Source organism: Nostoc sp. (genome assembly GCF_036916735.1).
Taxonomy (GTDB): domain Bacteria; phylum Cyanobacteriota; class Cyanobacteriia; order Cyanobacteriales; family Nostocaceae; genus Nostoc.
This window is the reverse complement of the sequence record NZ_JBALFV010000049.1, coordinates 1-57,671: the sequence shown is the minus strand read 5'-3', so window position 1 is coordinate 57,671 and position 57,671 is coordinate 1. Positions and strand designations below refer to the sequence as shown.

42 protein-coding genes and 1 pseudogene (1 of these 43 running past the window's edge) are annotated in these 57,671 nt (G+C 41.3%); 15 read left to right on the top strand and 28 right to left on the bottom strand.

The genetic code is table 11. The annotated features are described in order from the left end of the window. From V7L20_RS11855 to V7L20_RS11845, 3 genes are all read left to right on the top strand, one after another. On the top strand, window positions 1-326 hold the 3' portion of the coding sequence (locus V7L20_RS11855) for a Mo-dependent nitrogenase C-terminal domain-containing protein (protein WP_334744272.1). Its footprint begins 34 nt before the window's first position; only the last 326 of its 360 coding nucleotides appear in the window; its start codon lies beyond the left edge, outside the window; it ends in the stop codon at window positions 324-326. A 22-nt stretch (window positions 327-348) separates the two neighbouring features. After that, window positions 349-621 (top strand): cupin domain-containing protein, encoded by a 273-nt coding sequence (locus tag V7L20_RS11850; RefSeq protein WP_334744271.1) that lies wholly within the window; start codon window positions 349-351, stop codon window positions 619-621. Between the two features lie 431 nt (window positions 622-1,052). After that, window positions 1,053-1,799, top strand: coding sequence for a creatininase family protein (locus tag V7L20_RS11845; protein WP_334744270.1), 747 nt, complete (start codon window positions 1,053-1,055; stop codon window positions 1,797-1,799). 73 nt (window positions 1,800-1,872) lie between these two features. Here the strand turns inward: V7L20_RS11845 and V7L20_RS11840 are convergent, their stop codons facing one another. From V7L20_RS11840 to V7L20_RS11815, 6 genes are all read right to left on the bottom strand, one after another. Next, window positions 1,873-2,523, bottom strand: a complete 651-nt coding sequence (locus V7L20_RS11840; protein ID WP_334744269.1) for a Uma2 family endonuclease — start codon at window positions 2,521-2,523, stop codon at window positions 1,873-1,875. 561 nt (window positions 2,524-3,084) lie between these two features. Next, window positions 3,085-3,558 carry a hypothetical protein gene (locus tag V7L20_RS11835; RefSeq protein ID WP_334744268.1) on the bottom strand — a complete coding sequence of 158 codons (474 nt, stop codon included), beginning with the start codon at window positions 3,556-3,558 and terminating at the stop codon, window positions 3,085-3,087. A gap of 341 nt (window positions 3,559-3,899) precedes the next feature. Continuing rightward, window positions 3,900-5,291 carry a malic enzyme-like NAD(P)-binding protein gene (locus V7L20_RS11830; protein ID WP_334744267.1) on the bottom strand — a complete coding sequence of 464 codons (1,392 nt, stop codon included), beginning with the start codon at window positions 5,289-5,291 and terminating at the stop codon, window positions 3,900-3,902. A gap of 488 nt (window positions 5,292-5,779) precedes the next feature. After that, complete coding sequence (gene psbA / locus V7L20_RS11825) at window positions 5,780-6,862, bottom strand: photosystem II q(b) protein (protein WP_334744266.1); 1,083 nt, start codon at window positions 6,860-6,862, stop codon at window positions 5,780-5,782. A gap of 341 nt (window positions 6,863-7,203) precedes the next feature. Continuing rightward, the gene (locus V7L20_RS11820; protein ID WP_334744265.1) at window positions 7,204-8,703 is read right to left on the bottom strand and encodes an MBOAT family O-acyltransferase; all 1,500 of its coding nucleotides are present in this window, start codon (window positions 8,701-8,703) and stop codon (window positions 7,204-7,206) included. Between the two features lie 118 nt (window positions 8,704-8,821). Further along, window positions 8,822-11,836, bottom strand: a complete 3,015-nt coding sequence (locus V7L20_RS11815) for a DUF1574 domain-containing protein (protein WP_334744264.1) — start codon at window positions 11,834-11,836, stop codon at window positions 8,822-8,824. Between the two features lie 487 nt (window positions 11,837-12,323). Here V7L20_RS11815 and V7L20_RS11810 point away from each other — a divergent pair, with 487 nt between their 5' ends. The 4 genes from V7L20_RS11810 (at window position 12,324) to V7L20_RS11795 (ending at window position 16,629) form a co-directional block, all read left to right on the top strand. Further along, window positions 12,324-12,560, top strand: coding sequence for a hypothetical protein (locus tag V7L20_RS11810; RefSeq protein WP_334744263.1), 237 nt, complete (start codon window positions 12,324-12,326; stop codon window positions 12,558-12,560). A gap of 101 nt (window positions 12,561-12,661) precedes the next feature. Continuing rightward, window positions 12,662-15,751 carry a phosphoenolpyruvate carboxylase gene (locus V7L20_RS11805; RefSeq protein ID WP_334744262.1) on the top strand — a complete coding sequence of 1,030 codons (3,090 nt, stop codon included), beginning with the start codon at window positions 12,662-12,664 and terminating at the stop codon, window positions 15,749-15,751. Window positions 15,752-15,795: 44 nt separating this feature from the next. Continuing rightward, on the top strand, window positions 15,796-16,050 hold the full coding sequence (locus V7L20_RS11800) for a hypothetical protein (protein WP_334744261.1): 255 nt from the start codon (window positions 15,796-15,798) through the stop codon (window positions 16,048-16,050). A gap of 273 nt (window positions 16,051-16,323) precedes the next feature. Then, a complete protein-coding gene (locus V7L20_RS11795) occupies window positions 16,324-16,629 on the top strand; it encodes a small RNA NsiR4-regulated ssr1528 family protein (RefSeq protein WP_334744260.1) in 306 nt (101 codons plus the stop codon). Window positions 16,630-17,346: 717 nt separating this feature from the next. Here the strand turns inward: V7L20_RS11795 and V7L20_RS11790 are convergent. Further along, window positions 17,347-18,066 carry a response regulator transcription factor gene (locus V7L20_RS11790; RefSeq protein ID WP_334744259.1) on the bottom strand — a complete coding sequence of 240 codons (720 nt, stop codon included), beginning with the start codon at window positions 18,064-18,066 and terminating at the stop codon, window positions 17,347-17,349. 647 nt (window positions 18,067-18,713) lie between these two features. Between V7L20_RS11790 and V7L20_RS11785 the strand changes: the two genes are divergently transcribed. Then, the gene (locus V7L20_RS11785; protein ID WP_334744258.1) at window positions 18,714-19,340 is read left to right on the top strand and encodes a CPP1-like family protein; all 627 of its coding nucleotides are present in this window, start codon (window positions 18,714-18,716) and stop codon (window positions 19,338-19,340) included. Between the two features lie 134 nt (window positions 19,341-19,474). On the opposite strand, the gene V7L20_RS11780 is transcribed toward V7L20_RS11785, so the two are convergent. The 12 genes and pseudogenes from V7L20_RS11780 to V7L20_RS11725 form a co-directional block, all read right to left on the bottom strand. Then, window positions 19,475-20,167, bottom strand: a complete 693-nt coding sequence (locus V7L20_RS11780; RefSeq protein WP_334744257.1) for an HAD family hydrolase — start codon at window positions 20,165-20,167, stop codon at window positions 19,475-19,477. Window positions 20,168-20,233: 66 nt separating this feature from the next. Next, the gene (locus V7L20_RS11775) at window positions 20,234-20,674 is read right to left on the bottom strand and encodes a GNAT family N-acetyltransferase (RefSeq protein WP_334744256.1); all 441 of its coding nucleotides are present in this window, start codon (window positions 20,672-20,674) and stop codon (window positions 20,234-20,236) included. Then, window positions 20,671-21,726 (bottom strand): 4-hydroxyphenylpyruvate dioxygenase, encoded by a 1,056-nt coding sequence (gene hppD / locus V7L20_RS11770; RefSeq protein ID WP_334744255.1) that lies wholly within the window; start codon window positions 21,724-21,726, stop codon window positions 20,671-20,673. Before hppD ends, V7L20_RS11775 begins: the two co-directional genes overlap by 4 nt. A 106-nt stretch (window positions 21,727-21,832) precedes the next feature. Then, a pseudogene (locus V7L20_RS11765) lies at window positions 21,833-22,537 on the bottom strand (SDR family oxidoreductase). A 617-nt stretch (window positions 22,538-23,154) separates the two neighbouring features. Further along, window positions 23,155-23,304 (bottom strand): hypothetical protein, encoded by a 150-nt coding sequence (locus tag V7L20_RS11760; protein ID WP_334744254.1) that lies wholly within the window; start codon window positions 23,302-23,304, stop codon window positions 23,155-23,157. A 91-nt stretch (window positions 23,305-23,395) separates the two neighbouring features. Further along, window positions 23,396-24,175, bottom strand: coding sequence for a phosphate ABC transporter ATP-binding protein (locus V7L20_RS11755; RefSeq protein WP_334744253.1), 780 nt, complete (start codon window positions 24,173-24,175; stop codon window positions 23,396-23,398). Between the two features lie 534 nt (window positions 24,176-24,709). Beyond that, the gene (gene pstB, locus V7L20_RS11750; protein ID WP_334744252.1) at window positions 24,710-25,489 is read right to left on the bottom strand and encodes a phosphate ABC transporter ATP-binding protein PstB; all 780 of its coding nucleotides are present in this window, start codon (window positions 25,487-25,489) and stop codon (window positions 24,710-24,712) included. 127 nt (window positions 25,490-25,616) lie between these two features. Further along, window positions 25,617-26,498 (bottom strand): phosphate ABC transporter permease PstA, encoded by an 882-nt coding sequence (pstA, locus tag V7L20_RS11745; RefSeq protein WP_334744251.1) that lies wholly within the window; start codon window positions 26,496-26,498, stop codon window positions 25,617-25,619. Window positions 26,499-26,561: 63 nt separating this feature from the next. Beyond that, the gene (gene pstC / locus V7L20_RS11740) at window positions 26,562-27,563 is read right to left on the bottom strand and encodes a phosphate ABC transporter permease subunit PstC (RefSeq protein WP_334744250.1); all 1,002 of its coding nucleotides are present in this window, start codon (window positions 27,561-27,563) and stop codon (window positions 26,562-26,564) included. 269 nt (window positions 27,564-27,832) lie between these two features. Beyond that, window positions 27,833-28,876, bottom strand: a complete 1,044-nt coding sequence (gene pstS / locus V7L20_RS11735) for a phosphate ABC transporter substrate-binding protein PstS (protein WP_334744249.1) — start codon at window positions 28,874-28,876, stop codon at window positions 27,833-27,835. 330 nt (window positions 28,877-29,206) lie between these two features. Continuing rightward, window positions 29,207-29,401: a DUF6745 domain-containing protein gene (locus tag V7L20_RS11730; protein ID WP_334744248.1), complete on the bottom strand. Its 195-nt coding sequence runs from the start codon at window positions 29,399-29,401 to the stop codon at window positions 29,207-29,209. Window positions 29,402-29,570: 169 nt separating this feature from the next. Then, window positions 29,571-30,524: a stage II sporulation protein M gene (locus V7L20_RS11725; RefSeq protein ID WP_334744247.1), complete on the bottom strand. Its 954-nt coding sequence runs from the start codon at window positions 30,522-30,524 to the stop codon at window positions 29,571-29,573. An 80-nt stretch (window positions 30,525-30,604) separates the two neighbouring features. Between V7L20_RS11725 and V7L20_RS11720 the strand changes: the two genes are divergently transcribed. Next, window positions 30,605-31,453: a DUF975 domain-containing protein gene (locus V7L20_RS11720; RefSeq protein ID WP_334744246.1), complete on the top strand. Its 849-nt coding sequence runs from the start codon at window positions 30,605-30,607 to the stop codon at window positions 31,451-31,453. A 20-nt stretch (window positions 31,454-31,473) separates the two neighbouring features. Continuing rightward, the gene (locus V7L20_RS11715; RefSeq protein WP_334744245.1) at window positions 31,474-32,253 is read left to right on the top strand and encodes an RDD family protein; all 780 of its coding nucleotides are present in this window, start codon (window positions 31,474-31,476) and stop codon (window positions 32,251-32,253) included. A gap of 346 nt (window positions 32,254-32,599) precedes the next feature. Here V7L20_RS11715 and V7L20_RS11710 read toward each other — a convergent pair whose 3' ends face one another. After that, window positions 32,600-33,388, bottom strand: coding sequence for a DUF1868 domain-containing protein (locus V7L20_RS11710; RefSeq protein WP_334744244.1), 789 nt, complete (start codon window positions 33,386-33,388; stop codon window positions 32,600-32,602). Between the two features lie 211 nt (window positions 33,389-33,599). Here V7L20_RS11710 and holA point away from each other — a divergent pair, with 211 nt between their 5' ends. Then, window positions 33,600-34,589, top strand: a complete 990-nt coding sequence (gene holA, locus V7L20_RS11705) for a DNA polymerase III subunit delta (protein ID WP_334744243.1) — start codon at window positions 33,600-33,602, stop codon at window positions 34,587-34,589. Window positions 34,590-34,698: 109 nt separating this feature from the next. Further along, complete coding sequence (locus V7L20_RS11700) at window positions 34,699-35,181, top strand: DUF4168 domain-containing protein (RefSeq protein WP_334744242.1); 483 nt, start codon at window positions 34,699-34,701, stop codon at window positions 35,179-35,181. Window positions 35,182-35,266: 85 nt separating this feature from the next. Here the strand turns inward: V7L20_RS11700 and V7L20_RS11695 are convergent, their stop codons facing one another. Both V7L20_RS11695 and V7L20_RS11690 read right to left on the bottom strand, forming a co-directional pair. After that, window positions 35,267-39,661, bottom strand: coding sequence for a PAS domain S-box protein (locus V7L20_RS11695; protein WP_334744241.1), 4,395 nt, complete (start codon window positions 39,659-39,661; stop codon window positions 35,267-35,269). A 261-nt stretch (window positions 39,662-39,922) separates the two neighbouring features. Next, window positions 39,923-42,310 (bottom strand): glycoside hydrolase family 31 protein, encoded by a 2,388-nt coding sequence (locus tag V7L20_RS11690; RefSeq protein ID WP_334744240.1) that lies wholly within the window; start codon window positions 42,308-42,310, stop codon window positions 39,923-39,925. 286 nt (window positions 42,311-42,596) lie between these two features. Here V7L20_RS11690 and V7L20_RS11685 point away from each other — a divergent pair, with 286 nt between their 5' ends. Continuing rightward, complete coding sequence (locus V7L20_RS11685; protein ID WP_334744239.1) at window positions 42,597-43,613, top strand: Vgb family protein; 1,017 nt, start codon at window positions 42,597-42,599, stop codon at window positions 43,611-43,613. A gap of 135 nt (window positions 43,614-43,748) precedes the next feature. Here V7L20_RS11685 and V7L20_RS11680 read toward each other — a convergent pair whose 3' ends face one another. The 4 genes from V7L20_RS11680 to V7L20_RS11665 are packed head-to-tail and all read right to left on the bottom strand — an operon-like array spanning window position 43,749 to window position 46,109. After that, a complete protein-coding gene (locus V7L20_RS11680) occupies window positions 43,749-44,087 on the bottom strand; it encodes a hypothetical protein (RefSeq protein ID WP_334744238.1) in 339 nt (112 codons plus the stop codon). After that, window positions 44,087-44,446, bottom strand: coding sequence for a hypothetical protein (locus V7L20_RS11675; RefSeq protein WP_334744237.1), 360 nt, complete (start codon window positions 44,444-44,446; stop codon window positions 44,087-44,089). Before V7L20_RS11675 ends, V7L20_RS11680 begins: the two co-directional genes overlap by 1 nt. A 3-nt stretch (window positions 44,447-44,449) precedes the next feature. After that, window positions 44,450-45,664 carry an NRAMP family divalent metal transporter gene (locus tag V7L20_RS11670; RefSeq protein WP_334744236.1) on the bottom strand — a complete coding sequence of 405 codons (1,215 nt, stop codon included), beginning with the start codon at window positions 45,662-45,664 and terminating at the stop codon, window positions 44,450-44,452. Further along, the gene (locus V7L20_RS11665; RefSeq protein ID WP_334744235.1) at window positions 45,657-46,109 is read right to left on the bottom strand and encodes a hypothetical protein; all 453 of its coding nucleotides are present in this window, start codon (window positions 46,107-46,109) and stop codon (window positions 45,657-45,659) included. Before V7L20_RS11665 ends, V7L20_RS11670 begins: the two co-directional genes overlap by 8 nt. 504 nt (window positions 46,110-46,613) lie before the next feature. Between V7L20_RS11665 and V7L20_RS11660 the strand changes: the two genes are divergently transcribed. Continuing rightward, window positions 46,614-46,826, top strand: a complete 213-nt coding sequence (locus tag V7L20_RS11660; RefSeq protein ID WP_334744234.1) for an FAD-dependent oxidoreductase — start codon at window positions 46,614-46,616, stop codon at window positions 46,824-46,826. 449 nt (window positions 46,827-47,275) lie between these two features. Here V7L20_RS11660 and V7L20_RS11655 read toward each other — a convergent pair whose 3' ends face one another. Together V7L20_RS11655 and V7L20_RS11650 are read right to left on the bottom strand one after the other, a co-directional pair. Next, on the bottom strand, window positions 47,276-50,374 hold the full coding sequence (locus V7L20_RS11655; RefSeq protein WP_334744233.1) for an esterase-like activity of phytase family protein: 3,099 nt from the start codon (window positions 50,372-50,374) through the stop codon (window positions 47,276-47,278). An 876-nt stretch (window positions 50,375-51,250) separates the two neighbouring features. Further along, window positions 51,251-56,671 (bottom strand): phytase, encoded by a 5,421-nt coding sequence (locus tag V7L20_RS11650; protein WP_334744232.1) that lies wholly within the window; start codon window positions 56,669-56,671, stop codon window positions 51,251-51,253. A gap of 925 nt (window positions 56,672-57,596) precedes the next feature. Here V7L20_RS11650 and V7L20_RS32600 point away from each other — a divergent pair. Beyond that, the coding region (locus V7L20_RS32600) for a transposase-like zinc-binding domain-containing protein (RefSeq protein ID WP_442943530.1) at window positions 57,597-57,671 on the top strand (75 nt) is incomplete at its 3' end.

The following is a 57,671-nucleotide window of genomic DNA, read 5'->3' as shown; positions in this document are numbered from 1 at the left end:
CTGTTTTTGTTGGTCCCTTAGAAGAAAAGAATCAAATAGGTAGTAAAAAGCGATTTGCTAGACCTAAATTAGATTTACTACAACCATTACGTCAATGGCTGGACAAATTTGAGATTGAGAATCAGAAATTAGCCAAATTTATTGCTAAAATGATTCCTGCCCAGTGTCCATTCGAGCGCGATCTCATGCTTTTTGGTCGCAAAATAGGGCACATTCCGCCAATGTGCAAACTTAATCCGCTTTATAACGAACTTGTCTACTTGCGTTTTAGAGCTTTGTGTTATTTAGTAGATCAGTGTGGAGAGGATATTCAATCCTACTGCTGAACACAACTAGAGAAAACACAAGATGGAAATTAAAATTGAGCATCAACCCAGGCAAGAACGCCTCAATGAATTGGGTGTCTCTAAATGGGGAATTTGGAAAAAGGAAGTTTCCAAATTTCCTTGGACTTATGATTCTCAAGAAATTTGCTACTTTTTGGAAGGTGATGTTGTTGTTACTCCTGATGGTGGACAGCCAGTGCAAATGGGTAAAGGCGATTTGGTGACTTTTCCTGCTGGCATGTCCTGCACCTGGGAAATTACAAGGGATGTGAAAAAACATTATTTATTTGATTAATCTACAGAAAAGATTGATCCCCATTATTTAGTTGATGATCCTGAAGAAAACATCTCATAAGAAAATTTAGATTTGTATTATGCAGAGATTGACAGCGATTGTCGTAGGATAAAGTGGCAGAATCGGTAAATTGCTTATATCCATATCTGTCGAAACTCCTTGCTATTCCATCCCATAAACAATATTCATAGAAATAAATAGTTGCACTCTCTGCAAGTTTGCAAAAAATTATTACCAGATTGGTGGCTGATAACTGAAAATGTCAGAGCCATTGATCCCCGACTATTTTAATAAGTCGGGGATCTTCTTATTGAAATTTATCATGGCGATCGCCACCAGAGAAAATCCAGAGAGTTCATAATCATGTTAGTGGGAGTTTCACAGAAAAAGGTTTCGTCTCACCGCAATTTTATTGAGGAAATTCATTAAAAATGTTACTACATTTAAGTACTTGGCAAGAAGTCGAAGCTTATTTACAGCAGTCAAAGGGGATTATTTTCCCTATTGGTTCTACAGAACAACATGGGCCAACAGGGTTAATTGGTACTGATGCCATTTGTGCAGAAGCGATCGCAGCTGGTGTAGGTGATGCAACTGGCGCGATCATTGGCCCTACAATCAATGTGGGCATGGCACTGCACCATACTGCTTTTCCTGGCTCAATCAGTCTGCGTCCCAGCACTTTAATTCAAGTAGTGCGAGATTATGTAACTTGTTTAGCCAAAGCTGGTTTTAGCAAGTTCTACTTTATTAACGGACATGGCGGTAATATCGCCACCCTGAAAGCGGCTTTTTCCGAAACTTACGCGCATTTAGAAGATTTGCAGATTCCCAATGCTCAACATGTGCAATGTCAAGTAGCAAACTGGTTTATGTGCGGTTCTGTATATAAACTTGCTAAAGAACTATATGGGGATCAAGAAGGTTCTCATGCAACCCCAAGTGAAGTAGCCCTCACTCAGTACGTTTATCCAGAGGCGATTAAGCAAGCACCCCTTTCACCAGAAGTTGCAAGTGGACACAGGATTTATAGCGCAGCTGACTTTCGAGTGCGTTATCCAGATGGACGTATGGGATCAAATCCGGCTTTAGCAACGCCTGAACATGGTAAGCAATTTTATGACTTGGCGGTGAAAGAACTTAGCAATGGGTATTTGGAATTTGTGAACGCTGAGTAAAAGTCATGGAAAGAGATTGTAGAGATGCGAGTAAAATTGCGTCTCTGCACAAAATATCTTAAGAAGGTTATGCTTAATTCTCCTTTTGCTGAAACTGGCTCAATAACCAAGTTCCAACTTCAGATTGATTTATTTCACGGCTACGGCGTAAAGCTTCCTCTAAAGTAGACATCGCCAAACCAGGCAATACTTGTGATTCTTGAATACGTTTACTACCCTGATCTGCCATAGTATAGGCGATGATTTGGGCATTTTGCACATCTACTACCCAATATTCAGCAATACCCAATTCTTCATAGAGCGATCGCTTTGTACCCAAGTCATCCAGCAGCGATGTTTTCGCAATCTCAATCACCAAATCTGGTACAGGATAGCGATCAAGGTTGACAATTCCTGTACCTGCTGGGATAGTTTGGGCGCGTTCTCTGAGATAATACGCCACATCGGGCTGACAGTCCTGAACTCCAGTTTTACGAAAGGTGGTTGTGTTTAAACCTGTGGCTGGAATGCCTTTAAGTGCTGCAAATAGAGTCACTGCAAAAATAATTACAACATGGTCTTTACCATGATCAAAACTAACTGGTGCCATCTCCAGCCTCATGTGCCCCTTATAGTAGTAACTCTTTGCCTTCTCGTTGAGCAAGTTGGCGATCGCTTGCTCATACTCTTGCCAAGAAGCACAAATCCATGTATCTGTCGGTAAGTGGGTCTGAGTTTCACTCATTGCCTAACCCTTCTGCCAGTAATCTATATCTCTTGTAACTTAAATTCTAAACTTCTAGCTCGACTCTTTAACCTCTGAAGCCAAATGTTCGAGTTCTGAAGGGATGTTTGAGCTTCTGAACTGGGAAGTTTGACCTTTTTGCTCGAACGTTGAGCCTCTGAACTCGGAAGTTGCGCCTTTTTGCTCGAGCGTTGAGCCTCTGAACTCGGAAGTTGCACCTTTTTACTCGAACGTTGAGCCTCTGAACTCGGAAGTTGCACCTTTTTGCTGGAACGTTGAGCCTTTTAACTCGGAAGTTGCACCTTTTTGCTGGAACGTTGAGCCTTTTAACTCGGAAGTTGCACCTTTTTGCTGGAACGTTGAGCCTTTTAACTGGGAAGTTGCACCTTTTTACTCGAACGTTGAGCCTTTTAACTGGGAAGTTGCACCTTTTTGCTCGAACGTTGAGCTTTTAAACTAAAAAAATGAAGCTCAGAACTTGAAATGTCGTGCTTTTAACTCCAACATTCAAATTCTGAGCTTCAACGCTGCACCTTTTAAGTGCAAGTACTGAGCTATTTTTTACAACGCTACTTTTTGAGACTTGGATTTTCCAGGTTTACGAGCAAATCGTTGTCCCATTTCTACTACCACTGCATCTAAACCCGCGCCCTGTCCACTGGCTTTGGCATAGTTATACACCTGCAACGCAGCTGCGTAAGCTTCACTACCGACTGCAAGAAATGTATCATCTACCAACTCTTGTAACTGCGTCAACGACAACAACACCGGATACAACGCCTCAAATAATTGCACATCCTTCCGCATCTCTTCCAAGTCGAATGATCGCGGTAAAAATTCTGGATTCTGCGCCGCCACCTCTAATGCTTTGCTGACAAACGCCCGACTCTTATCGCCCATCTTGGGTAAAGTCTTGCGATCGTCGGAACTCAAATCAACCAAAAATGGTAGCTTTTCTTTAATGGTGGTAATGGCTTGCAACACAGCATCTCTGTCTGTTTGTGCGAATGTTGCACTAATTGGGGTCGTGGACATAGAAATCACTCTCCAGTAAGTTTCTTTAATCTAGAGTGCCCACATATACAACCAAAATCAATACGGTTGCAATTCGCTATAAGACTTGATCCTCCCTAACCCAAAGTAGCTGATGCTGAGTGTGGGAGAGGAGTTTGAGCATAATGCTTGTTGCATTTGCGGCTTTTAGTCAGCCAAAGTAAATTGTAGGTCGTATGCATAGATGCGACCTCCAGTTAGGCGCTGTCCAATTTTAGACCGAGCGGTGATGGCGACTACATGAAGATACTTACATTGATTGCAGGAAAAAAGTTCCGGGACGGGCGAGACACCCATCCCACAAGAGTCATTCTTTTAGTTAATTAATTCCGAGCGATACCTTCTTCACGCGCTGCTTGTTGTACAGCAGCAGCAACAGCAGTGGCGACGCGCTCATCAAAGACTGAAGGAATAATATGTTCCCGATCCAAGTCTAAAGGCTTGACTAAGGAGGCGATCGCACTTGCGGCTTCCAGATACATTGTGGTGGTAATTGCCTGGGCCCGACAATCTAAAGCACCACGGAATACCCCAGGAAAAGCTAAAACGTTATTGATTTGATTCGGGTAATCACTGCGACCAGTAGCGATCACAGCAACATCTTTACTGATTAATTCTGGCTGAATCTCTGGAATCGGATTTGCCATTGCAAACACAATTGGGTCTTTTGCCATCGAATGCACCATTTCTGGTGTCAAAACTCCCGGTGCGCTGACACCAATAAATACATCTGCCCCTTGCATTGCACCCGCTAATGTACCCTGAGCTTTCACGGCAAATTCGAGTTTTTCTTCTGTCAAATCGCTACGACTGGTAGAGATAATCCCTTTAGAGTCGCACATCCAGATTTTTTCTGCCCCAGCTTTACGGAGTAACCGAGCGATCGCCACTCCAGCCGCCCCAGCACCATTAATCACGATGCGGATTTGGGCTATTGATTTATGTACCAGTTTCAAAGAATTAAACAATGCTGCTAAGGTGACAATTGCTGTACCGTGCTGGTCGTCATGAAAAACGGGGATATCTAACTCTTGGCGCAATCTTTTTTCAATTTCAAAGCAGCGAGGTGCAGCGATATCCTCTAAATTCACACCCCCAAAAACTGGCGCAATATTCTTGACTGCTTGGATAATTTCTTCTGTATCTTGGGTGGCGAGACAAATGGGAAAAGCATCCAGCCCCGCAAATTCCTTAAATAGCATTGCTTTGCCTTCCATTACCGGTAAGGCGGCTGCTGGGCCAAGATTTCCCAATCCCAAAACGGCACTACCATCGGTAACAATGGCAACAGTATTTTGTTTGATGGTTAATTTGTAAACTTCCTCTGGATCTTGAGCGATCGCTGTACAGATCCGACCAACTCCAGGCGTGTAAGCCATTGCTAAATCAGACACACTTCTTAAGGGAATTCTGCTGGTAATGCTGATTTTGCCACCGCGATGCAGATTAAAGGTGCGATCGTAGACGCTAAGTAACTTGATGTCTGGCAATGCTTTTACTGCTTGCACAATGGTTTCAGCATGTTCGGTACTAGCAGCATCCACAGTCAGATCGCGGGTGGATTCTTTGCGGGTTTGCTCGATTAAATCAATTTGACCGAGATTACCGCCAGTAGTTGCGATCGCCTGGGTTACCGATGCCAACATCCCCACACGATTGGGAATCTGCAAGCGTAGTGTCAAACTAAAACTAGAATTAGGAGTTAGGTCTGCCATGTTGATTTTGGATTTTAAGTTTTAGATTTTATATTGAATTGAGACAAAAACTAAAATCTGAGATTTATAGTCAGTGGAAATACAATGAATCTTAATTTTGAAAATAATCGTCAGTAGTTAGTTTACTCACTACTCACAGTTTTGATAATTATTTTTATTTATACCAATGCATTTACTAATATAAAGGAGTAACAATTTAGTAATTGTACCCAAATACACCAGATATTTTTTAAAATTTTATCTATGTAAATTTTTATATAAAACGCTATTATTTAAGCCATGTTCCACAGAAGCAGCCATTACCTAATTCCTCATCCGCAGGAGTTGTAGCTTGAATTTAACATAGTGGAGTGCGATGTCTTCTACAAGCCGCCGAAAGGGCGTCTATGCAAATGGGAAATAGAACAAAATTCCGTTTTAAAATAATTACAACAAAAAAGCGCCCCCCATTTCTGGAGGGCGCTTTTTATTCAGCTAAATCTTCAGAATTAACCGTTGATAGCAGGAGCAGTCAAAGCAACAGGAGTAACTTCACCAGCAGCTAAGTCTAGGGGGAAGTTGTGAGCGTTACGCTCGTGCATTACTTCCATACCCAGGTTTGCCCGGTTGATTACGTCTGCCCAGGTGCTGATGACGCGACCTTGAGAGTCAATCACTGATTGGTTGAAGTTGAAACCGTTCAAGTTAAATGCCATCGTGCTGATACCCAAAGCGGTGAACCAGATACCGACGACAGGCCATGCTGCGAGGAAGAAGTGCAGTGAACGGCTGTTATTGAAGGAAGCGTATTGGAAGATCAAACGACCGAAGTAGCCGTGGGCTGCAACGATGTTGTAGGTTTCTTCTTCTTGACCGAACTTGTAACCGTAGTTTTGTGACTCGGTTTCAGTGGTTTCACGAACCAAAGAAGAGGTAACCAAGGAACCGTGCATTGCAGAGAACAAGGAACCGCCGAACACACCAGCCACACCTAACATATGGAAGGGGTGCATCAAGATGTTGTGTTCTGCTTGGAACACAATCATGAAGTTGAAGGTTCCAGAGATACCCAAAGGCATACCATCAGAGAATGAACCTTGACCGATTGGGTAGATCAAGAATACTGCGGTAGCAGAAGCTAAAGGTGCGCTGTAAGCTACGCAAATCCAAGGACGCATACCTAAGCGGTAAGAAAGTTCCCACTGACGACCCAGGTAGCAAGCGCAACCAATCAAGAAGTGGAAAATTACCAACTGGTAAGGCCCACCGTTGTACAACCACTCATCTAAGGAAGCTGCTTCCCAAATGGGGTAGAAGTGCAAGCCGATAGCGTTAGAAGAAGGAACAACTGCACCAGAGATGATGTTGTTTCCGTAGATCAAGGAACCTGCAACCGGTTCGCGGATACCATCGATGTCTACTGGAGGTGCTGCGATGAAGGCTATTACGAAGCAAACAGTAGCAGCTAGCAGGGTTGGGATCATTAGTACACCAAACCAACCAATGTAAATCCGGTTGTCAGTGCTGGTGATCCACTCGCAGAAGCGATCCCATACGTTAGCGTCAGAGCGCCGTTGTAAGGTTGTGGTCATTGTTTTATAAGTGCTATGGGTTGTTAAAAATGGAACAAGCAAATTTCTTTTTTGCCTATTGAAATATAGTCTACATGAATTTACTTGGAGATGATGTTTTGCTTAACATTCTGTAATATAAATCTTGAACAAGCTCATCGAACTGTAAAGTTTTCCTACTGTAAACAATAGTCGTAAAAGTAATGGATTGAGGCTTTGTAAGCTGTTTCAAGACCAAACTAACTATGACGCGATCGCCTAGCTAACTTTCTTTACATTCCTTTACAAAAAGCCGATGAGAAAAATTTTGAGTTTTGTTGATTTGTAAAGAAATAATAAGTTGTAAGTTGTCTTATTTTTTATTAAAAATCAAAGTATATATAGGGCAAACTGCCTTCAGGAGCTAATAACCAAACAGCGTAGAAACATAGGGGGACGAATACAAGCTTTAGAGGCCAGTTAAACTCTAACTTCAGTATTCTATTGAAGGTATAGACTACAGCCATAAGGGCAGCTAAAGCTATAAGTACCCAAGCGAGTTGGTATTGGCTTATATTTAAGGCTTCTACATAGACCTTTTGGGCAAACTGCGCGTCAGCCGGATAACCCCAAAGATGCCGAATTACTAAAGAAGAGTCTTGGAGGTTGGGTAGGCGGAACCAAATCCAAGAGGTAAAAACCATCAGTTGAGTTAATAACCAAGCGACAAAGATACCCAGAGGATTTTGCCAGAATTGTTCTAGATTTTCAAAGCGATCGCTCATAGTATCTGTAAGTCGATGAACCACCAAGGCTAATCCGTGGAATATGCCCCAAACTACATAACCCAAAGCAGCACCGTGCCAGATACCAGCGATTAACATCACAATAAATAAATTCCAGCAGGTACGGACTAAACCCCGACGGGAACCACCTAAAGGAAAGTAGACATAGTTACGTAGCCAATCTCCTAGAGTGATATGCCAACGCCGCCAAAATTCTGAAATATTGGTACTGAAGTAAGGAAAATCGAAATTCTCAGGTAGAACCAAGCCGAAAAGCATCGCACTACCACGGGCGATGTCTACGTAACCATTGAAATCTAGATATAATTGCAAACCGTAGGCAAATGTAGCTAACCACAGATCGGTACTACCTGCCCGTTGTAGATTACCAAAACATAAATCGACGAAAATACCAAGGTGGTCTGCAAAAATACCTTTTTTGACTGCGCCTCTAGCAATCAACCACAGCGCCTCAGCAACTCTATCGCTATTGGGTAAGTCTAGGGTATTGAATTGATTGGCTAAGTTGTGGTAGCGCGTAATCGGCCCTGAAATCAGTTTTACGAAGAATAATTTGTAGGTAGCAAATTTGAGAAACTGCTCAGTAGCAGGGGCACCGCGATAAATATCTATTAAATAGGCAATGCATTCAAAGGTAAAAAATGAAATTCCCAAAGGTGCAATTAATTTAAAAGAGCTATCCGGTGAGTTTGTTTGCACATTAAAAACAAACTTGAATAAAGGGGTAAAATATTTATAACCTAATAACAGTAAAACATTTAGAAATATTCCCAACCACAAAACTTTTAAACGGCGGCGATTCCAGTCACCTTGGGCAAATTGCCACTCTTCATTAGAAATTTGCCAGTCAAGAGAATGTTTTCCTGGTGAGGTATTTTTCCCAATCTCTAGCCCCACACGAAAATTAACATACGTCAATGCTAATAGTAATGGTATGTACTGCATCTGCAAAGATGCGTAGAAAACCAAACTGGCAATTAGCAGCGTCCACAATCGCAATTTTTGTTGTGCTAAAGACCAATAAATTCCTAGGACACTCAACAAGAACAGCCCATAAAAAATTGATATAAAGTTCATTTTTTAGTTATTTGTCATTTGTCATTTGTCATTGGGCATTGGGAATGGGGCATTGGGCTGGGAAAGATTTGTTGCAAGTTCTAACTTTTGTCCTTTTGTCCCTTTGTCCCCTTGTCCCCTACTTCACTGGCCAGGGAATCATCGGATCGTTAGCCAGCTTTTTCGAGACTTCGTATGCTCCAAAGCGGTTGAGGTGGCTGGGATCGGAGAAGTAATCATTTGCTTTTGGCCACTGTTGGCTCAAATCTCGATAAATAAAGCTCGGACTAATAGCTAGACGCAACATATATTGCTGAAATTGTTGCTCATATTGTCTACGCACTGGATCTAAATAATCTTCTGTCAGAGGCATATTAACAAACACTAAGGAAATTTTGTGAGACTGGGCAAACTGAAGCACTTCCTGAAAGGCAGCATCTTGCTGTCCTTCTATTTGGAAAGATTTATAGTCGTTGTCGTAATTCCCGGGAACTTTAGAATGTTTTTGATAGTATCTAGCAGGATTGAAGCGAATTGACAAAGGTAGAAAGCCATCAAAATCAACTGCTTGCTGGGAAGTACTTTCATCAGAAGTACCGTCTGTTAGCTGTCTTTGTGATGCAACTGTCTGATTGCGACCAATTATAAGCATTAGTTTTTGCAGTAAACTTATTATTTGGTCACGGTTTGAGTAGCTAGCAGAAAGAGATGCTAAAGCCTGATTTAACGACTGATTCACAGCTTGATATGCGCTAATTTCCGGTTTTTCTTCTTTTATCTTTTCTTCTCCTGCCGAATTTACCGTATTTTCAGACGAATCGCTGTTATTGGCATTTGTTGGGGCTTTTTGGAATGCCTGTTTATAACCAGCCGATGCAGTGATGGATTTAAAGGTAATATCTTCGCGTCCACCGTTAAAAGCACGGGCCCCATCTGCCCAGATAATTACTTTAGGCAGCTCTGATGGTTCCAGTACGTGGCGAATCACAAAATCTACAACTTGTGCCGTAGCACCGTTGATCCCAAAGTTAAATACATCAAGATTTGGATAGCCCTGAGTCGCTAAAGCTTTAGAAAGTGCTGCTGGATCTATTCCTCTAAGGGCGCGGGAGGAGCCAATAATCAACACATCTGGCGGAGTACCAGTTCTAGCTAAACGCTGTTTATACAGTGCTAGTTGCTCGTCTAACTGCCTGACATTGAAACTTGGCATCTGCGATCGCGCTGCTAAAAGAATAGCAGTAGCGGTTGCTTTTTCTTTCAATGGTGCGGCTGCCAAATTAGTTGTCGGGGTATCATCAGTTTGAGTAAACTCAGAAGCATTAAATACAGAACTCTGATTTGGAGAAGATTTTGTTTTGGAAGTGCTGGTAAAAGATGTCGTTTTCTCACTCTGAGTTTTCCCAGATATCAAAGATGCCTTTTGCCCAGAATAAGATGAAGGTAAGACACTGGCGACTTTTGGCGAAGGTGTAGTAATTGCAATAATTCGACCCAACACCCAATCAGTTTGAAGGGTAAGTAATAATCCCAGTGTTCCCCAAACTAAAGCAACCTTAAGTCCTTGAACATCACGGCTTTGTTCTGCTGATCGTTGATCGCTTTCGATAAATAGCTGGCTTTGTAACAGGAATTTTTTCGCGGTTGCACTCGCGGTTGTCATCCAATCTCGCGCGACTTCTGTGACAAAAGTTTGAACTTCTTCTGTTGTTAAGTCGGGGCGCAAAATTGGCTCACTAGTTTCAGAGGTTACTAGATCGTTAACGTATTTAGAAGTAGCAGCAAATTCTGGGGTTGCTTCTGGTACTAAACGTTGGCGATGTTCAATATCAACGCCATAGTTCCAAAAAGGCTCTTTATTCCCAGCCCGGCGACCGTAGACACGTACCCCCATAATACCGGGAATTTTTAACTGGCGGATAAACTGCGTAACTTTAGTTGCTACTTGTTGACGTGCTGGACAAACAGGTGCATCACACATGATGTGCAATAAATCATTTTTATTCAGCAGAAGTACGCGAACTCCACCTGTCAATAAACGCCAATCCAGGTCAGGATTGAGTAAACGCTCCAGTAAAAATATGATTGCTGGTTGATCGCCAGTATTTGCCAAATCTAGCGGTGATGTGGCAAAAGCGGGATATTTTGTAGCAGGTAGAGCTACCCAATCAATCCAAGTTGGTTCATTGTCGCCTGCTTTTTGTCCGTATATGGTGGCGGCAAGAATACCTTGAGGTGCGATTGCTTCTAGCTGGGGTAAAATTGCCTCTAAGCACACTTCCTTGTCGGGGATTGGCGCAGTTCCTAAAGGGTCAAAAGCTGGGCTACAAAAGATATGTAGCGTTGATTCTTTCAGAAAAGCTTGGACAGCAACTTTTAACCCTGACAATACCTCAGTTAATAATCGCGCGATCGCTTGTATATCCCCCCAACGCGCCCATTCCTTCAGCATTACCTCTGGTGGCGTCAAATCCACCCGCAGCAGCCAATCCGGGGCAGTTTCGCCGCTCACCTGGGAAACAATTACTGCATCTTGGTAGCCGGTAAGCTTGAGATAACGCAACTTCTGTGCTATTGGTTCAGCAAGCAACGATGCATCAGGGCTATAGCTCGACTGGCAAAATATCCACAGGCGATTTTCTTCCGGCTGAGAGTTCTTTGGCTTATATGGCTTAATCTTTGCCTGTACTGATACACCTAATGTACTCAGAGTTTCGCTCAGATACCGAGCGATCGCTTCTGGGTTCCCTTGGCGTGCCAAACTTTCGTTAGAGACAATCAGCGCCCCAGCCGATTGTTTTAATTTTTCCGAATCTTCTAGCAGCGCTTGTACCTGCTCCAGATGCTTATCTATTTGATTCAAGTAAACCCGATGGCACCAATTAGGGCGCTGTTCCCCTTTTCTTCGGCCATAGACAAATACTTGATATATTGAGGGTTGTTCGTCGCTTGTGAGAATATCCAAGTCTGTCTGCTGTAGTGCTTGCAGCAAGTCAGACAAAGTATGCCAACGCTGCGGACATTCTGTACCTTCACAAAGAATATGAAGGTTATTTCCCCGTAACCGGACTTTCACCCCGAAAGTGTTGATCCCTGTTGCTTGGCTTACCCACTGCACTAAGGATTGCTGGCGATCTGGTAATACTGTTTTCATGCTCAGTTAACTTTACAACAAGCGATTGTTGGGGGATAGTGCCTGCACTTGTAAACTAGAAGCATAGGTCTACCACACTCTGACGTTCTTTTTTAACAATTTTGTTACCTTCGTAGCTCATAAAATCGGCCAAGATAGTCTTGTACAGGTTGCAAGTCTGACTAATGTTGAGTTTTGCGTTTATTTTACTAATAGGGAGTCAGAATTAAGAAGTTGGGAGTTAGGAGAGACGCGATTAATCACGTCTGTACAGGAGTCAGGCAGGAGTCAGAATAATTCTATATGACTGGCTGATGACTTGTGCTTTAAAGCTCGACTTGCGTCCTACTTTGTTAACGACCCTGATGGGCGAAACAAACAACAAGCTTATCTCATTTAAACTCCGTCTCTTGATGATCTTTGGAGTAATCATAATTCCTAACTCCTAACTTCTAACTCTTAACTCCTAACTTTTTTTGACTCATATTCCTACAACCAAGAATTAGCAATGCCTCCTGCCTACCAACAATCCTCAACTAACCCCGCATCCAATCTGGAATTCTTTAACATTCCCCAGTCTTTTCTTTTACAAATAGGTACAGCGTCTATATTACTGCTGCTCATTACCGGAAAAACTACAGTAAGAGCATTAGAAGCCATAGGGGAAGCCAGTGAAGAATTATTGCGAGGCGATCGCTTACCCAATCTCGACTTCCCAGAGGATAGCGAAACTAATCAAACTTAGAAAATATACACCAAATAATTATTTGCTCAGGAACAACCCAGTGAGCATTAAGTGCAAAACCTAGAAGCGTAAACAGTAATTAGCTTTACAACATAGAGAATATGGGTTCCCTTTTATACTCTTCGTCTCAAACTGCGGATATATACCCGGTGTCGGAATTATTTTTGCGTCATCGTCTCCAGGTAGTGGAAGAATTGTGGGAGTCAGTTCTGAGGCAAGAATGCGGTCAAAACATGGTAGACTTATTGCGCCAGTTACGCGATTTATGTTCACCAGAAGGACAAGCAAGAAATGACCAAGCATCCTCAGCCGTAAAATTGATTGAACAACTGAATATCAACGAAGCAATTCGTGCGGCTCGTGCTTTCGCTCTGTATTTTCAGTTGATTAACATCATAGAGCAGGAATACGAACAACGGCAGCAATTGAGTCGCTATGAGGCAGAAACAGAGGCTACAGTGCCAGAAACACCATCAAATGCCAACTATTCGTCCAATCAAAGAGAAGATGACGCGCCTGTTAGCAGGGGAATAGCAGCAGACTTCCTAAGAAAGAGTTATCTAGAAAAAGCACAAGTCAAACCAAAAGGTACTTTTGCTGCCTTATTTCCCTATTTATTTAAACTGAATGTACCACCCCAGCAAATTCAACGTTTAATTGCTCATCTGGATGTGCGCTTAGTTTTTACAGCCCACCCGACGGAAATTGTTCGTCATACTATCCGGGATAAGCAGCGCCAGGTGGTACAACTCTTGCAAAAACTCGATACCTTGGAAAACCATTCTGGTGCTACAGGTGAGGGATATGCTTGGGAAGCAGCAGATGTCCGCGATCAATTGCTCGAAGAAATTCGCCTCTGGTGGCGTACAGACGAACTTCACCAGTTCAAACCCACTGTGCTAGATGAAGTAGATTATACTCTACACTACTTCCAAGAAGTTTTATTTGATGGCATTCCTCAACTTTATAAACGTTTCAAACACACGTTATCTAATACCTTTCCTTGGCTAGAACCACCGAGTAAAAACTTTTGCTCTTTCGGTTCTTGGGTAGGCTCAGACAGGGATGGGAACCCATCAGTCACACCAGAAATTACCTGGCAAACAGCTTGCTATCAGCGCAAAATGGTGCTAGGAAGATATATTCAGTCAGTGAAAAATCTGATTGAATTATTGAGTGTATCGATGCACTGGAGTGATGTCTTACCAGATTTACTGGAATCTCTAGAATTGGATCAGTCCCAGTTGAATGAGGTATATGACGCACTGGCGCTGCGTTATCGGCAAGAACCCTATCGGCTGAAACTGGCTTATGTGCTCAAACGGCTAGAAAATACTCGTGATCGCAATCTAGCTTTGTACAATCGGGAAACGCCAAAAAATCAAGATAGCCCCCTGTATCTTTCGGGAGACGATTTTTTAGCAGAACTGCGGATGATTCAGCGCAACTTGACAGAAACAGGTTTAAGCTGTCGAGAATTAGAAAATCTGATCTGTCAGGTAGAAATTTTTGGTTTTAACTTGACACAGCTAGATATTCGCCAAGAATCATCTCGCCATGCCGATGCACTCAATGAGATACTAGAATACCTGCAAATATTACCTCAACCTTACAACCAACTATCTGAGGAGCAAAGAGTCGCTTGGCTTACAGGAGAACTGCAAACCCGGAGGCCGTTAATTCCAGGAGAATTGCCATTTTCCGAAAAAACCAACGATGTAATTGAAACCTTTCGCGTCGTGCGATCGCTCCAACAAGAATTTGGTCTAAATATCTGCCAAACTTACATTATCAGCATGTGCCGCGACGTCAGCGACGTGCTGGAAGTATTGCTTTTAGCCAAAGAAGCCAGACTTTTTGATCCCGCCATTGCTGTCGGAACTATTCAAGTTATCCCCCTATTTGAGACAGTAGAAGATTTACAACGCTCCAGAAGCGTCATGCGGAAACTGTTTGAACTGCCGTTATATCGCGCTTTGTTAGCTGGTGGTTACGAACAGACAAAAGCAGAAGGTACAGATGAAAATTCACCCTCACCTGATCCCCTGCTCCCCTGCCTCCCTGCTTCCTCCTCCATCACCCCCAACTTACAAGAAGTAATGCTGGGGTATTCTGACAGCAACAAAGACTCTGGTTTTTTAAGTAGTAATTGGGAAATTCATAAAGCTCAAAAATCACTGCAAGAAATAGCAGAAAACTACGATCTAAACTTGCGGATTTTCCACGGACGCGGCGGTTCTGTGGGACGAGGTGGGGGCCCTGCTTACGAGGCGATTTTGGCTCAACCAGGTCATAGTATCAACGGGCGAATCAAAATTACCGAACAAGGAGAAGTTTTGGCTTCTAAATACTCCTTGCTAGACTTGGCACTATACCACATGGAAACCATTACTACTGCTGTAATTCAAGCTAGTCTGTTGCGGACAGGGTTTGATGATATAGAACCCTGGAATGAGATTATGGAAGAATTAGCAGTGCGATCGCGTCAACATTATCGTGCTTTAATCTACGAACAACCTGATTTTGTTGACTTCTTCCACGAAGTAACTCCCATTGAAGAAATTAGCCAGCTACAAATTAGTTCCCGTCCAGCCCGCCGTCCATCTGGTAAGAAAGATTTAAGTAGTCTGCGAGCTATTCCTTGGGTATTTAGTTGGACACAAACTCGCTTTTTACTTCCTTCTTGGTATGGCGTTGGCACAGCTTTACAAGAATTCTTGAACGAAGAACCAGAAGAACATTTGAAATTGCTACGTTACTTTTACGTTAAGTGGCCGTTCTTCAAGATGGTGATTTCTAAGGCCGAGATGACCTTGGCAAAAGTAGATATGCAAATGGCACATCATTACGTTCAAGAATTGTCAAAACCAGAAGATCAACTTCGTTTTGCCAAGGTTTTTGAGCAAATTGCTAGCGAGTTCTATCTCACAAGGGATTTAGTGTTAAAAATCACCGATCACAATCGATTGTTAGATGGCGATCCTGTATTGCAACGATCTGTGCAGTTACGCAATGGCACAATTGTCCCCTTGGGATTTATCCAAGTTTCACTACTCAAGCGCCTACGGCAGTCCCAAAATACCACTGCTACTTCTGGAGTAATTCATTCTCGTTACAGCAAAGGCGAGTTACTGCGAGGAGCATTGTTAACTATTAATGGTATTGCAGCCGGGATGAGAAATACAGGTTGATGGGGAATGAGGAGAAATGACAAATGATTAATGATTAATGACTAATGACAAAAAATAGAATTTTAGTTTGTACTTTTTTAGCGCTCTTAGCAGGTTTTTTTGGTGCTTACACCAGTGGGCAAATTACCATAATGCTGCATAGCCAAAAATGTCAAAACCAACCTTGGGGTTTCAAGGAAATGTGCAACGCTTGGATGACACCAGGAGCAATATGGCAAGGTAGCACAACAGGACTATGGACAGGCACTATCTTAGGGGCATTTGTTGGGGGTTTGGCGACGCGACAAGCCCGTGATTAGTCTAATGTCATACCAATTCAACTAATGATTGCAACACATCCTTGGGTAAAGACGCGATTCATCGCGTCTCTACAGCAATACGCTTGGGTTAAGCATTTTTTCTCTATTTCCTCTGCGCCTCTGCGGTAGTCCACGGCAAGCCCCTTTGTCACCCCTTCAGCCCAAGCGTATCGCTCTCTACAGATTTTCAAATTGGTATGAGTTTGAGGATTGGCAGCTTTGGTGTCAGCAAGGCTGGTAAAATCTACCTATAACGAAGAAGAGTAAATCACCATGCCTACCGAAACTAACCCTGGGAATCAAACTACCACAGGGGCTGATGCTATTGATGAAGCGATCGCACAGGGAATTGATTTTGATGGTTCTCCTATTCCGTCTGCCAAGCTAGAACTTTATGGTAAAGTTATGGCCCTAGAAGCCAATAGACAGCGCAGTGGTGTATCTAATACTATGCGATCGCGCATTGTGCGAATTGGTGCAAAACACATTCCCCAAGCAGAACTCGACCAATTACTTGTAAATGCTGGTTTCGCACCCCTAAAAGAAAAGGAAATTGCCTTTTTCTATAGTGGGAAATAATTGTTAATATTTTATAACAGTTTTCATATATTTGAACCAAATATGCCCTAGGGGCACAGCAATATCCATTGGTGTCAACTTAACGTATAAGCTAGATTTGGCGAACTTTCCAGATTTGACCCTCACCCCAACCTTGAAAGCAAAATTGCCAGAGGGGAGCAAATTCTCTAGTTCCCCGAATCCCAACTTGCGAGAAGGGGTTAGAGGATGAGGGCAAAATGTCCTCTCAAAGCAGATTTTTTCTTAAGTTGACACCAATGAGCAATGCCCATTGGTGTCAACTTAAGAAGATAAAGCCCAAATTTGTTGGGTGTTGACACCAATGATTAGGTGTGCGCCGCTACGAACTCCAACCTAAGCGCCGTTGTATTTACCAAAACGGTAAGATGCAAAGAAATATTTTCCAGTGAACTCTCTATTGTTTCGACTGTTTTAAACATATAAATAAATATCTCAAATAATAGCCTGGTGTGTATTTGAGCAATATCTACCTATTTTAACTAGAAATAAAAAGGTACAGAGCAAGTAAATTTATTTATGGGCTTAGTAAATTTTTGAATGCGTGAATGCATAAATGCGTGACTTCCCCAAACGCAAGTGCGTCTTGTGGGGAAGAGGCTGAGTGTCTAAATTTGTCTTTTACTAAAACCAAAGAAATTCACTAATCACTCCCCCAACAATTAACAGTCAAGAGTTAAAAAACTCTAGACTGTTAATTCAGGACTTAGCTTCCAAGTGCTGGGAATGAGCAGGAGATTCAAATTTATACCCTACGCCACGTACAGTTTGAATTAATGCTGGCTGACTAGCATCAATTTCAATCTTCTTGCGAATTTGCCCGATATGGACATCTACAACCCTTTGGTCGCCCACATATTCATAGTCCCATACCTCTTGGATTAGCTCCGCACGCCGCCAAACTCGACCTGGATGACTGGCTAAAAAATGCAACAAATCAAATTCCAGAGCAGTTAAAGGTACTGCTTGGTTATTAAGTGCCACCTCCCGTCGCACGGGGTCAATCATAAGTTTTTCAAATACCAAGCGTTTTTGCTCGGCAGTAGTTATCACTCGTTGACGCCTCAAAATCGCTCCGACTCGGACTTCTAACTCTCCTAGCCCAAAAGGCTTAGTGAGATAATCGTCAGCACCTTTAGCAAAGCCGCGAATTTTGTCAGCTTCGTCAGCACGGCTAGTCAACATCAGAACAAAGACACCATTACGACTTTGCATCTCTTGGCAGAGGTTAAACCCAGTTACATCTGGTAAATTCACATCTAGAATCACCAAGTCGGGGTTAAATTGCTCAAATAGAGTTAAGGCTGTCTTTCCATCTTCGGCAGCCTCTACCTGATAGTTCTGCTTAATCAGAAAGCGTTGGATTAAATTCCGAACCGCAGGATCGTCGTCAACTACAAGAATCTTGGCAGGAGCCATGACCATTACTTTGCACAAAAATTCGTAAGATTAACAAAAGGTTTGCGTAAAAACGCAGTTGCCACTTTGGAACTATTTAAGAATCTACATGGCTACGGTATGAGATTCCTGATTATTCAAAAATAAATACTTTAATCAGGATTGTGGGCAACAAGAACGCTAAACTTCTGTTAGGCACAGTATATAAGCGCTCTGACTTTAGCCGCAACAGTTCTTAATACCAAGACACGTTCTTGATCCCAGTTAAGTGGTAACTTAAAACGTCTCAATTTTAAATCGATATGCGGATATATACCACAAGCGATTATTCAGTATAATTAAAAAAATTCTATTAAGGCACAGTAAGTTGCCAAATTTGAAACATTAAAGTTGATATTTTCATAAAAACTATGTGTTTTAGGTACTCTCCCTTCAAATTCTAGATTAGAGCCAGAACTAGACAACGACATGAGGGTATACACGGAGTTATATCGATATGTTAAAGTGGCTATAGTTAAAATTACAAAGTCTGATTAAACTAACCCGTGCTACTATCCTGTTAGAGCATAAAATTAAGTCGAAACTTTAGTTTCGATTAAAACAAAACCTAAAGCTGGTTTTATTCGACAAAAGACTGCCGCTGACTGAGGCTGAACTAACAAACTCCCATGAGCGATCAAAATCCCTACGAAAAACTTGGGGTATCAGAAGAGGCTAGCTTCGATGAGATTCAGGATGCTCGTAATCGCCTATTCGAGCAATATAGTAGCGATGCCAAGCATTTAGAAGTAATTGAAGCTGCTTACGATGCGATTTTAATGGATCGCTTACGGATGCGCCAAGAAGGTAAAATTAAAGTCCCTGAGCGTATTCGGTTTCCAGAGTTGCGAGTGCAATCCCCTCCTAAAGAAAGTCCAGCCCCTCGGGAGCAGTCACCTGCATGGCTGCAACGGATGCTGGATCAGCCTTCACCTGCTGATATATTTTTACCAGGAGCTTGGTTTCTTGGTTTGAGTTCTATCAGTGTGTTTTACCCACAGGGAGGCGATCAGGTTTTGCAGTTGGCATTGGTGGTTGGGGTAGGCGCTAGTATTTACTTTCTCAATCGCAAGGAAAGTAAATTTGGTCGAGCAGTTTTGTTCACCCTGGTCAGTTTAATAATTGGCTTAATCGTTGGGGGACTAGTTGCTAGCTGGCTTTCACCACAAATATCATTCCTGAATTTGTCACCGAATCAGTTCTCTACTGTACTAACGTTTATATTGTTGTGGTTAGTTAGTAGTTTTTTACGGTAAACTGCTACCCTTAAGCAAGTTTCTATAAAGAAGACATAGTTTATGTGTGTTCTTGTTAAAATTTGAGAGTCAGGAGTCAGAATGCCTATTTTGACTCCTATTTTAATTTAATCTGTTGCAGTGAGAAAGGCTTTTTAGACAAGGTGTTTAGGTTTTAAGACCAAATCTACAGCAGTGCTGAAATCCTTAACGATTAAGTCGGGATGGTAAAGTTCTAATTGGGTGCGATCGCGGATGCCACATTCCACAGCCATTACCTTAATCCCATAATTTTTAGCTGCGGTGATGTCGGCTTCTGTATCTCCCACCATCCAAATATCAGCCGCCGGAGGCAGTTCATTTAAAGCCCTAGCCATCAATAAGGGTTTATCTTCGATATCACGAGTTTTAACGTAGTCGTTACTCAAGCAATAACAACGATTTTCTGGAAAAAATCTTCCTAAATCGTGTTTTTTGAAGGCATAATCAAGTTCCCGAAATCGGCGCATGGTCATAACTGCTAAATCAATTCCAGCTTGTTGAATTTTTAACAGTGCATCCACAGCACCAGGCGCGAGGGTGTCATAGTGAAAGTAGGGTTCTGTATGCACTGTTAGCCGCCGCAACTGGGCAAATTCTTGAGCTTGGGCTTCGTCTAACCCAGAATTCAAGGCAATTTGTTTTTCAGGAACGCGCGATCGCTTTAATTGCCAAAATTCCGCTTTCGGAAGTTCTTGTACTACTTGGTTTGGGCGACGGGTTTTTTCTAGGCAGAATTGATAAACACGGTAGTACCGTTCAGAAACATCAATAATTGGGCCGTCGAAGTCAGTAATAAGTCTTAGCATCGGCGGAAAAGTTAATTTTTATTAAAATTATCTCAGATGTATGGCTATTTTTCGAGAATATCAAGTCTAGCTAAAGGTTTTTTGTAAGCTCTTTTTAAGAAAGTATCGACGATGACCTGGAGGAAAATCTTCTAAATCTCCAAAAACTTCATACCCTAAATGCTGAGAAAATTTGGGAACCTGAAAACTGTAAGTAAAAAGATATGCGTTTAAGCAGCCACGATTAACAGCCTCTTGCTCTGCTGCCAAAAGAAGTGCTTTTCCATATCCATAACCTCTGAACTCCTCTGTAACCCAGAGAATACCGATATGGAACCATCCCAAGCCGATAAAACCCTCTAAGCCGCCCACTACATTGTTTTCTAAATCACGAAGTAATAGAAACAGTGGCGTATATTGGTAATTTCCAATCTTGCCTACATTGAAATCTTGAAGTTGCTTGTCAATAAAATCAACTTGTTTAGAGTCTGGCTGAATTTCAATTGATATTTTGTACTCAGGCATCATTGCAGCGTACCGCGTTTGATTTGTTCGCTTTCAATGGCTTCAAATAAGGCGCGAAAGTTACCTTCGCCAAAACCTTGAGCTTGGTAACGGCGTTCAATAAACTCAAAGAAAAATGTCGGCTGTTCAAATATTGGCTGTGTGAAAATTTGTAGTAATAAGGGCGCGATATTTCCTCCCTCTAAAGGAGTATATTCTTGCCAGTCCACTAGAATTTCTTGTTGAGCGATCGCTTCTAGTTCTTGGGGTGATAGAGGCAATCCTGGACGTTGTTTTAGTTGCGTGTAATAACTTTGGGGAACTGAGAGTAAAGATAAATTATTGGCACGAAATTTAGCGATCACACTCACTAGATTGGTTGTCCGCAAGGCAATATGTTGAATTCCCGGACCCCGATTGACATCTAAAAATTCCTGAATTTGAGAATTCCTGGTAGCTGGTTCATTAATTGGCAATTGGACGCTGCCGTTGCGCGAAACCATCACTTGGCTGTGTAAAGCAGAGCGATCAGTTTTAATTTTAAATGCCTGCTGGGGTTGAAAATCTAGGATATTTTCGTACCAAGCTACAGCATTTTCCAATTCACCAACTGCCACGTTTAATACTATGTGATCGATGGCGGTAAAAGTGTTGTCATTAGTTATTTGTCCTTTATCAAAAACCAATGACCTTTCGATCAATGTATGAGTAAGTCCACCCCAGGCGGCTATTTTACCACACTTGAGGAATTCTGTACCCACCTGGCGTTCTTGGATGGGTTGTAGGATTGTAGCACCGTGTTTTTGAGCTAGTGCGATCGCACTTTCTACATCTTCGATGGCAAAAGCAACATCTGCCACACCAGGGGGATATTGATGCAGAAACTCAGCTACTGGACTTGTGGGTAACAGTGGTGAAGACAGAAAAAAACAGACAGCACCACTTTTTACCACTTCTGTACAAGTGTGAAATGAAATGCTGCGATCGGCTACTGCTTGAAAACCAAGATGGTGTACAAACCAATCCCGCCAAATTTTGGCATCTTCTACATAGAAATGAACGTGATCAATTTTCATAAATATTGAAAATCAAGCATAACAGTTTATATATCTGTAAATTTTGCCTTTTTTGCTAGATTTTCACGTCTTTCCTAAGCAAGAATTATGTAGGTACACTCCTACTTTAAAAGAATAGATGACTATCAGGTTGAATGTTAATTTCCATTGGCACAGCTTGTGGTTCGGCAGCAAGGGCAAAGAAAATCGCATTGGCAGCAGTTTCAGGACTGAGCATTTTTTTACGGTCTACTTTTAGGTTGACGTTATCCTAGAAAGGAGAATCTACCCCACCAAAGTAGAATAGCGTGAACTTGATACCAAAGCGCTTAAGTTCCTCTGCCATGCATTTGCTGAAACCGACAACACCAAACTTAGAAGCAGAATAAGCTGCGGCCATTCCTATCGAATGCTTGCCTAAAATTCCAACCACGTTACAGATGTGACCAGATTTGCGCTTTTGCATCTGTTCAGCAGCCGCTTGAGTGGTGTAAAAGCTGCCTTTTAAGTTGACATCTAGCATCTTGTCTAAATCGGCAGGTTCTAGGCTGTTGTAAGGCTTGAGTATACCAGCACCGGCTGCATTCACTAAAATATCGATTTGACCAAACTCAGCGATCGTCTTTTCTATCAAAGTATTTACCTGTTGTGGGTCAGTTATATCGGTGGGAACACTCAAAACTTGCCCTGGTAAATCATTTGCCAGTGTTGTTAAACGAACCGCATCTCTGGCAGCCAGTAGCAACCGGACTCCAGTAGGCGCAAGTTTGTGTGTTAACGCTGAACCAATACCACCAGTAGCACCGATAACAACAACGACTTTATTCTGCATTATAATATTTACATTTCTTTACATCTTACATGATACTGAATTACAGATCAGGTTGTACGTAGACAACCAGAAAGTACTTACTCGGCAAATAGCAGCGTTACCTCATATTCCTTACCACTCGCCTTTAATGTAAATGTGAGAGATGATTCTAGATATTTGGTAAAATTGGAACCTAACTTTAATTTTTTAATAATTGAATTAGGAGATTACCTGGTTATTTTCTGTAGCTCTGAACCTAGCTTGGACACAGATAATTTAGTTTCAGGAGATTTGATTTTTATATTAGGACTTACGCTCGCTCTACGAATTCTTAACTTTCTTCTCTAATGAAAGGCTCCGCCAACACGTAGCCTCTCGCAGAGAAGGCGTCTTGGCGATTCGAGAAATTAAGCTTTTCAGCGATTTTTGCATAATTTATATATATATTGAATAATTTATAATAGTAATTTATCTAATGTTTCTCTATTAGAAGTTTCCACAGAATATTATTTTTTATTTTTGAAAAGATTGTACAAATGAGTTATCTATAACAAGCATTATTTACTCAATTTCTGGTTGCTTTGAATGATGTTTGATATTGATATCACATTTTTATTTAAATCAAGTTGCAACAGCCATTAAACTGTCAATCGAGCATTGATTGATTCCTGTTCAGTTTTGATTAAATATTGAATTTCATCAACCACTTGTTCAAAAGATGGAACTTCTGTTGCCATTGGTAAGGAATAATGAGTTAATTTGCCAGTATTCCGGTTTTTTATATGCAAATTTTGCCCTTGTCTACGTACCCAGTAAACCTAACCCAAGCGTATTGGACTATGTGGTAACTCTCAGAATAGCTAGAATTTTAGAAAAACTTCAACTACCACGGGCAAAAACATAGTCACGGGTGCGATAATCCACGGGGTTAGTAAAGATTTTATTTGTAGTACCAAATTCAACCATTTGAGTAATGCGATTTTCATTACTGTAAAAGAAAGCCGTAAAATCACATAAGCGAGTAACTTGTTGCATATTGTGAGTAACCATGACAATGGTCAACTCAGAGCGTAAGTTCTGGATCAGATGCTCAACTTTCATACTACCGACAGGATCAAGACCTGAACAAGGTTCATCCATTAATAAAACGTTCGGTTTGACTGCTAAAGCACGGGCAATACATAGTCTTTGTTGTTGACCACCAGAAAGCTCTAAAGCAGATTTTTGTAGCTTATTTTTTACTTCATCCCAAAGTTCGGCAGCTTTGATGGCAGATTCAACGATTCCATCTAATTCTAGTTTTGGATGCCATCCAATTAATTTCACCCCGTATGCAACATTATCGTAAACGCTCATGGGAAAAAGATTTGGCTTGGGAAAAACCATACTAACTTGGCGGCGTAAGCGATTGATGTTGACACGACGCTCATAAATACTCTGTCCAAAAAATTCTATTTTTCCTTCAACCCTCACATCTCCTTCTAATTCACTCATGCGATTTAACGATTTAAGAAAAGTAGACTTGCCACAACCACTAGAACCAATAATTGCCGTGACTTGGTTTTGGTAAATATCCATTGACACGCCTTCAACTATCTTTTGAGTGTCGTAAGATAAGCTAAAGTTTTTGACTCTGATTGCTGGAATTAGTTTACTCATATCCCTAAAACGTATGAAATAAAAGTTGACGAAGTAAAGTAGTACAAATCAGCAGCACTGTTTCACTATGTTACTCCCAAAAGGAGATATTCATGGAAATTACGTAGTTATGCAGTAGCCATCCAGCATATAAACTGTTATTGACTCGCAGCTACACAACGCCAGTTCGCTCAAGTTGGGAAACCCGCTTATACGATTGGCTCCCCTACCTATGTTTTTAAAATCAAATAATTGTCCTATAGAAATAAAAATAAATATTTAAGTATAAAAATGAAGAAAAACGAACCACATAGACGCAAAGCGGCTTCCCGTACCCCTACGGGGAAGCAAGCTACGCGTAGTGTCTCCAAAAGAGAAGGGTAGAATACAAAGAAAGAAGTTAAAAGGGTTTGGTGCAGCCTCATAAAGAAATGGTATGAGGAGCTAGTTTATCTAATAAAGATAAATTAGTAATTATTTTTTAAACCGCGCTTTGTGAATATCCTCTAGTACGAACTGTTCGACAAAAATTATTAAGTCATCCTAAAACTTGCTTTAACCAAAACGCCCTGAAATGTAGTCGCGGGTACGGGGGTCTAGTGGGTTGTTAAAAATTTGCTCTGTAGGACCAAACTCAACCATTTGACCAATCCGACTTTCATCGGTGCTGAAGAAAGCCGTAAAATCAGAGACACGAGCGGCTTGCTGCATATTATGGGTAACGATCGCAATTGTCAACTCAGACTGCAAACTATGAAGTAGTTCTTCTACTTTCATAGTAGCTATGGGATCAAGAGCCGAGCAAGGCTCATCCATCAGCAGAACTTTCGGCTTGACTGCTAAAGCACGGGCAATACATAATCTTTGTTGTTGACCACCAGAAAGCCCTAAAGCTGATTTATCCAACTTATCTTTCACTTCATCCCAAAGAGCAGCACTGTGAAGTGCAGATTCGACAATTTCATCTAATTCTAATTTGGAATGCCTGCCTGCTATCCTCATACCATAGGCAACATTTTCGTAAATGCTTATTGGAAAAGGATTCGGTTTTTGGAACACCATACCAATTTGGCGGCGTAACCGATTGATATTGACACGAGGAGCATAAATATTTTGACCAAAAAATTCTACATTTCCTTCAACTTTCACAGGCCCTTCTAATTCGCTAATGCGATTCAAAATTTTGATGAAGGTAGATTTACCACAACCACTTGGGCCAATAATTGCGGTTATTTGCTTTTGATAAATATCTATTGACACCTTTTCAATTGCTTTTGTTGTGCCATAGTAAAAGCTGATATTTTTAACTTTGATAGCTGGTATTAGGTTACTCATGCTAATTCATAATTCATAATTCGTAATTTGTAATTTTAGATATATCAAACAAGGCTTTAGCCTGGCAGGTCACCATTTTAATATCATACTTTGCCAAGATGCAAAACAATACAAAATATTATTTATTTTACTTCAATCTTCTTTGCTTAATAACTAGGCGAGAAAGAATATTGACACATAAAATTAAGCCAAGTAGAACTATAGAAGTAGTCCAGACTAATTGGTTTTTTTGTGGGTCAGGGTCGTTGTAGAGGTTAAAAATCAATACTGGTAAAGAAGCTGTTGGACTGAATAATCCTTCTGACCAATCTAAACTAAATAAAGCAGTAAAAATTAAGGGTGCTGTTTCACCAGCAGCACGAGCTACAGCTAATAAAATGCCTGTAGTAATTCCGGGAATTGCAGCAGTAACAACAATGCGAAGGGTAGTTTGAAAGCGAGTTCCGCCTAAAGCAGCAGAGGCTAAACGTTGAGATGTGGGAATCAGTTTTAAGGATTCTTCTGTTGTCAGTATAATTACAGGTAGCATAATTACGGCTAAAGCGAAACCGCCTGCGATCGCACTAAATCCTTTAGTTACCAAAACTATCACACCGTAAGCAAATACGCCTACAACTATTGAAGGCACGCCTGTCAGAATACTGCTGATAAAACGAACAATACTAGCAATTGAGTTGGTTTGACCAAATTCTGCCAAGAAAATTCCTGTCATTATTCCTGTGGGAATACTTAAAATAGCACCAATTACCACCATGATTATGGTTCCTAAGATGGCATTGCCAAAGCCATTATCAATAACTGCTTTGACAAACATATCTGATTTCAGTCCAGATATTCCTCGGATGAAAATTTCCCATAAAATTGATAATAAAGGAATGAGTGCTAGACCTGTAAAACCAAAGGCGATCGCATTCATTCCATAGGTAAACATTATTCGCTCTGTTGGCAGAGGACTGCATAATTCTCTTGCCAGAGATTCATCAGTTTCTGACTGAATGTAACTACTCATATTTTTTATGAATTTTTATTTGCAAACATTTTGTTTCATTGAGATATTTGTATTAAAATAGTGCTATTTATTTTTTCTGCCAACCCATTTAACCAAGAGTACAGCACCAATATTTACAGCTAGAGTTAACCCAAACAAAATCAATGCCAAATAGCTTAAAGCGCCTATATGCAAACCCGGTTCAGCTTCGGCAAATTCATTAGCTAATACAGAGGGAATTGTATAACCTGGATTGAGTAAAGAAGCACTAATTTGAGCAGAGTTGCCAATTACCATAGTGACAGCCATTGTTTCACCCAAAGCACGCCCTAAGGCGAGCATTGCTGCACTAACCATTCCAGAAAATCCAGCTGGAAGCAAAACCCGAAAAATTGTTTCCCAACGAGTACCACCTAAAGCCATAGATGCGCTACGTAATTCTTTAGGGATAGCCATTAAAACATCACGAGTAATTGCTGCCATTGTGGGCAAAATCATGATGGATAGAATAATTCCAGCAGTCAATATATTAGTCCCTGAAGGGTCTTCTGTATTAAATAATGGTATCCATTTAAAATTGCTGGCTAGCCATTTTTGTAGAGGTTCTAAAACTGGAATAAAGACAAAAATCGCCCACAAACCAATAATGACACTGGGAATTGCTGCAATTAATTCAACAACAAACGCTAGGGTGGTTCGCAGCGATGGATGTAAGAAATTTTCACTCGTGACTAAGGCTACTGCTATTCCGACTGGGACAGCGAATAAAATAGCGATCGCACTACTTACCAAAGTTCCATAAATATAGGGTAATGCACCAAAAAGCTGATTACCTGTATCCCAATCTTGGCTCCACAAAAACCCCAATCCAAACTGCTTAATAGCTGGTAGAGCTTCGTGTGAAATTACCCAACTCATCAAAAATAGCACTGCAACGGTAATCACAGCAAAAAAGTATACTAGCCGTGTAAAAGCTTGGTCTAACCAAAGATTTGTGCCACCAATAGCTGTTAGATTGAAATCTTCATCGCCTTGATTCAAATCATGTGATGAATTTATGTCGGCTGGTTCCGATGAATTTGCCATTACAAATCAATAAAATAGATTTTTTTCTTACTATAATAGTAAGTTATTAACTCAATCTCTTAAGATAGGAAAGTAGTAATATTCAAGATTTAAGCATGCAAAACCTAAAGTCTTGATTCACCTAGAGAGCTTTTTCAAACTACTTGTTTAGTTTTTTAATTTTTAGATTACCCTAAATGTTCCGATAAATTTGGGAACTTTAAGAGACTTAGCCCCCTTTTATAAGGGGGTTGGGGGATCTCTTGTGTATAAGTTCTAAAAATTGTAAATTAAGGTTTGACAGAGTTATTCACTGTCTGAAGTACCCGATTTGCTACATCAGATGGAATTTTGGTGTAGTTAAGGTCATCGTTATACTGTTGACCATCTTTCAATACCCAATTAATCCATTTTTTTATAGCATCAGCTTTAGAAGCATTAGCATACTGTTTGTAAACCATCATCCAAGTAAGACCAACGATGGGATAACCTTGTCCTGGATCTCCTACGAAAACGCGGTAGTTGTCTGGGAAAGTGACAGTTGATAAAGCTGCATTTGCAGATTGTAAAGAAGGAGCAACAAATTCTCCTCTCTTATTTTGTATTAGCGCTGATTTCAGATTATTTTTGACAGCATAGGCATATTCTACATAACCAATAGAACCAGGAGTACGAGATACTAAGGCTGCTACACCTGGGTTGCCTTTGCCTTTGAGAACGTTTGGCAGAGTCCATTTGGGAGCAGTGTTAACTCCAACCCTGCCTTTAAAATAACCGCTAGTAGCACTTAAGTGGTTAGTGAAAATAAAAGTTGTACCGCTACCATCGGCGCGAACAACAAATTTAATTGGTTGATTTGGTAGATTGACACCTGGATTATCAGCTTTAATTTTTGCGTCATTCCATTTGGTAATTTGACCTGAGAAAATTGCCGGTAGTGTACTGCGGGATAATTTGAGATTATTAACACCTGGAACATTATAAACAACAGAAACAGCACCGCCTGCTGTGGGTACTAAAATTACACCGTTCTTGACTTTAGCAATTTCATTATCTTTCATTGCAGCATCACTACCACCAAAGTCAACAGTTCCAGCAGTGACTTGACGAATACCACCACCGCTACCTATTGCTTGGTAATTAATTTTCAAGTCTGGATACTTGTTTTTGACTTCACGAGCATAGCGTTCGTAAAGCGGAGCCGGAAAAGTTGCTCCTGCACCGTTCAAAGTTTCAGCTTGTGCGATCGCACCAAAAAATGGACTAAGTGCAACAGAAGCTGTTACCACTGAAGTAGCGACGACACGATTCAAGATGGTAGTCGAAAAAATCATATAACCTCTGACTTAAAGGAATACTTTCCTGCTGTAATTCCAGCCTTAGATAGGCTACATTTTTTATAGTTAAAATTTGTTTAACAGATGTTAAAATAACAATTAAGATATGCTTAAATTTTAATTACAAATATTTTTTAGTCGTTGAAATTTGATTTACTAGGCTAGGTTGCTGATGAAAAAATTAGGTTTAATTTAAATAATTTGAAAAAATAGAATACACTCATGAAAAATTATCATTTTCGTGAAAAATAGATAAAAATCTGTATTGAGCGGTGAGTCATTGAAATTAAGTAGCAATTTTAAATCATTGGTTATTAGACTGTGCATCTACACAGAATCAAGATATTGCTCCTCATAATATCGCTGTTTTTGAGAAGGATGTCTTCCGTGGCAAGCATAAACACTATAGTCATCAGGAAATTGAAGAGCAGGTTCCCCTTCAGCATGAAGCATATTTTCTTCGTCAAAAGACAACTTACAAGGGCGATCGCAGACTATACAAACCTTCGATGTACTCGCCATACGATTTAGTTTCTGGTAGTGCGAGAAATTCCTCTAAGCTCAATATTTTATTTGATGCTTGTACCAGATTTATCTTAGTTTAAACTTATAATGATTTTTGTACATCGTTAGTATTTACTTTATTCTAAAATATTTGTTAATTTATCAATCCGTCAACATCTAAATTATTTCAATTTTGCTTGCGCCTACAATACATCACTAAAAGTATAAACAATCCCATTCCTGCCAGATATTTAATTGGATCAGGTACGCTGGGATTAGGTGAAAAAAAGCCTTCGATCGCACCAGCAATAACCAACATTGGTACAATCCCAAATACTAGCTGTACCGCTTGAGATCCGTAAAATTTCAGTGCATCCCCACGCCGATATTTACCAGGAAATAAAATTGCTCTTGCTAATAAAAATCCTGCACCCCCAGCAAAAAAGATGGCGGGTAATTCCAAAGAACCATGCGGCAACACAAACGCCCAAAAAGGATAAGCCAGATTATTTTGACCTACTAAAGTACCAACAGCACCAATCAATAAGCCATTAAATACCATCAAATAGGCTGTGTATGCTCCAGCCGTCATGCCACCGGCAACAGCCCCAAAGGACACCGATAGGTTATTGATCATGATATTGCTGGATGCTAAAGGTTCAACCCCGACAATTGACCCCATCCATAATTTATGCTCATCTCGCACCTTGGTAATCAAACTTTCAGGTACGATCAAAGGTATAAAGCTGGGATTTTGCCAAGAATACCACCAAGCCACTAATGCCCCCAGTAAAAACAGCCCCGTTGCAGCTGCAATATATGCAAATGTTTTCTGAACTATAGATGGTAATCCCCATTGGTAAAATTTTAGAATTGCCTGCCATTCCTGTCGCCGCGAACCTTGGTAAATCTGCGTATAGGCACGAGTTGTTAAAGATTGTAAACTTTTTATTAAAGTATCGCCGATTTGCTGAGTGCGGGCACGGGCTAAATCTGCCGCGACTGAACGATACAAACTCGCTAACTCTCTAATTTCTGCTGCCTGTAGGGACTTTAATCCTTTTTTTTCTATCTGTCTTAATAGGGCATCTAGACGTTGCCAATTTGGTTCTCTTCGCGCAATCCAACGTTGAATATTCATGAATTTTGGGAACACTGAGTTTAATTTAGCTTAAGATAACTTCAAATTCATCTCCGTAATTTCAAGGGAAATTTGCCATTATGTCTGAAAGCTTTGGATCTCCCGGTCAGATACAACCACTAAGTGTTGGGAATGTAGTGAGTGCTGCCGTGCGGTTGTATCGTTCTCATCTGAAAGATTATTTTTTACTTGCACTGAAAGCTTACGTATGGGTACTGGTTCCAGTTTATGGATGGGCTAAGTTTTATGCCCTTTCAGCGCTGATTTCTCGTTTGGCTTTTGGCGAGTTGGTCAATCAACCCGAAAGTATTTCGTCAGGTCAGCGTTACGTCAATTCCCGATTGTGGCAGTTTTTAGTCACAATGCTGTTAATGTTTCTGATCGGTATGGGAATTGGTTTAGGTGTTGTAGTTTTATTTGTCTTGTTTGGTTCGTTATCAGCGTTTGTAGGGTTAGGACAACAAGGAAATCCAGCTACTTCTATTCTCATTATTATCCTTACCATTGTGGTGAGTATTGTGGCAATTGTGGCAGTTTTATGGCTTCTGACGCGATTCTATTTAGTAGATGTGCCCCTTGCCATTGAAGACAATGTTAATGGTACATCAACTATTAGCCGTAGCTGGGAATTAACTCAAGGTCATGTATGGCGGATTTTATTTATCTCATTTGTAGCCTTTTTGATCACAATACCTGCTCAAATTGTTCTTCAGATTGTTTCTGCTGTGATTCAAGGTATTTTCTTGCCCTTAATAAATGATAATTCTGCTATTTTTGCTTTGATTTTGGCTGTATTTATCGTTGCATTGAGTTTTAGTACTGGCGCAATAATTTTACCATTTTGGCAAGCAATTAAAGCTGTTATTTACTATGACATGCGGAGTCGTCGTGAAGGTTTAGGCTTGCAGTTACGCGATCGCGAAATTTAAACCACACTATACAGACAATTATGCATCTATTCAATAATGTTAAATTTAATACTCCAGAAAGCGTAGAACTAGAATTTACCCTTGCTGGAATCGGAAATCGTGCGTGGGCTTTGCTTATTGACTATCACGTTTTGGCTATGATCTGGGTGGGATTTTTCACAGCTTGGTCTCTTGTTTCAGTCCAGTTAGGAGATTTCTGGGTAAATATTTTCGGTACCGCAGTTACTTTATGGTTGATGGCGATCGCATTCCTTACTAGTTTTATTATTTACGTAGGATACTTTGTATTTTTTGAAACCTTATGGTTTGGACAAACCCCTGGTAAACGGGTTGCTAAAATTCGCGTGGTTCGAGATGATGGTAAACTTATCGGGCTACAGCAAGCAACGCTACGTGCTTTACTGCGACCCTTTGATGAAACTTTGTTTATTGGCGCTTTTTTAATTATGTTGAGTCGTCGAGAAAAGCGCTTAGGTGATTTGGCTGCTGGCACGATTGTAATTCAAGCCCAAACATCCACTGCATCCGCGACATTGATAATTTCAGAACAAGCAAAAGGACTTCATGAACAGTTAATTGAAGTTGCTGATTTATCGCAACTGATGCCAGATGATTTTGCTGTGATTCGTGAGTATTTACAGCGACGTGGTGCAATGTCGTTAAAGGCAAGAGCATCACTATCTCTAAAGCTAGCCGAGCAAGTTAAAGCTATTATTAATTTAGAAAAATTGCCAGAAGCTGTTACACCTGATGTATTTTTAGAAGCTGTTTATCTTGTTTATAAACAACCGGACTTTTAAGCTAGAGACTTTATTTAGAGCATTTTTAGATAGAAGGTATTTTAATAAATTTACCTAAATTGGTTGGAAAATTTCGTCACAATGCATTTGCAAAAACCCTATTAACCGACATTATAAAATTGCTTTATTTTCAGGAATACATAACTAATAATAAATAGTCAGTAGTCAATCAGTGGAGACTACTGACCACTAATTATTATAGCGGTTGCCAATTGCTTGAAATACAGACCTAACCCCCCAGCCCCTTCTCTTCAAAGGAAGGGGAGTAAGATTCAAAGCCTCTCTCCTTTTAGGAGAGAAGTAAAAACTGCACTGCACCCAAGCAAGAACCGCTATAACTAATGACTTAAAAATCTAAAATCGGCCAGTCTGGTTCACGATAATAGCGTGTCATGTTGTCAAACTTTCGTAATTCGACACGATTAATCAGAAATTCTGGCAAATTTAACAGCCATTGATCGTTCAATTGAGAAAGCATTGTACTGAAACTTGTGCGGTCTAAGTCAGATGAAACCTCCCCAAAATAAGCTAATGTAACATGGGCTGTAAAGTGATAATGCTGCTCAATACCCAAAGCAATTAACTTGGGATTTTGATAAATTGTTCGGCGAAATTTAATAATTTCCTCGTAACAACGTTCATCTTGGGGTACTAAACAAACGGCTATAGCCCTTGGCATCACTATCAGTCCCAGCATTTGCCATTTAATCGGATGACTTTTATTTGTCATCAATTGTTGATATTGCTGAAAGGTTTCGGCTAAACAAGAGTGTAACTCCTCGTCAAATTTGGGATTTTTTTCGCAGGCGTCAAGGTAAGCATTGTCCCAAATTAAATCCGCTAAAGTCATGTGGAAGCTAGCAGGAGGTAGAGGCACAATCAAATCACGGCTTACAGGCAACTGCAAAAGTTCCTGTTGGTAAGTCTGTAATTTGTCATAGAAAGCAGAATTTTGTGATTCTTCTTCTGCTGGCGGGGTAATTAGCGTATAGCCAGGAAAGGACGCTGCTTGTCTCAACCCAGAATGTGGCTGAAATTTAGAAGATTCCTGGATATGCTGGACTTGGGATCTGTATGCTTCTGGCAGCGTCAGCCGTGCTAACCGATTTAAGTAAGTTTGATAGTTGTCGTCCAATCTTCATAGCCTCATGCTCTCACTTGATAGATTTTAGGAAAAATTACCTTGATTAACAGAATGATTTAAAAAGTATTTAATTTTGGGAGTGGGGAGTGATGGGCAGGGGGCAGGGGGTAGGGGAAGAAGAACTATTGATTATTGCCTAATCCCCAATGACAAATGACAAATGACCAATGCCCCATTCCCCTATATACTAAGAGGTTTATCTATGCCAATTTATGTTTACTGGGGTGAGGATGATTTTGCTATGGAAAAGGCGATCGCTATGCTGCGCGATCGCGTCCTCGATCCCCAATGGATAAGTTTTAATTACACTGCATTCACCCCAGATCAAGCTGATGCTGCTATCCAGGGGTTAAATCAAGTCATGACACCCACTTTTGGCGCTGGTGGGCGCTTGGTATGGCTGATAAATACTACTTTGTGCCAGCAGTGTCCAGAGAATGTGTTAGCAGAACTGATGCGATCGCTAAGAGTCATTCCCGAAAACTCATTTTTATTGCTCACCAGCCGCAACAAGCCAGATGAACGCCTCAAATCCACAAAATTGTTAAAACAATTTGCTACCGAGTTCCGAGAATTTCCCCTCATTCCCCCTTGGAAAACCGAATTGCTGGTGCAATCTATTAATCAAGCAGCTCAGACTGTGGGTGTAAAACTAACTGCCAATACTGCCCAGTTGTTGGTAGAATCTGTAGGAAATGATACACGATTACTCTACAATGAGTTAGAGAAACTGCGGCTATATGCCCAAGGTAGCAACAAGCCTTTAGACACAGATATCGTTACCAAGTTAGTAAGAAATACTACCCAAAATAGTTTACAATTAGCAGCAGCAATCAGAACAGGAGATACAGCTAAAGCTTTGACAACACTGGCAGATTTGAGTAATGCCTCTGAGCCGGGATTACGGATAGTCGTCACGTTGATTGGACAATTTCGTACATGGCTGTGGGTCAAGATTATGATAGAAAGTGGGGAGCGCAATCAACAAGCGATAGCTACTGCTGCTGATATCGGTAATCCCAAACGGATCTACTTCTTACAGCAAGAAATCAACCTTCTTTCTGTGCAACAGTTAATCTCTTGTTTACCCCTACTATTGGAATTAGAAGTGAGTCTTAAGCAAGGAGCATCAGAAATACCAACACTCCAGACTAAAGTCATCGAACTTTGTCAAGTCTGCCGAGGGAATTGACAATCAAATATAAAAGCTTGATGTATTGAGCAGTTGCTGGAACTTCCAACTCAGAAAATAATTCAACGTTCTTATAATATCCCTGATGTAGTTTTGTATCATACACTATATGAAGAAAATTTCTGATTTATTTTCCCAATCTAGCCGAAAGCGAATCCTTTCCCAATCATTCTTTTTCGGTGCGATCGCCACTGTGGGTGTAATTTCTAATGCTTTTTCATTGAGTTCAAAAGCTTATAGTCAAACTCCATCACCAATAGTTAACAATACTGAAATTAACAGCTATGCTAAAGCTGTGCTTGCAATGGAACCTGCGCGTCAAAATGCCTTTGAAGAAATTAAAAAACTTATTGGCAACAGAGAAATTCCCCAGATTGTTTGTAACGATTCTAACAGCATAAATGGTCTTCCAAAGAAGGCTCAAGATATCGCAGTGAATTACTGTAACTATGCTCAAAAAGTTGTTGAAGAAAAGGGTTTAAGATTTGAGCAGTTTAACAAAATCACTATAGAACTACAAAATAACGATATCTTAAAACAGCAGGTTTACAATACCTTATTACGCCTACAAAAAAGTCCTGACTCTCCATAGTTAAAAGCCGCATAAAAAGCATAAAATTTAACTACTCAAAACTTTTCAAGCATCCTTTAAAATACATGACCATTAACCATTTTCTCTAAGTTCGTCCAGCAAGTCTGGCAACTACTGTAGCTAACTCAGCTGCCTCAATAGGTTTAGGTAAATATAGCTGATAACCTTCTTGTATAGCTCGCATCTGATCCTCTGCCCTGGTATAAGCTGTTAACGCTGCGGCGGGAATATTTCCCCGTAGTTCTGGTGGTTGTGATCGCACTTTGCGGATCAAAGAATAACCATCCTCATCGGGCATATCAATATCGCTAACTAAAACATCTGGTTTCCACTGTGTCATTAGCTGCAATGCTGCTGGAATTGATGCTACAGCCTGAACTTCGGCTTGGTACTGTTCGAGGATTGTGGTGATGAAGTCACGGGTATCAACTTGGTCATCTACAACTAGCACGCGTACACCAAGCAGACAGAGAGTTAAAGGAGAAGAGGAAAAGAGAAGTGGAGGGGCAATGGGGTGGAGGGGCGGACTCTTCAGAAGTGGTAGTTTGACTGTAAACGTTGCCCCTTGTTCTTTACCTAGACTATTTACATAAATAGTACCACCATGTAATTCTACTAAATTACGCGCGATCGCTAATCCTAGTCCTAATCCACCATAGGTTCTAGTACTAGAACTATCAGCTTGACGAAAGCGATCAAAAACGCAAGGAAGAAAATCAGGGCTGATACCAATACCTGTATCAATTACCTGAATCTGGGCATATTTTTCTTGGCCAGTGACTACAGACAATTGCACCTCTACCCGTCCTCCTTTGGGTGTGAATTTGATGGCATTAGATAGCAGATTCCAAATTATTTGCTGCAAGCGCTCGAAATCACCAGATACTAAAAATTGAGAATTTTCGCCCAACATGGTTTGGGATTGTGCTTCTGTTGATTCTAGATTTTCGTGATTGATTCCTAATTCCAAATCTGAATTTGGCGCGAAAGTGACCACGGGGAGTGTCTCTGGTGGCGCATTTCGCGTTTCTTTTGAGGGAATAAGAGAAAATTTTAAATCGATCTCCTTAGATTGGGCGGCTAGGCTAACAGTCTCTAGGCTTGACTCAATCATTGGAAGCAAATTACAAGTACGGACATTGAGGCGTAACTTACCTCTCATCATCCTTGAAATATCCAGCAAGTCTTCAATAAGCTGGGTTTGTGCCTTAGCATTGCGTTCAATTGTCTCTGTAGCCCTAGCTATTAGGGTTTCATTAAGCTTGCTTCGTTGCAGTAATTGCGCCCAGCCAAGAATGGCATTGAGGGGCGATCGCAATTCGTGGGACAATATCCCTAGAAACTCATCCTTCATGCGGTTGGCTTCTTGCAAATGCTCAGTTTGTTGTTGCAAAGAAGCAATTAAACTAGCTCGTTCCATTGCGATCGCTATTTGGTCGCATACTGCTTGCATCATCCCTTTTTGATTGTCGGTGAAGCTCAACAGAGTGCGGCTGCCAAAAGAAAGAGTACCCAATAGCCGTCCCTGGGCGATCAATGGGTATGCATAATAAGCAGTAAGACCTAAAGAGCGAATCAATTCTGTTTGCGGGTCAATTGATTGCTGCACATTCTCTAAAGCAGTTGCACAACGCTCCTGGGCGACAGTCCCACAAACGGTTTTACCAAATTCCAAGGACTCTATTTGGTTTGCCAGTTCTGGGGAAATCCCACTGTAAGACTCTAGCCGCATTAGCTGAGAGTTATCCTCAACCAAATAGTTAAAGTAAACATCTAAAGCAATTTGGTCTCTTAGTTTTTGGTAGACCTTATCGATTAGTGCTACTGGTTGCTGACTCAATAATAAATCATTGGCTGTGTCAAATAGTAGGTTTAGCCTTTTGTAACCTAATGAAAGTGCTTTTTGGGCATCTTTGAGGTTGCTGATATCTTGGAACACCAAGATACAGGTAGCCGGATGACCGTGCATTGCTGGTAAAGTATCAGCAAATACTAGTAGAGATAGTACGCCAGCAGGAGTGTGCCAGTCGACCTCCAATCCATTCAGGCGTTCGCCACGAGCAACCCGCACTCCTGGCATAAGTTCATTGGGGATGCGATCGCCAGCCGCATCTGTATAGTAATAGACTGTGTGATACTCTGCGGCTGGTACGCCTTTGGGAAATTCGCCCCCAGCTAATTCGTTAGCAGAGCGATTGGCAAAAGTTACCCGCGCCGTTTCTGGTTCGATAAACAGCAAGGGTCTTGGCATCAGATTTAACACATTCTCTAGCCATTTTTGCTGGTTTAAGACGACTTCTTGTGCCTGTTTGCGCTCCGTAATATCTAAAAATGCACCAACGCTTCCTCTGGTTTTACCCTCCTCATCAAACAAGGGTGCAACGTACTCCAATAAATTGACAATTTTACCATTTTGATGCAGTATATCTAATTCACAATCCACAACTTCAACACCATGAGCAGCAGAATATTGCATCGGGAGTTCTTCTAATAAAAGTTCCCTTCCCTCGCGGTAGATTTTAAAGCTTATCGGTTTTTCGCCTAAGGGAGCGCTGAGAGAGGCATTCGTATCTGATGATATTCCCAACTGTTTGGCAAAAGCAGGGTTGACCTTGATATTTTGGCATTCTGGGTCTTCAGCAATGCCAATTCCAATGGGAATTACCTCTAATAGAGTTTGTAATTCAGTAATACGACGCTGTAGATCCTTATTTAATTGTAAGATTTTTTCCTTAGCCACTTTTTGTTCGCTGATGTTGCGAGTCACAGTTGCTAAGGCAATTGGCTGACCTGTATTATTGTCTGTAACAGTAAAGATATTGTAATCAACTGGTATCGGTTGACCTGTTTGGAGATGCCGAAAGCAGAATTCTCCCTGCCAGCGCCCTTGTAGTAGCACAGTCGGCAGTATATATTGTTGAAAATAGGTTTTGTCTTTGGGCATGAAGTAATCTAATACTGCCTTTTGCCTGACTTCATCAAGGCTGGAAAGCCCTACCAGCTTTTGACCTGCATCATTTATGTAGAGTAATTGACCCTCAAGGGTGGCGATGCCAATAAAGTCGGAGCTATTTTCTACTAACGATACTAATTTTTGTTGCTCTGCTTCTGCTTGCTTGCGTTCGGTCAAATCGAGGATAAAGGCTACTGACTCGTCGCGGTTTTCTCCTAGCAGCACGTAACCAACTAAAACCGGGATACGGCTACCATCTTTGCGAATATATTCTTTCCCGTAAGGCGTACAAGTAGCGTTGATGTTTCCCTTTGCTTCGGCGACACCTTGCTCATCCAAGTATAAATACTCTGGTGGTGTGATATTGTGCCAACTTAACCTACCTGCTAACAAATCCTCCCGCGTGTAACCAATCATCCTCAAGAATTCATCGTTTGCCTGTTGGATATTGCCATAAACATCACCAAACAGAATGCCGATAACGTTGGAATCTACAAAACTTCCCAGTTTAGCTTCGTAGGTTCTAAGTGCTTTTTGGACAAGATCGCGTTGATGGCTGAGGCCTTCAATAACCCTGGCACTTTGCCAAATCAAAATAGTAAAAATTACAATCAGAATGATCGCAAATACTGATACTGCAAAAGCCGGATCGTATTGTCCTGTCCGTTGACCTTCGACGATTACCCATCCTAATATAAAAGGTACTGCGATCGCGGCAACTAGTAAACGACGTGCAAGTAAGCCGCCGTAACTATCACTTGTAACTACCCTCATTAGCCCCTGTTTTGGCCGCGCCCACAGAATGCCTATATTTAGTAAGAGGAACAACACCGCCGTGTGTAAAGCCATTGATGTGGTATAAGGGGCAAGTCCCTCGAGAACTTTCACTTTGTAGGCATAGCCTATGAGCGCCTGAAAGGAAATTAAAGTTGCGATCAGAGCGATAATTTGAACATACCAATAACTGCGGTGGGTTTTTGAATGAACCAGAATCAGTAGGGCAACGCTAACCAGGATAAAGTTCACTGCTGTGTTCGCGCCCATTTGCCCTGGATGCAATGTCGCTATATTAATTGACAAATGACGAAACAGTAGTTCGTCAATGTGGAGATTCCAGCCAAACACATATTCACAGATTGTAAGCGCAGCTATTGTGGTGACAGCTATTGCACAGGCCTTAGAAATTAAAAGAGTAGGGAAGTGAAGAAATAATTTTGAATTTTGAATACTTCGGCTACGCTCAGTACAAGTTTTGGATTTTGAATTGTTTTCCTTTGCGCCTTGCTCTCCTCCTGTTAAAAATAGCCACAGTGACATACCACACAGCACAAAACACAGCGCTGTATTGGCTTTCATTGTGGCAGGACTACTGGGGAAGCCGCGCTTGAGAACTTCAATGCCAAGACACCAACCAACTAGTACCAAGCTACCAACAAAAACAGCGATCGCACTTGCGACTTTTGCCACAAGTGAATTTGTAGGTATTTTAAATATATCTTGCAGCCGCAAGCGGTTAACATTTAACATTGATTGTTCTCTAACCGCATATATCTAGGGTAGTAAACTTAGGTATTTATTACGGTTTAGCCATTTCTATCTTTGCATTTTATGTTACCCATTGACTTGCTTTTTATTTACCTCTATGGATATTTTTTTTGCATAATTTACAGTAGGAAATAATGGTGGTTGAACTGGGGACTGGGGACTGGGAAAAATCCTTCCTAATACCTAATCGCTAATTTTTAATATCTAATCCCAATACCCAATGCCCAATCCCCAATCCGTATTTCAAAATTGCAGAGTATGTCGCTTACCATCATCTTGGAAACGTTGCTCTCCAACCCCAACAAGTTCTACAATCACTTCACGCGGTGGAGGTGTCCATTCTCCTATTCTCGCTCCAATTTCAACTACTGTTTGATTAGATGCAGTAAATACACTGATACTTGATAGCGAAAACTTTTTATCTTGATACTCGTTTGTTTGTCCATCATCTTCAAATAGCTGATATTCGTTATTACCAGGCCAAATCCGTAATCGGATCTCATCGAGTGGGGCTTGATCAACGTATTGCCTGACAGGTTGCATAGGAACGATCGCACCGCTACGGACATACAGTGGCATTCTTTCTAATGGTGCATGAGCAAGAATGTGAGTCGGGCCTTCATAACGTTCGCCACTCCACCAATCATACCAAGTGCCGCCGGGTAAATAGACAGCTCGATGCTCAACTCCAGGACGGTAAATTGGTGCAGCCATCAGCGATGCACCTAGCAATACTTGATCGTAGAGGCTATAGGTTTTCGGATCGTTAGGGAAGTGGTACAATAATGGTCTTAAAATCGGTGCGCCTGTTGTTGCCGCTTCCCAAAAAAGACTGTAAATATACGGAAGTAATTGGTAACGCAGATTAATGTATTCTCGACAGATATTTTCAACGCGGTCGCCAAATACCCAAGGTTCATGACGAGCAGTAGACATTGCCGAGTGACCGCGCATCATTGGGTAGAGCATTCCTACTTGCATCCAGCGAGCGAATAATTCAGCAGTCGCGTTACCAGCAAACCCGCCAATATCGCAACCTACAAACCCCACACCCGAAAGTCCCATATTGCAAAGCATCGGCAGAGACATTTCTAAATGCTCCCACAACGATTGGTTATCTCCCATCCACACAGAAGACCAACGCTGCACACCAGCATAACCCGATCGCGTTAACACAAATGATCGCTCTGAGCCTCGATGCCGTTCCAACCCTTCATAACAAGCTTTAGCCATCATCAACCCATACAAATTATGCACTTCTGTATGAGTAGAAGCAGACACAGAGAATTCTTTTTCCCCTGCCCCCTGCCCCCTGCCCCCTGCCTCCTTACCCCCCTGCGGTGCATCTAGGGGAAACCAAATCTTTCCATTTTCACCATCATCGCCGAAAGGGCGATCGTTTATGGCGGGTTCATTCATATCATTCCAAATACCTGCCACACCAACCTCGGTTAAGCTTTTGTGTAAATCAGCCCACCAGTTACTCACATCAGGACGTAAAAAGTCAGGAAAAACAGCTTTCTCAGGCCAAACGTAGCCGTGGAATAAGGTACCATCAGCTTTACGCACAAAATAATCGTTTTCTAATCCTTGGTCAAAAACATCATAATTCCCTTCTGGTTCATACTTCACACCAGGATCAATGATTGTGACTGTTTTAAAACCATCCTGTGCTAAGTCACTAATAAGTTTTGCTGGGTTGGGGAAGCGTTGAGGACTCCAGGTAAATATCCGATAACCTCGCATATAGTCAATATCCAAGTGAATAACATCACAGGGAATGCGACGCTGACGAAATTCTTGCGCCAGTTCCCGCACAACGGTTTCTGAATCGTAACTCCAGCGACATTGATGATAACCTAGCGCCCATTTCGGCGGTAATGGCATTCTCCCAGTTAGCTGAGTATAAGTCTCCAGGATTTGGGCTGGTTCGGGGCCGTAGATAATATAATAATCCAATTCACCGCCACGAGTTTCCATCTTCCAAATACCTGGTTGTTCAGCACCGATATCGAACTGACTCCAAAAAGTGGTATTGAAAAAGATGCCATAGCCTAACTCTGGACGCAAAGCCATAAAAAATGGAATTGCTTGGTACATTTCATCAGTCAGGGCATCATAATCTAAGGAATCCGTTGTCCAGTTGGTTTTTACTTGGCTGAGTTTATCCAGAAAACCTGTGCGTTCACCAAAGCCATAGAAATGTTCATCGGTTGCAATTTGTTTCCACGCTGCAACTGCACCCATCCGCCAACCTATACCCATCTCTGCATCTTGGGCGAACGGACGATTAGCTTTGTCAAAACAGGCGATGCGACACTTTTCTCGCTGGACAGACACACGAATCTGTGCTGTTTCAATTTCTACCGTTGCTTCAGTTTCCCGGACTGCAAAAGGTGTTGTCCCCCATTCTGCATCATCCAGCGTCACTGCCCAAGAGCGGCGAGGCATAAATTCCCCAGTTGGTGCGAAACGCACGCGGATTAAATTCGGAGTAAGTACGCTGATGGTCAGGCGTGAGTCGCCACAGTCAAAATTAATAATATTATTGTCCCAGGTTACAGCTTTTACATTGCTAAGAGTTGTCCAAGGTTGGTTAGTAGTAGGTAGTTTTCCGAAATATTGCGGCATATCAGTTATTCAGCAGGTAATACTTGTCCGCATTTCATGATTACAGAGATACTTAGTCTCAAAATCTTTCTTTCGCTAGAAGTTGGGTGAAAGATTAGCAGATATTTTTTAGCAAGAGTGGTTTTCTGTAATGCACAAGCTTGTATCGTTACCACAGTAAATACCAATACGCTTGGATTAAGGAAATTTATCCGTTGAGGCAGGCAGGGGAAGCAGGACAAACAAAAGGCTACAAATTTATGATTAACTGTACTAAGTAATTATGGTTGCAGGAGCTAATAAAATTATGAGATTTTTCAACTTTTGTTATATCAGCCTTCCACTAATAAGCTTTGCATTACTAGGGTGGATAGCCCCAAGAGCTAATGCAGCGCTTTTAGTCGGGAGTTATTATAATAACTCCGTTCTGCGCTATGACGAAAAAACGGGAGAATTCATTGATGACTTCGTTCCTTCCGGCAGTGGCGGACTAAAGGGAGCAACTGGTTTAACTTTTGGATCCGATAAAAATCTCTATGTTAGTAGTATTTTGAGCGGTAGCATCCAACGTTACGATGGAAAAACAGGGAATTTCATTAGTACCTTTGTTCCTTCAGGTAGTGGCGGACTAGATACACCTGAAGACTTGGTTTTTGGACCTGACAACAACCTCTACGTTACCAGTATTAACAGCCGCACTAGTAATAGTGTTCTACGCTACAATGGGCAAACAGGAGCATTTATCAATGCCTTTGTCCCCTCAGGTAGCGGCGGACTCACTGCACCTTTTGGTTTGAGCTTTGGTTCAGACGGCAACCTCTACGTCAGTAGTAGTCTGACTGATAGTGTTTTAAGGTACAACGGGCAAACAGGAGCTTTTATTGATACTTTTGCTACAGAGGAAAAAGGGTCGGAACCTGATGGCTTGAGCTTTGGACCAGACGGTAATCTCTACGTTGCTAACTTTCGGACTAATAATATCTTGCGCTATAACGGTAAGACAGGAGTTTTTATCGACACTTTTGTCCCATCTGGCAGTGGCGGACTTGACGGTCCTGTAAAGCCAATCTTTGGTACTGACGGCAACCTCTACGTTAGTGGTTTAAATAGTAACAATGTGTTGCGTTATGATGGCAAGACAGGAGCTTTTATTGACACCTTTGTCCCTGCCGGTAGAGGTGGGTTGAATGGGGCTGGCTTTTTGGCTTTCACTGAAGATAGCACTATTGTTCCTGAACCTAGAATGGATCTAGCTGTATTGGTGGTTGGTGCTGTGCTAGGAATAGGCAAGGTAGTTAGCCGTAAGCAGAAAGCCACATCATAAAAATCCAGCAATTAAGCTTTCTCCTAAATCAATCCATCACTACTAATATTAATTCTGGCATTGCTGAATTCAAGCATGAAAATGATTTTGTATGATTTCAAAACCTTTGTAAAAACGTTGTATTGCAAAACCAAATTACTCTGTGTCCTGCGGCTGCTCGTTTAACGACTTTAATGTATCTATACTGCAATGCAAACGCGGCTTGTCAGGGTCAGTCAAATCTAGCTTGTCCCAAGGTACTGTATAACCACCGTAGATTTTCTGCGCCCCCAGTAAATGCAAAATTTTTAACCCAATTGTCCAAGCGGATAGCCGTTCTAACACGGCAGCATAACCGATAAGATATTCCTTAACTATCCATTCTTTGCCTTGTTGTTCGGCACGTACTTCCTCAATGCGTCCGATAACTTTACCAGCTGAATCTAATACTGGTTTACCTAGCAGTAATTCTAAATGAATTTCACGAGTTGTCATTATCTCCCTCCTGGAATTCGGGCGATGATGCGATCGCGCAGCCATTTTTCATAACCTAAGGCTGGTGTTGCTTCAGCTTCAACATCGACTTCAACATCAATACCAACATCCCGCACTTTTGACCAGGGAATCCGAAACGGTTCACTTTGTTTAACACCCCATTTACTTGCAATTGCTGCTATCAAAGATGCCAAGCGGGGATTTAGCCTTTTGGCAAGGGTTGTTACTCCTACTTCTATATAAGCAAGTCGTGGTGGTTCGCCGTCTCGCAATTCCATCACAATGCCATCAACTTTACCCATTTTGCGTTGATTGCGGTCAACTAATTGATTATCAAGGACATCTCTAATAATATCCATTTCCTATCCTCCAATAATTTCCAATGGGATAGCAACGATCGCTAGCACAAATGTCAGCGCCATTGTAAAAATGACAACACTGTTACTAATCCAGCCGTTGCGATACTTGCCAACGTATAATTCATCGTTCATCAAAACCAAAAAAGGTATAATTACAGGCGGCAAAATCACTGCTGTAATTGCCATTGAAAACAAAGTCAATTGCAATGGATCAATACCAAAAACCATTAGTAGTGAAGCAAGAAAGACAAACACGGTGTAAACTAAACTAAAGCGTGCGGCATCTTTTGGTTTTAGATTTTCGCCCCAATTCCAACCAAAAGCTTGAGCTACAATATACGCTGTATCAAGGCTTACCTCCAGTGCTGCACCAAAGCAAGCAATCCCTAAAGATGCCGCAAATAGCACAAAGCCCCAGTAACCAAAGGTTTCTGTCAACATCAGCGCCGCCTGTTCATAGCTATCAACCTGGATACCTTTGGGACCGAGTACTAGTGCTGCCACAATCAACACTCCCAGGGATACTATACTACCAAAGCCCATCCCCAAACCAGCAACAGCGCGATTTACACCGATATACCCTTCATCCCACTTGTCTTCTACTGCACCAGATGAGTAGAAATAAAACAAGTACGGGCTAATCAATGCCCCTAGTATGCCAACGGCAAGGTATAAATAATGTGCAGTGTCTTGTTGCGGCAGAGTTGGCAACAAACCAGAACCAATTTTTGTCAATGATGGATGCAGCTTAAAAGTAGCGACGACAAATGCTAAGGTAATCAATCCGAATAAAGAAACACCGTTTTCAATTAATCCAAATGTCCCTTTCCAAAGTAGCAACCAAATTGCAAAGGCCACGGGTAAAGCAAACCACTGAAAACTAATGCCTGTTACTAATTGCAGGGCAATACAAACACCGCCAATTTCGGCTGCTAAAACCAGAAAATCAACGGCAACTTCTGCAACTAGGGGAATAATATAAAAATTGAACCCAAATCGTTCTCGCACCGCCGCAGCTAATGTATGTTTGCTAACTGCTGCTAAACGTCCAGACATTTCCACCAGAAAGATTACACAAATTGTCCCTAAGACAAACGCCCAGATTAGTTGAAAGCTATAAGTAGATCCAGCTTCAGCAGCAGTTGCGATCGCACCTACATCTAGAAACCCACCAATACTGGTAACAATACCAAGCGCGATTTCCAAAATTTTATTCATTGGTTTGCCCTGCTACTTTTTTTAGCTTGTTTAGCGATCGTTCTTCTATTGCTAATTCTCCAAGTTTTTGCTGTACCTCTGAACGATTCTTTTGTCCTACATATCTGGACATTTCTTCTACTTTATTTGCAAACTGTATAACCTCAGCTAATAGTTGTGATTTATCATGTTTTGTTACATCTTTAGATAACTTTATTTTGTCTATTTTTTCTTTTTCTTTCCGCAGTTCTTCTGTAGCTTTTTTCAATGTTTGTTCAGCATATTTATTTGGTACAACATTACGTAACCACGCATCACCAATCATATTTGCTGTTGCTACCCAAGAAGATATATCTTGTATTTGTTTTTCCATATCTTCTACGGAAGTTTTACCACTGCAAGAGGCTAACAATGTCAGTATTAATAAACAATTAATTACATATCCTAATTTACCAGGCTCTGGCATTTACAGACTCTCCATAGCCAACGCAATCTAATTTTTTCCCTCACCTTAACAACAGTGTACATCTATCTAAGGAAATATTTTGTAAAAAATTATTTCAAACTAATACTCATTTTCAAATTTTATTGTATTCACGTAAATTAGCTTCAAAAATTAGGATATTACTTTCATTTATAGTAAATTATGACGGTTATAAGGTCAAAGGTTTTACAAAATACTCTAAAATATATTTCAAAACTACAAATTTTTAGTAATCTCATCCCCTATTAAGCATATTTTGATGTCTATCATGATGCAGATACGTTATTTACAATTAATAGTCTAGGCTTATACAATAACAAGCTGGAATACACATCTTAGCTTAGTTTTAGCAAGGTTGAAAGACACATAAAGGCACATCATAGAAGGAAAAATATCAAAATATTTTTCCTTCTAGTTTCTCATTACTCTTATCTCCATAACCTTGTTTATAGCACCATTAAGTTAGGCTTAAGACTCTAAAAAAATATGCAAAATGACTCTGGTAAAAGTATCTCTATTTGGATAACAACGGCAGAAGTCCCAGAGCAACCTGTGCTTATCGAAAATACTTATGCAGATGTGTGCGTTGTCGGTGCTCGGATAGCGGGGATGTCAACTGCATATATGTTAACCCGCGCAGGTAAATCAGTGGTAGTGCTGGATGATGGCCCCATTGGTGTCAACTTAATTAGGACTTAAGCATTGACAGAAAGGCCAAAATAACAAATATAGTTTTCAAGGTTTATAGCTAGGTTTTTCAATAAGATTTTGGCGATGCCTGCGGTGGTCACTGAGCGCAGCCGTTCGCGCAGCGTCTCGTAGAGAAGTGCGGGCTACGCCTACGCACCCAATCAATGGTAATTGACAAAAGCCTGAAATAACGTAAATACGTTATTTCACAAGATAGTTATTTTGTACAGTGCGTAAGTACTATTAACGTATAAGCTAGATTTGGCGAACTTTCCAGGTTTGACCCTCACCCCCAACCCTGAAAGCAATTTTGCCAGAGGGGAGCAAATCTTCTATCTAGTTCCCCGAACCCCAACTTGGGAGAAGGGGTTCGGGAATGAGGGCAAAACGTCCTCTCAAAGCAGATTTTTTCTTAAGTTAACACCATTCGTTGAACCTAAGCTGTAATCATCTTTTGGCTAAATGACACTAGCAGAAAAAACGAAATCATTTGCTTTGAGGCTAGTTGATGTAATTCCCAGCAATGAAGCCAACTGTGTATTTCCAATTTTCACAATAGTATCACTACCCTGTTGCAATAGTGTTAAAGCACTAAACTGAGTTACACCAATACCACCAAGCCCGATTTTATCAGTGCCGATCGCGAAATCAGTCACAATGTTCTTGCTAGTTGGCAGACTGGCGTTAGTAATCCAGAATTGATCAGCACCAGCACCACCACTAAGGCGATTACCACCCTGTTGACCAGCAAATAGCACATCATCACCATCGCCACCAAACAGGGAGTCATTCACACTAGAGAAGAGTTTATCATCTCCAGAACCACCGTAGAGACGGTTATTGCTACCGCTACTGCCAAGAGTATCATTACCTGAGCCACCAAATAATAATTGACGAGAACCTTCAATGACTGTGAGAGTATCATCACCTGCTGCCCCAAGTAAATTATTACTACCAGTGGCTTCCCCTACGGTAATAACATCATTAGCATTGCCACCATCAGCAGTAGCATTTTGAGCTGGGCCGTTTTGACCAATAAATATCTGATCATTACCGTCTCCTGTAGATACTAAAGAGTCGCTGCCCACTAGCACCGTGTCTTCCCCGTTTCCAGTCTGGATTGTGTTCCCTTTAGTACCTTCTACAAAGTCTGCTCCCTCACCTGTAAATAAGGTTTGATTTGGCTCAACAGTAATATCATCGCTGCTAGTAGAGCCAGAATTAATTTCTTCTGCTTGAGGTTTACCTAAACCAGGAGCAAGATTAAGGGGCTTGTCTAACTTCAGTTCTATAATCTCATTGTTGTCTATGACTGGATTTTGAGCATCATTTCCAGGACGACCTGTAGAAAAGGGATAATTGTTGTCATTAGCCACCAAAATGGTGTTTTTGTCAACAACTAAAACATTCTCAATGGTTTGGAATGGGAAGTCAAAGGTAGTCTTACCGTCCCCATTCAGATCGTTGGGGTCTTGGATGTTTAACAAATCCGCAACTTCTTCTTTAGCTACATAGCCATTAGAATCTGTCTTAGACAAGTCTATTTTGTAAATCCTCTTAAATTTAGCCGCAGCCCCTTGATTATTATCCCGTTCAATAACTAGGTACTCATTGTCATTAATGACTGCTAAATCCCCAATAGAATTTGACGGATTATCCAATCTGTAGTAATGTAACTGATTGCTGTATTTATGGCTGGCTAAATCAAATTCGTTAATCCGCAAAGCACCAGGAGTATCGCCTTGAACCGTACCCTCTAACAGCATATAGAGTTTGGTTTTGCTAGCGTTTATTGCTCCACCTTCAAAACCTTTGGAACTAGCTAAGTTAGCAAAAGCATCTCCTGAGAGAACATCGGGGTTTTGTGGCGATCGCACTACATTATATTGAGGATCATCTCTAAGTTGATCCCGTACTTTATCGGCAATATCTGGGAAATCTGAGAAAAGTGCATCTACGCCTAATTGATAGAACTGCTGAATTTCTAGTGCTAGCTGACCCTTGTAATCTGCCGCTAAATATTGGTCTTCCGCCCGGAAGGTGTAAGGATGAACCAGCAAACCAGCATTGTGAGCATCTTGAACTAAGGTAGTAGGAGGTAACGTTGTCTTGTCGGCATCATTGACCACTCCATCCTTATTGACATCATCGGCTTTGCCATCACCATTAGCATCAGTACCTTTGACGCTAACAATCATCCGCTTCCAAGGGCCAATGCCATCGGCATAAGTGGCAACTTCAGCCAAGCCTTTTGGTGTTCGCAAGTCGCCATAAGTACGAGTGTCACCACTGACTTTCAAATCATAAGGTTGACTTTCGATGATTTTCCCGTTGATATCAATGTCACTAGCATCTAAAAGTTGGACAAGTGGAATATCCACCCCTGCCGCCGGCATAATGCTATCATGCAGTTCTTTAAGGTTAGATACTTCAAAAGACTGGATGAAAATGCGACTGGGATCAGTAAAGTTATTTGCCTTCAGTGTATCGATTAATAACTGACTGATGTTTCTGTTTATTTTGTTTGTGGTGCCTACATAAGTAGCTTCTTTGGCAAAATAAGTCGGGTGCTTAGTTTCAGGATAGATACCAATTTTTTTACCTGTGTCGGCTTCTACTTGCTTAACTAAATTGATGATTTCTGTTAAGGTAGGAATTTGAAATTGATCGTCAAAGGAGTGGTTGCGGAAAGGTAGACGTTCTTCTGCGCGTAAAGTCTTGATTTCAGCTAAGGTAAAGTCTTCAGCAAACCAACCTGTAATTGTATTTCCATCTAAACTTACTGTTTTCTTGCGATCGGCAAATTCTGGATGCTTGTAAACATCTGTGGTTGTGTTGTTAAAATTAACACTACCATCAGCATTCAAAACTGCTAAAGCAGGCTCATGGCGAGCAATTAGCACACCATCTTTTGTAACTACCAAATCAGGCTCAATGAAGTCAGCGCCTCGCGCAATTGCTTGTTTATAAGACTCTAAGGTATGCTCTGGACGATAGCCACTTGCACCTCTATGACCAATTACTTTAGGTGCTTCTCCATCTAAAGTTTTGAATCGGTCAGGTGTAGCGATCGGAGCCTCTAATAACTTACCACTGGCATCAAAATGCAGCAGGTAGGGGCCAAATTCGTCTCCAACCCAGATTGTCCCGTCTTTATCAAATACAAATGACTCTACATCAAAGTCTGCACCAGTCAGTAATCTTCCAGTAGTTCCCTCATTTACAATTTGAAAAGGAACTTTTTTGTTAGGGTCAGATAGTTGAATGTAATCTAAAATTTTAACGCTGCCGTCTCCATTCTCTGTTCCTTTAAAATTTGGATCTACACGATTAATTCGCAGTAGAAAATCTGCACTATTATCTTTGCTACCGTAACCATTATCTGATAAGAAGTACAAAGAGTTGCTGTTAGCAAATTGGACACCGCTAAAGCCCTGTATTGGCTGTCCTGGGAAAGGCCCCTTTCTGCCATTGGCTGAAACGTCTGCACCAGAAGGTGGGCCATCACTGAAGGTATCAGCAGGTAAAGAAGCAAAGCCGACTAACTCAATTGCCATAGTTTAAAATGTAAATGTTGGTTATGTATTTGGATTTAACTACATCACAAACTATTGAAATTCTGACAATTCACGTTATGTGAAAAAGTCCACCAAAACCTAACCCCATAACTCCCTTTCCGACGCGGAAGGAGCAAAATTCAAAGTCTTTCTTCAAGGAAGAGAGAAATAGAAATGAGGTTTTCCAGATGCAAAGAATACATTTACGAACACATATTTTATCAAAGTTATCGAAACTTTGATAAATGATAGTAGAATGTCACCTACTAATCTGTGTTAGTAAATAATGAATCTGGATAGTGAGATTCAGAATTTAATGTCAATAGGAGTTATGCAGATAACTTAGAGGATGTTTGAAAAGTCCTATTGTCGGTATCAAAAGTTTTAGATACCTCTAAACTCATCATTAAAAAGGGAGATTTTGATTCCGTTTCCCCCTTAAAAAGGGAGGGTAGGGGAGAATCTAAAAGTGCTTAAACTCACAGAGAAACACTTTTCCAACAACCTCTTAGCTAGCAGTAAATATTTTTCCAGGATAAGATTAAGATAAGATAAAATTAAATAGAATAAATGATTAAGTATTTTCAGGAGAAATAATACTGGTTAAAATTTATAACAATGAGACTTTGACATGATCAAGTCCACATATTTATATTTTAAATGCAACTTACTTTGTAGATAATTATCAAAAGATAAAATTTGAGTTTTTGCAGTTTTAGTTAGCTAGCGATCGCATCAATTTTAATCGTTAGGGCTTATAGCATTTGTAAAAATATTTACAACTAATAAAATATTTAGATACCCACCTTCTTTAAGAAGTCGGGTATCTAATTGTTCAGGAATGATTTAGAATTGGTGATGACGCTAGCTAACAAACTAAGCCTCAACGCTAGCAGAAAAAACGAAATCATTTGCAGTCAGACTCGTTGAGATAATTCCTAGCAATGAAACCAACTGTGTATTTCCGATTTTCACCAAAGTGCCACTACACTGTTGCGATAGTGTTAGCTCACTAAATTGAGTTACGCCAACACCGCCAAGCCCGATTTTGTCAATCCCGACTGTAAAATCAGTCACAATGTTCTTACTAATTGGTAGACTACCATTGGTAATCCAGAATTGGTCAGCACCAGCACCACCACTGAGGCGATCGCTACCTCCTTGACCAGCAAAAAGCAGATCATCACCATCGCCACCAAATAGCGAATCATTGACATTAGAGAAGAGTTTGTCATCTCCAGAACCACCAGAGAGACGGTTATTGCTACCGTTACTCGTGAGGGTGTCTTTACCTGAACCACCGAATAATGATTGACGAGAACCTTCAATTACTGTGAGAGTATCATCACCTGCCGCTCCAAACAAATTATTACTACCACTGGCTTCTACTAGGGTAATAACATCATTACCACTGCCACCATCAGCACTGGTATTTTGAGCCGGGCCATTTTGACCAATGAATATCTGATCGTTACCGTCATTCCCGGAAACTGAAGAGTCGCTGCCTGCAAGCACTGTATCATCACCGTTTCCGGCCAAGATTGTGTTATTTTTATTACCCTCTATAAAATCTGCTCCGTCACCGGCATTAAAGAATTGTCCTGATTCAAGATTGACAGTATCGCTGTTGCTAGAACCAAAACCATTGGGGAAAGTAGGCTCTACAACTGTTAGGTTATTGGGTAGTTCGAGAATACCAAGTTTTTCAGCAGGGGTATTACCTGTAACATTGAAGTCGTTGTCGTTAATCAAAGCTAGAGTGTTCGGTGTTACCAATGCTAAACCTTCTAATTTTTCCACCCCGGTGTAACCTAATTGAGCAGCATTAGCAATCAAACTCTTGCTGACAGGGGTAATATTGGCAGTAGCTAATTCCGCAGAGGTTAGTTGTTCAATAGTTTTACCAGCTGGCAAGGTAAAGTTAGCAGGGTTGTTGATGTTGGTCGCCCCAGCTAAATCAATTTGGTAAATTAGTTTATTGCCAGCAGATGTACTATTGTCATCTCGCTCAACTACTGCAAATTTGCTGTTACCCAAAGAAACTGCATCGCCAATTTTGTCAGTTGCCGGTAGACCTTCCAGGCGATATAAATACTCTCCTGTTACCTGCTTGGCGACAATATCAAACTCCAGAATTCGCAGGTTTAGAGAAGCTTTGGATGTCGCATCATTGGCGACATCTGGATTATCAATTGAACTCTGGATAAAGGCATATAATTTATTACCTTCCAACGCCACAGCTTCAAATCCTCGGTTATTGCGGCGTTGGGCATAAACTGCTGGCAATACTTCAGTACCAAAAGTTCCGGCGGGTTGGTCTGGGTCGGGTGCTGTGGCAGTTCCTTGAGGGATAAAGCGATCAATCAGCTTACCATTAGCGTCAAAGTGGTAAATAGAGGGACGGTACTCATCTACCATCCAGTAATCACCATTTTCTGCAACTACAATTCCTTCTAAATCAGCACCTAAAGGATCGTTAGCTATAACTTTGTTGTCTAAGTTAACAGCAATTTCATCAGTGTAAGCTAAACCGCTTGCTACTCCTTGCAAGTTAGGTAGTCCCGTTAATGGGGTCGTCCCATCTTGGCGGAATAATCCTGTTCTGTTGGTAATGCTAATTTCACCTGTGGTGCGGTTGAGTTCAAAGCTAACTATTTCTGGCTGAAAATTAGGCAAGAAAAATGGTCTGTTTGAACCATTAGAATCTCCATTGGGACCACGGTCTGTGTTAGTGATAAATTTCAGGTTGCCATTGGCTGCAAACCCTTGGAAATATAACCCAGAAAAACCACCCAAGAAAATATCTTGACCTTTAGAGGTCGTACCTAGCTTGGGTAGGTTTTCAAATTCATAGATAGTCAACTTAGGTTGGGCAACAGGATTGCGGGGGTTGTAACTAGTGGTGTCGATATTTAAAGTATTGGGGAAGGCATTGGCGATATTTTCCCAAGGCACCAGCTTAAAATTAGAGTTGACATTTTCGCCATCGATAGTTTTGGCTGGTTCATTGGAGCCGTCTTGGGTGACAAATAAACCAAATGGGAAGTTAGGCCCCAGTGGCAGATTAATGACATCAGCTCCATCTGACTCTTGCACACTATCAATTGACCCATTGTTACCAATGGCAAAGTTACCGACGTATTCGTTGTTACCTTCACGAGTGTAGGCAACAAAGGTGCTATCGCCTTGGCTGGATGCTAGCAAGTAGCCTGTGCCATTTTTGCCATAGTAGATGGTCAACCCTTCGGCGTCGTCGGTGAGGTGAGAACCACCCTCAAAACGAACGCGATCAATTAACTTGCCTGTTGTGCCACCGTTTGGTTCTGCCTGGAATTTCCAGATGCCCACATCTTCTTGGGCGATGTAGAGAAAGCCGGTTTCTTGGTCAACTACCATACCCTCTGTTTGGGGAGAACGCCCTGCTGCGGTGGGTGAGGGGATGGTAAACTCGCGCACCAGTTCTGCTCCAATTTGGCCATTACCTTTATCAATCAATTTGAACTGAGCTATGTCTCCAGTTTGGCGGCGACTGGTAAAGACATAGTAATCATTAGTTACGGGGCTACGGTATAAGGTAAGTCCGTAAGAACTGCGAGTGGATGCAGAATAAGGAGGTTCAAAAGGCAATCCTTGGAAAATAGTACCAATATTGCTATCGGTGATATTTTCCAGGTATTGACCGGGGGTGGTGGGGTTAGGGTTAATTTTGAAGATTGCTAGTTTATCATTTTGGCGATCGCTAGCTACGGCAATATCAACAGATTGATTGCCTAATTTAAAACCGTATTGCAGATCAATATTGTTGTAGCGAATGCCACCAGGATTAATTGTTTGCAACAAATTGCCAGACAAGTCATAAACGCGCAATCCAGCATTTTTGACTGAGGTTAGTACTAAGCTATCAGCAGAATTTGTAGCATTAACATAGATAGCAGGGTCATCAGCATCAGCACGTTGATCTACTGGGAGTGTTTTATCGTCAAATAAATTGGGGCGGGTTTCTACTGTGGGTGCAGCAGTTGCAACTAAGTCTGCATCCAGTGTAAGGATTTGGGTAAATTGACTTTGATTGAAGTTGTTATCACTTACCAGTACAATAGACTGGCTACCATCTGCTAGTTTTGGCCCAAAGGTAATACCCTCGATGTTATCTGTACCGTTAGGCAAGTTTAAATCATTTAAATTCAACAGCAGACGTTTTTGAGCGGGTTTGATAGTAGCTAGTTGTTCAGCACTCAAATTATTGAGAGAGTCGTAAAAACTAATATCAGTTGCACCTTGCAAAGAAACTTCGTAGATTTTGATGGTGTTGCCTACACCTTGGGCAAAGGAACGTTCTAACGCCAGTAATGTGCCACGATTATCTATTGCTAGCAAATCTGCTAAACCATTGTCAGCAGAGCCTGTGCTAGGGTTGGGTGGTTGAGCGATCGCATCGGTCATGTAGAGGTATTCTTTTTCTGGTTGTCCAGTAACCAGATTGTATTGCAGAATCCGGGAAGGACTGCCACTGGTAAGTGAGGCCTTTAATCCATCTTGGGAAAGCGCGTTTTCAGTAGCTGTGAATAAGGTTTTCTGGTCGGGTGTAATGGTGAGGCTTTCAAAGGCTAAATTATTGTAAACGCCTGATGTCTGCGTATCACTTGCATCGATAATACCGTTGTTATTGGTATCTTCAATTACTGGCAGGAATTTGCTGGGAACAAGTAATGCTCCTACTTCTTGCCCTGTAGTAAGGGAAAATTCTTTAATGAAGGGATTGGTAACACGACCAACAGTAGGATTTACTTCGCCTTCTGAAGAGATGAAAACAGTGCCATTGTTAGTTAAAGCAATACCTTCTGGGTCGAGGCTATTGAGTGCAAAGAAATTACCATTGCTATCTTTGAGTGGTGTGACATTCGTAAAAGTCACCCCAGAATCGGCAGCAGTAAATGTATAAAAACGGGCAGGGGCAAATTGGGAGCGATCGTCTGAAATAGCATAATAGCGGTTGTTAGCTGCATCGTAGGTGACACCAGATAGTCCGCCCACTGGAGTCGGTGCGCCATTCACCGTTCCCGCCGCACCAGTGGGAATAAAGCCAGTAGGAAAAATAGTTTGTCGTTCAAATTCCACACTGGGAACAGTTTTACCTGCTTGAGTCGCCCCGGTTTGCACATCTGCGAACACCAAGCGATGGTCAGAACTGGGGAACGGAAAAGTACCAACTGGGGAGAATGTCGGGTCAGTATTTAGCGGCCAAAATACTCTTGAATTGACAATTGTCAGGTTAGTAGAAGGTAGCACATAATCAGTCCGCAGATTTCCCGGAGTCGTATCAGCAAAATCTGCGGTATCAAAGCTAGGATTACCCTTTTGGTTAGTGTTTGCACCACCTTGTAAGGCTGCTTGTTGGGGACCACCCAGACTGGTAGGGATGACATTGGTATTAAGATTGGGATTTTGCAACAGTTGGCGAATAGCGTTATCAAAACTATCACCATCTAACGGATCTGCATTTTGATCGCCGACAATTACAAAGCTTGAACCAGCCGCAATACCGCCCCTTTTCCCCTGATCATCGTAAATATAATTACCATTGCCAGGGGTAATATAGTCTGACCAAAAGCGGATCTCGTCGTGGTTGCGCTTACCGTTGCGGTCTTCCGGTCCATCAAAAGTTGGGGGTGTCGGGTGGCTAGCAAGGACATGAATTGTTTCGCCGTTTACTTGGATGGGTACATCCCAATGACTTTTGGAGGAGAGACGTAAAACTTCCAATTCCTTCTGAGAATACCAATCATTTGGCTGTGGTGTTGTAGGATCGTCGGGAAGCAAAGCATTAGGCATATCCTTCCAGAGGAAGTTTTGGAAGGTGCGGACATGGGCAGTGTCGATGGGATATTTGGATAACAGCAACATCCCGTATTGACCAGGAAAATTACCGAATCCGAAGGCATCATCGCCATATCCCGCTTCGCCTGGGGTTGTAACTACTGCACCGTTGTTGTTTAAGTCAAAACCAGAGGCAATACCCGTATTGGAAGGAGCAATGTAAAAGTAAGGGTAATCAACAGGAGTTGCACCATTTTGGCTGACTGCAAGGTAATTTTGCTTAAATAACTGAACTGCTTGCTGGGAGTAGTCAAACTCATTAAGCAGCAACACATCTGGGTTGTTACGCTGAATAATTTCCGCAACAGCTTTTGCTTGAGCATTGTCAGGGGTAGACAGGTCGGTTACTAACTGACCTGTTGCGTTGCGATTCAAAGAAGCATTGAACTGAGAAAAGCGAACTGTGCTTGTAGTTAGCATAAATTAGTTCTGAGGTAAATTCCACTTGATGCCATCGCCCTCAAGTTTCCCTAAAGGCGTAGACACGCAGTGGCTTATCGTTAAACATCGCTTAAATCTGCGTTAAACAAAGACGAAACAAATATCTATTGCCTAACTGGTATTGCGGTTTGACCCGCTAAGTTCGTCAAAGACATCGCCTTTGGTAATTATCCAAAGTCGTCCGTACTTCGTAACAGCTCAAAAGCGATCGCTATGCCCACAGAGGAATCGCAGGTTAATAAATATCGCATTTAAAGCTTGATGCAAGTCTTTAAAACCAAAGCAGTTGAGGTCAGTAGTTTCGTTTCCCAAGGCAGAAGCTTAGATGCCAATGTCACATTTTATAATTATTGGAGACTAATAAGTTTTCAAACCTCCTAGATTAAACTATTCCACTTAAATTAAGGAACAGCTATCAAGAGGTTAAGACAAAAATAATTGCAGGTTTTGGGATGCTTTTGTTCCACAGCAATTATTTTCAGTCATATAGCAATCCGATTTGATTACTGAATTACTTATAGAGACTGGGGATTGGAAAGAAGAATAAAAGTGTACTGAGTTTTTTTCACGCAATCAAATATGAGTCCTATATAGCCCGAACGGATGGCGCAGTCAGCAAAACTTAGGAATGGCTATTTTCTCGTTAACTCTATATATGTCTTTCTCTAACTAAGTTTCGAGCTGTTGTGCCCTTTTAATCAATCTGAAAATTCCCTTATATTCAAGAATGTTTCTAAATGGAGCAAACAATCTCTTAAGAATAGGTGGTTGGCAACAAAACTAAATAGTTCAGTTCTACGATAATACTTTTAAGCTCTTGTTCCCCTGCGGTCTTAATGATAAGTTTTTCACTGGATATTATTTAAGGTGGGTAATACCAATTCTGGCGTTGCATAATTAAGGGATGAACTGTCCTAATTGTGCATCTAATCATGTCCGTAAGAACGGGCATCGTCGTGGTAAACAGAATTACATCTGT

Coding starts and splice junctions, on each gene's coding strand:
- V7L20_RS11660 (WP_334744234.1), top strand. CDS start 46,614: ATGCAAAATGACTCTGGTAAAAGTATCTCTATTTGGATAACAACGGCA.
- pstB (WP_334744252.1), bottom strand. CDS start 25,489: ATGAGTAACCTAATACCAGCTATCAAAGTTAAAAATATCAGCTTTTAC.
- V7L20_RS11755 (WP_334744253.1), bottom strand. CDS start 24,175: ATGAGTAAACTAATTCCAGCAATCAGAGTCAAAAACTTTAGCTTATCT.
- V7L20_RS11665 (WP_334744235.1), bottom strand. CDS start 46,109: ATGCCAGAGCCTGGTAAATTAGGATATGTAATTAATTGTTTATTAATA.
- V7L20_RS11680 (WP_334744238.1), bottom strand. CDS start 44,087: ATGACAACTCGTGAAATTCATTTAGAATTACTGCTAGGTAAACCAGTA.
- V7L20_RS11835 (WP_334744268.1), bottom strand. CDS start 3,558: ATGTCCACGACCCCAATTAGTGCAACATTCGCACAAACAGACAGAGAT.
- pstC (WP_334744250.1), bottom strand. CDS start 27,563: ATGGCAAATTCATCGGAACCAGCCGACATAAATTCATCACATGATTTG.
- V7L20_RS11830 (WP_334744267.1), bottom strand. CDS start 5,291: ATGGCAGACCTAACTCCTAATTCTAGTTTTAGTTTGACACTACGCTTG.
- V7L20_RS11650 (WP_334744232.1), bottom strand. CDS start 56,671: ATGCTAACTACAAGCACAGTTCGCTTTTCTCAGTTCAATGCTTCTTTG.
- pstA (WP_334744251.1), bottom strand. CDS start 26,498: ATGAGTAGTTACATTCAGTCAGAAACTGATGAATCTCTGGCAAGAGAA.
- V7L20_RS11850 (WP_334744271.1), top strand. CDS start 349: ATGGAAATTAAAATTGAGCATCAACCCAGGCAAGAACGCCTCAATGAA.
- V7L20_RS11785 (WP_334744258.1), top strand. CDS start 18,714: ATGAGCGATCAAAATCCCTACGAAAAACTTGGGGTATCAGAAGAGGCT.
- V7L20_RS11655 (WP_334744233.1), bottom strand. CDS start 50,374: ATGGCAATTGAGTTAGTCGGCTTTGCTTCTTTACCTGCTGATACCTTC.
- V7L20_RS11725 (WP_334744247.1), bottom strand. CDS start 30,524: ATGAATATTCAACGTTGGATTGCGCGAAGAGAACCAAATTGGCAACGT.
- hppD (WP_334744255.1), bottom strand. CDS start 21,726: ATGAAAATTGATCACGTTCATTTCTATGTAGAAGATGCCAAAATTTGG.
- V7L20_RS11685 (WP_334744239.1), top strand. CDS start 42,597: ATGAGATTTTTCAACTTTTGTTATATCAGCCTTCCACTAATAAGCTTT.
- V7L20_RS11690 (WP_334744240.1), bottom strand. CDS start 42,310: ATGCCGCAATATTTCGGAAAACTACCTACTACTAACCAACCTTGGACA.
- V7L20_RS11700 (WP_334744242.1), top strand. CDS start 34,699: ATGAAGAAAATTTCTGATTTATTTTCCCAATCTAGCCGAAAGCGAATC.
- V7L20_RS11675 (WP_334744237.1), bottom strand. CDS start 44,446: ATGGATATTATTAGAGATGTCCTTGATAATCAATTAGTTGACCGCAAT.
- V7L20_RS11805 (WP_334744262.1), top strand. CDS start 12,662: ATGGGTTCCCTTTTATACTCTTCGTCTCAAACTGCGGATATATACCCG.
- V7L20_RS11810 (WP_334744263.1), top strand. CDS start 12,324: ATGCCTCCTGCCTACCAACAATCCTCAACTAACCCCGCATCCAATCTG.
- psbA (WP_334744266.1), bottom strand. CDS start 6,862: ATGACCACAACCTTACAACGGCGCTCTGACGCTAACGTATGGGATCGC.
- V7L20_RS11795 (WP_334744260.1), top strand. CDS start 16,324: ATGCCTACCGAAACTAACCCTGGGAATCAAACTACCACAGGGGCTGAT.
- V7L20_RS11780 (WP_334744257.1), bottom strand. CDS start 20,167: ATGCTAAGACTTATTACTGACTTCGACGGCCCAATTATTGATGTTTCT.
- holA (WP_334744243.1), top strand. CDS start 33,600: ATGCCAATTTATGTTTACTGGGGTGAGGATGATTTTGCTATGGAAAAG.
- V7L20_RS11815 (WP_334744264.1), bottom strand. CDS start 11,836: ATGAAAACAGTATTACCAGATCGCCAGCAATCCTTAGTGCAGTGGGTA.
- V7L20_RS11720 (WP_334744246.1), top strand. CDS start 30,605: ATGTCTGAAAGCTTTGGATCTCCCGGTCAGATACAACCACTAAGTGTT.
- V7L20_RS11845 (WP_334744270.1), top strand. CDS start 1,053: ATGTTACTACATTTAAGTACTTGGCAAGAAGTCGAAGCTTATTTACAG.
- V7L20_RS11715 (WP_334744245.1), top strand. CDS start 31,474: ATGCATCTATTCAATAATGTTAAATTTAATACTCCAGAAAGCGTAGAA.
- V7L20_RS11730 (WP_334744248.1), bottom strand. CDS start 29,401: ATGGCGAGTACATCGAAGGTTTGTATAGTCTGCGATCGCCCTTGTAAG.
- pstS (WP_334744249.1), bottom strand. CDS start 28,876: ATGATTTTTTCGACTACCATCTTGAATCGTGTCGTCGCTACTTCAGTG.
- V7L20_RS11670 (WP_334744236.1), bottom strand. CDS start 45,664: ATGAATAAAATTTTGGAAATCGCGCTTGGTATTGTTACCAGTATTGGT.
- V7L20_RS11695 (WP_334744241.1), bottom strand. CDS start 39,661: ATGTTAAATGTTAACCGCTTGCGGCTGCAAGATATATTTAAAATACCT.
- V7L20_RS11820 (WP_334744265.1), bottom strand. CDS start 8,703: ATGAACTTTATATCAATTTTTTATGGGCTGTTCTTGTTGAGTGTCCTA.
- V7L20_RS11775 (WP_334744256.1), bottom strand. CDS start 20,674: ATGATGCCTGAGTACAAAATATCAATTGAAATTCAGCCAGACTCTAAA.
- V7L20_RS11840 (WP_334744269.1), bottom strand. CDS start 2,523: ATGAGTGAAACTCAGACCCACTTACCGACAGATACATGGATTTGTGCT.
- V7L20_RS11790 (WP_334744259.1), bottom strand. CDS start 18,066: ATGGCTCCTGCCAAGATTCTTGTAGTTGACGACGATCCTGCGGTTCGG.
- V7L20_RS11800 (WP_334744261.1), top strand. CDS start 15,796: ATGACAAAAAATAGAATTTTAGTTTGTACTTTTTTAGCGCTCTTAGCA.